Annotated in this window: 56 protein-coding genes and 1 pseudogene (2 of these 57 only partly in view); 19 read left to right on the plus strand and 38 right to left on the minus strand. The window is 59.2% G+C overall.

All coding sequences use genetic code 11. The features are described 5' to 3' along the window. Positions 1-809, plus strand: the 3' portion of a protein-coding gene (locus AC3WMT_RS13495; RefSeq protein ID WP_103304092.1) for a transporter. Its footprint begins 214 nt before the window's first position; only the last 809 of its 1,023 coding nucleotides appear in the window; its start codon lies off the left edge, out of view; it ends in the stop codon at positions 807-809. A gap of 226 nt (positions 810-1,035) precedes the next feature. Further along, positions 1,036-2,649, plus strand: a complete 1,614-nt coding sequence (locus tag AC3WMT_RS13500) for an inorganic phosphate transporter (protein ID WP_103304035.1) — start codon at positions 1,036-1,038, stop codon at positions 2,647-2,649. Between the two features lie 119 nt (positions 2,650-2,768). Here the strand turns inward: AC3WMT_RS13500 and AC3WMT_RS13505 are convergent, their stop codons facing one another. Then, complete coding sequence (locus AC3WMT_RS13505; protein ID WP_103304034.1) at positions 2,769-3,665, minus strand: LysR family transcriptional regulator; 897 nt, start codon at positions 3,663-3,665, stop codon at positions 2,769-2,771. Positions 3,666-3,784: 119 nt separating this feature from the next. Between AC3WMT_RS13505 and AC3WMT_RS13510 the strand changes: the two genes are divergently transcribed. Further along, on the plus strand, positions 3,785-4,540 hold the full coding sequence (locus tag AC3WMT_RS13510; RefSeq protein ID WP_103304033.1) for an SDR family NAD(P)-dependent oxidoreductase: 756 nt from the start codon (positions 3,785-3,787) through the stop codon (positions 4,538-4,540). 155 nt (positions 4,541-4,695) lie between these two features. On the opposite strand, the gene AC3WMT_RS13515 is transcribed toward AC3WMT_RS13510, so the two are convergent. After that, positions 4,696-5,133 (minus strand): multidrug/biocide efflux PACE transporter, encoded by a 438-nt coding sequence (locus AC3WMT_RS13515; RefSeq protein WP_103304032.1) that lies wholly within the window; start codon positions 5,131-5,133, stop codon positions 4,696-4,698. Positions 5,134-5,222: 89 nt separating this feature from the next. Here AC3WMT_RS13515 and AC3WMT_RS13520 point away from each other — a divergent pair, with 89 nt between their 5' ends. Continuing rightward, positions 5,223-6,077 (plus strand): LysR family transcriptional regulator, encoded by an 855-nt coding sequence (locus AC3WMT_RS13520; protein WP_103304031.1) that lies wholly within the window; start codon positions 5,223-5,225, stop codon positions 6,075-6,077. Positions 6,078-6,183: 106 nt separating this feature from the next. Here AC3WMT_RS13520 and AC3WMT_RS13525 read toward each other — a convergent pair whose 3' ends face one another. Genes AC3WMT_RS13525 through AC3WMT_RS13535 form a run of 3 tightly spaced genes read right to left on the minus strand, consistent with a single transcriptional unit; the run spans position 6,184 to position 8,216 of the window. After that, the gene (locus AC3WMT_RS13525; protein ID WP_103304030.1) at positions 6,184-7,413 is read right to left on the minus strand and encodes an RNA polymerase sigma factor; all 1,230 of its coding nucleotides are present in this window, start codon (positions 7,411-7,413) and stop codon (positions 6,184-6,186) included. After that, positions 7,406-7,750 (minus strand): YciI family protein, encoded by a 345-nt coding sequence (locus tag AC3WMT_RS13530; RefSeq protein ID WP_103304029.1) that lies wholly within the window; start codon positions 7,748-7,750, stop codon positions 7,406-7,408. Before AC3WMT_RS13530 ends, AC3WMT_RS13525 begins: the two co-directional genes overlap by 8 nt. A 40-nt stretch (positions 7,751-7,790) precedes the next feature. Beyond that, on the minus strand, positions 7,791-8,216 hold the full coding sequence (locus AC3WMT_RS13535; protein WP_103304028.1) for a YybH family protein: 426 nt from the start codon (positions 8,214-8,216) through the stop codon (positions 7,791-7,793). A 140-nt stretch (positions 8,217-8,356) separates the two neighbouring features. Between AC3WMT_RS13535 and AC3WMT_RS13540 the strand changes: the two genes are divergently transcribed. After that, the gene (locus AC3WMT_RS13540) at positions 8,357-8,842 is read left to right on the plus strand and encodes a GNAT family N-acetyltransferase (protein ID WP_103304027.1); all 486 of its coding nucleotides are present in this window, start codon (positions 8,357-8,359) and stop codon (positions 8,840-8,842) included. Positions 8,843-8,861: 19 nt separating this feature from the next. Then, positions 8,862-9,467 carry a pyridoxamine 5'-phosphate oxidase family protein gene (locus AC3WMT_RS13545; protein ID WP_103304026.1) on the plus strand — a complete coding sequence of 202 codons (606 nt, stop codon included), beginning with the start codon at positions 8,862-8,864 and terminating at the stop codon, positions 9,465-9,467. A 148-nt stretch (positions 9,468-9,615) separates the two neighbouring features. Here AC3WMT_RS13545 and AC3WMT_RS13550 read toward each other — a convergent pair whose 3' ends face one another. The 3 genes from AC3WMT_RS13550 to AC3WMT_RS13560 form a co-directional block, all read right to left on the minus strand. Next, positions 9,616-10,104: a GNAT family N-acetyltransferase gene (locus AC3WMT_RS13550; RefSeq protein WP_103304025.1), complete on the minus strand. Its 489-nt coding sequence runs from the start codon at positions 10,102-10,104 to the stop codon at positions 9,616-9,618. Between the two features lie 310 nt (positions 10,105-10,414). Continuing rightward, positions 10,415-10,912 (minus strand): GyrI-like domain-containing protein, encoded by a 498-nt coding sequence (locus tag AC3WMT_RS13555; protein WP_103304024.1) that lies wholly within the window; start codon positions 10,910-10,912, stop codon positions 10,415-10,417. A 67-nt stretch (positions 10,913-10,979) separates the two neighbouring features. Further along, positions 10,980-11,642 carry a LysE family translocator gene (locus AC3WMT_RS13560; protein ID WP_103304023.1) on the minus strand — a complete coding sequence of 221 codons (663 nt, stop codon included), beginning with the start codon at positions 11,640-11,642 and terminating at the stop codon, positions 10,980-10,982. Positions 11,643-11,780: 138 nt separating this feature from the next. On the opposite strand from AC3WMT_RS13560, the gene alaC reads away from it, so the two are divergent. After that, complete coding sequence (gene alaC, locus AC3WMT_RS13565) at positions 11,781-12,989, plus strand: alanine transaminase (RefSeq protein ID WP_103304022.1); 1,209 nt, start codon at positions 11,781-11,783, stop codon at positions 12,987-12,989. Positions 12,990-13,178: 189 nt separating this feature from the next. On the opposite strand, the gene AC3WMT_RS13570 is transcribed toward alaC, so the two are convergent. Both AC3WMT_RS13570 and AC3WMT_RS13575 read right to left on the minus strand, forming a co-directional pair. Beyond that, a complete protein-coding gene (locus tag AC3WMT_RS13570; RefSeq protein ID WP_103304020.1) occupies positions 13,179-14,534 on the minus strand; it encodes a GntP family permease in 1,356 nt (451 codons plus the stop codon). A gap of 82 nt (positions 14,535-14,616) precedes the next feature. Beyond that, complete coding sequence (locus AC3WMT_RS13575; RefSeq protein WP_103304019.1) at positions 14,617-15,150, minus strand: gluconokinase; 534 nt, start codon at positions 15,148-15,150, stop codon at positions 14,617-14,619. 217 nt (positions 15,151-15,367) lie between these two features. On the opposite strand from AC3WMT_RS13575, the gene gntR reads away from it, so the two are divergent. After that, positions 15,368-16,399: an HTH-type transcriptional regulator GntR gene (gene gntR / locus AC3WMT_RS13580; RefSeq protein WP_103304018.1), complete on the plus strand. Its 1,032-nt coding sequence runs from the start codon at positions 15,368-15,370 to the stop codon at positions 16,397-16,399. Between the two features lie 156 nt (positions 16,400-16,555). On the opposite strand, the gene AC3WMT_RS13585 is transcribed toward gntR, so the two are convergent. Next, entirely contained in the window at positions 16,556-17,428 is an 873-nt protein-coding gene (locus tag AC3WMT_RS13585; RefSeq protein ID WP_103304017.1) for a LysR family transcriptional regulator, read from the minus strand. Between the two features lie 122 nt (positions 17,429-17,550). Here AC3WMT_RS13585 and AC3WMT_RS13590 point away from each other — a divergent pair, with 122 nt between their 5' ends. From AC3WMT_RS13590 to AC3WMT_RS13605, 4 genes are all read left to right on the plus strand, one after another. Further along, complete coding sequence (locus AC3WMT_RS13590) at positions 17,551-17,991, plus strand: PACE efflux transporter (protein WP_103304016.1); 441 nt, start codon at positions 17,551-17,553, stop codon at positions 17,989-17,991. A 125-nt stretch (positions 17,992-18,116) separates the two neighbouring features. Beyond that, positions 18,117-19,541, plus strand: coding sequence for an MFS transporter (locus tag AC3WMT_RS13595; protein WP_103304015.1), 1,425 nt, complete (start codon positions 18,117-18,119; stop codon positions 19,539-19,541). 154 nt (positions 19,542-19,695) lie between these two features. Next, entirely contained in the window at positions 19,696-20,253 is a 558-nt protein-coding gene (locus AC3WMT_RS13600) for a hypothetical protein (RefSeq protein ID WP_103304014.1), read from the plus strand. Between the two features lie 185 nt (positions 20,254-20,438). Continuing rightward, complete coding sequence (locus AC3WMT_RS13605) at positions 20,439-20,861, plus strand: hypothetical protein (protein WP_103304013.1); 423 nt, start codon at positions 20,439-20,441, stop codon at positions 20,859-20,861. A gap of 50 nt (positions 20,862-20,911) precedes the next feature. Here the strand turns inward: AC3WMT_RS13605 and AC3WMT_RS13610 are convergent, their stop codons facing one another. The 6 genes and pseudogenes from AC3WMT_RS13610 to AC3WMT_RS13635 form a co-directional block, all read right to left on the minus strand. Next, on the minus strand, positions 20,912-21,451 hold the full coding sequence (locus AC3WMT_RS13610) for a methyl-accepting chemotaxis protein (protein ID WP_224787096.1): 540 nt from the start codon (positions 21,449-21,451) through the stop codon (positions 20,912-20,914). A 3-nt stretch (positions 21,452-21,454) separates the two neighbouring features. Then, positions 21,455-22,231: pseudogene (locus AC3WMT_RS13615) on the minus strand (PAS domain-containing protein); the annotation flags it as partial. Positions 22,232-22,809: 578 nt separating this feature from the next. Continuing rightward, positions 22,810-23,823 carry an ABC transporter substrate-binding protein gene (locus tag AC3WMT_RS13620; protein WP_103304010.1) on the minus strand — a complete coding sequence of 338 codons (1,014 nt, stop codon included), beginning with the start codon at positions 23,821-23,823 and terminating at the stop codon, positions 22,810-22,812. Beyond that, the gene (locus AC3WMT_RS13625) at positions 23,820-24,347 is read right to left on the minus strand and encodes a sigma-70 family RNA polymerase sigma factor (protein WP_103304009.1); all 528 of its coding nucleotides are present in this window, start codon (positions 24,345-24,347) and stop codon (positions 23,820-23,822) included. The genes AC3WMT_RS13620 and AC3WMT_RS13625 overlap by 4 nt, the downstream gene beginning before the upstream one ends. Positions 24,348-24,463: 116 nt before the next feature. Beyond that, positions 24,464-25,255: a phosphate/phosphite/phosphonate ABC transporter substrate-binding protein gene (locus tag AC3WMT_RS13630; RefSeq protein ID WP_103304008.1), complete on the minus strand. Its 792-nt coding sequence runs from the start codon at positions 25,253-25,255 to the stop codon at positions 24,464-24,466. Positions 25,256-25,396: 141 nt separating this feature from the next. After that, a complete protein-coding gene (locus tag AC3WMT_RS13635) occupies positions 25,397-26,338 on the minus strand; it encodes a fatty acid desaturase (protein ID WP_103304007.1) in 942 nt (313 codons plus the stop codon). A gap of 324 nt (positions 26,339-26,662) precedes the next feature. On the opposite strand from AC3WMT_RS13635, the gene AC3WMT_RS13640 reads away from it, so the two are divergent. Continuing rightward, complete coding sequence (locus AC3WMT_RS13640; RefSeq protein ID WP_103304006.1) at positions 26,663-27,079, plus strand: GNAT family N-acetyltransferase; 417 nt, start codon at positions 26,663-26,665, stop codon at positions 27,077-27,079. Between the two features lie 120 nt (positions 27,080-27,199). On the opposite strand, the gene def is transcribed toward AC3WMT_RS13640, so the two are convergent. The 3 genes from def to AC3WMT_RS13655 all read right to left on the minus strand — a co-directional run bounded on the left by def (position 27,200) and on the right by AC3WMT_RS13655 (position 29,049). Continuing rightward, positions 27,200-27,739, minus strand: a complete 540-nt coding sequence (gene def / locus AC3WMT_RS13645; protein WP_103304005.1) for a peptide deformylase — start codon at positions 27,737-27,739, stop codon at positions 27,200-27,202. Positions 27,740-27,741: 2 nt separating this feature from the next. Further along, on the minus strand, positions 27,742-28,692 hold the full coding sequence (locus AC3WMT_RS13650; RefSeq protein ID WP_103304004.1) for a YihY/virulence factor BrkB family protein: 951 nt from the start codon (positions 28,690-28,692) through the stop codon (positions 27,742-27,744). A 165-nt stretch (positions 28,693-28,857) separates the two neighbouring features. Further along, on the minus strand, positions 28,858-29,049 hold the full coding sequence (locus AC3WMT_RS13655) for a CsbD family protein (protein ID WP_103304003.1): 192 nt from the start codon (positions 29,047-29,049) through the stop codon (positions 28,858-28,860). A gap of 198 nt (positions 29,050-29,247) precedes the next feature. Between AC3WMT_RS13655 and AC3WMT_RS13660 the strand changes: the two genes are divergently transcribed. After that, on the plus strand, positions 29,248-29,625 hold the full coding sequence (locus AC3WMT_RS13660; RefSeq protein WP_103304002.1) for a hypothetical protein: 378 nt from the start codon (positions 29,248-29,250) through the stop codon (positions 29,623-29,625). A 255-nt stretch (positions 29,626-29,880) separates the two neighbouring features. On the opposite strand, the gene fadD1 is transcribed toward AC3WMT_RS13660, so the two are convergent. Next, positions 29,881-31,578 (minus strand): long-chain-fatty-acid--CoA ligase FadD1, encoded by a 1,698-nt coding sequence (gene fadD1 / locus AC3WMT_RS13665; protein WP_103304001.1) that lies wholly within the window; start codon positions 31,576-31,578, stop codon positions 29,881-29,883. Between the two features lie 360 nt (positions 31,579-31,938). Continuing rightward, positions 31,939-33,627 (minus strand): long-chain-fatty-acid--CoA ligase FadD2, encoded by a 1,689-nt coding sequence (fadD2, locus tag AC3WMT_RS13670; RefSeq protein WP_103304000.1) that lies wholly within the window; start codon positions 33,625-33,627, stop codon positions 31,939-31,941. 239 nt (positions 33,628-33,866) lie between these two features. On the opposite strand from fadD2, the gene AC3WMT_RS13675 reads away from it, so the two are divergent. Together AC3WMT_RS13675 and AC3WMT_RS13680 are read left to right on the plus strand one after the other, a co-directional pair. Then, positions 33,867-34,811, plus strand: coding sequence for an alpha/beta hydrolase (locus tag AC3WMT_RS13675; RefSeq protein WP_103303999.1), 945 nt, complete (start codon positions 33,867-33,869; stop codon positions 34,809-34,811). Between the two features lie 42 nt (positions 34,812-34,853). Further along, positions 34,854-35,324, plus strand: a complete 471-nt coding sequence (locus AC3WMT_RS13680) for a MaoC family dehydratase (protein WP_003227420.1) — start codon at positions 34,854-34,856, stop codon at positions 35,322-35,324. A 216-nt stretch (positions 35,325-35,540) separates the two neighbouring features. Here the strand turns inward: AC3WMT_RS13680 and AC3WMT_RS13685 are convergent, their stop codons facing one another. Next, positions 35,541-36,008, minus strand: coding sequence for a ferritin-like domain-containing protein (locus AC3WMT_RS13685; protein ID WP_103303998.1), 468 nt, complete (start codon positions 36,006-36,008; stop codon positions 35,541-35,543). Between the two features lie 204 nt (positions 36,009-36,212). Between AC3WMT_RS13685 and AC3WMT_RS13690 the strand changes: the two genes are divergently transcribed. Together AC3WMT_RS13690 and AC3WMT_RS13695 are read left to right on the plus strand one after the other, a co-directional pair. Beyond that, the gene (locus tag AC3WMT_RS13690) at positions 36,213-36,449 is read left to right on the plus strand and encodes a DUF3820 family protein (RefSeq protein ID WP_003227425.1); all 237 of its coding nucleotides are present in this window, start codon (positions 36,213-36,215) and stop codon (positions 36,447-36,449) included. A 31-nt stretch (positions 36,450-36,480) separates the two neighbouring features. After that, positions 36,481-37,662 carry an aminotransferase class V-fold PLP-dependent enzyme gene (locus tag AC3WMT_RS13695; protein WP_103303997.1) on the plus strand — a complete coding sequence of 394 codons (1,182 nt, stop codon included), beginning with the start codon at positions 36,481-36,483 and terminating at the stop codon, positions 37,660-37,662. Positions 37,663-37,667: 5 nt separating this feature from the next. Here the strand turns inward: AC3WMT_RS13695 and AC3WMT_RS13700 are convergent, their stop codons facing one another. From AC3WMT_RS13700 to zwf, 4 genes are all read right to left on the minus strand, one after another. After that, positions 37,668-38,393: an intradiol ring-cleavage dioxygenase gene (locus tag AC3WMT_RS13700; protein ID WP_103303996.1), complete on the minus strand. Its 726-nt coding sequence runs from the start codon at positions 38,391-38,393 to the stop codon at positions 37,668-37,670. A gap of 173 nt (positions 38,394-38,566) precedes the next feature. Then, the gene (locus tag AC3WMT_RS13705; RefSeq protein WP_007969324.1) at positions 38,567-39,232 is read right to left on the minus strand and encodes a bifunctional 4-hydroxy-2-oxoglutarate aldolase/2-dehydro-3-deoxy-phosphogluconate aldolase; all 666 of its coding nucleotides are present in this window, start codon (positions 39,230-39,232) and stop codon (positions 38,567-38,569) included. A gap of 17 nt (positions 39,233-39,249) precedes the next feature. Further along, entirely contained in the window at positions 39,250-39,963 is a 714-nt protein-coding gene (gene pgl, locus AC3WMT_RS13710) for a 6-phosphogluconolactonase (protein WP_103303995.1), read from the minus strand. Continuing rightward, positions 39,950-41,416, minus strand: a complete 1,467-nt coding sequence (gene zwf, locus AC3WMT_RS13715; protein ID WP_103303994.1) for a glucose-6-phosphate dehydrogenase — start codon at positions 41,414-41,416, stop codon at positions 39,950-39,952. Before zwf ends, pgl begins: the two co-directional genes overlap by 14 nt. Before the next feature lie 226 nt (positions 41,417-41,642). Here zwf and AC3WMT_RS13720 point away from each other — a divergent pair, with 226 nt between their 5' ends. Continuing rightward, entirely contained in the window at positions 41,643-42,503 is an 861-nt protein-coding gene (locus AC3WMT_RS13720; RefSeq protein ID WP_177431396.1) for a MurR/RpiR family transcriptional regulator, read from the plus strand. Between the two features lie 147 nt (positions 42,504-42,650). Here AC3WMT_RS13720 and AC3WMT_RS13725 read toward each other — a convergent pair whose 3' ends face one another. From AC3WMT_RS13725 to edd, 11 genes are all read right to left on the minus strand, one after another. Continuing rightward, positions 42,651-43,505 carry a D-hexose-6-phosphate mutarotase gene (locus tag AC3WMT_RS13725; RefSeq protein WP_103303992.1) on the minus strand — a complete coding sequence of 285 codons (855 nt, stop codon included), beginning with the start codon at positions 43,503-43,505 and terminating at the stop codon, positions 42,651-42,653. Between the two features lie 113 nt (positions 43,506-43,618). Next, a complete protein-coding gene (locus AC3WMT_RS13730) occupies positions 43,619-44,968 on the minus strand; it encodes a carbohydrate porin (RefSeq protein ID WP_103303991.1) in 1,350 nt (449 codons plus the stop codon). Between the two features lie 221 nt (positions 44,969-45,189). Next, complete coding sequence (locus AC3WMT_RS13735; protein ID WP_103303990.1) at positions 45,190-46,350, minus strand: ABC transporter ATP-binding protein; 1,161 nt, start codon at positions 46,348-46,350, stop codon at positions 45,190-45,192. A 2-nt stretch (positions 46,351-46,352) separates the two neighbouring features. Beyond that, positions 46,353-47,198, minus strand: a complete 846-nt coding sequence (locus AC3WMT_RS13740) for a carbohydrate ABC transporter permease (protein WP_103303989.1) — start codon at positions 47,196-47,198, stop codon at positions 46,353-46,355. After that, positions 47,191-48,099, minus strand: a complete 909-nt coding sequence (locus AC3WMT_RS13745; protein ID WP_003227452.1) for a carbohydrate ABC transporter permease — start codon at positions 48,097-48,099, stop codon at positions 47,191-47,193. The genes AC3WMT_RS13740 and AC3WMT_RS13745 overlap by 8 nt, the downstream gene beginning before the upstream one ends. 231 nt (positions 48,100-48,330) lie before the next feature. Beyond that, a complete protein-coding gene (locus AC3WMT_RS13750) occupies positions 48,331-49,632 on the minus strand; it encodes an ABC transporter substrate-binding protein (protein WP_103303988.1) in 1,302 nt (433 codons plus the stop codon). A gap of 119 nt (positions 49,633-49,751) precedes the next feature. Then, positions 49,752-51,011: a D-mannose isomerase gene (locus tag AC3WMT_RS13755; protein WP_103303987.1), complete on the minus strand. Its 1,260-nt coding sequence runs from the start codon at positions 51,009-51,011 to the stop codon at positions 49,752-49,754. A gap of 309 nt (positions 51,012-51,320) precedes the next feature. Next, complete coding sequence (locus tag AC3WMT_RS13760) at positions 51,321-52,790, minus strand: ATP-binding protein (protein WP_103303986.1); 1,470 nt, start codon at positions 52,788-52,790, stop codon at positions 51,321-51,323. Beyond that, positions 52,780-53,511 carry a response regulator gene (locus AC3WMT_RS13765; protein WP_008082801.1) on the minus strand — a complete coding sequence of 244 codons (732 nt, stop codon included), beginning with the start codon at positions 53,509-53,511 and terminating at the stop codon, positions 52,780-52,782. Before AC3WMT_RS13765 ends, AC3WMT_RS13760 begins: the two co-directional genes overlap by 11 nt. Before the next feature lie 217 nt (positions 53,512-53,728). Then, complete coding sequence (locus AC3WMT_RS13770) at positions 53,729-54,679, minus strand: glucokinase (RefSeq protein ID WP_103303985.1); 951 nt, start codon at positions 54,677-54,679, stop codon at positions 53,729-53,731. Then, a protein-coding gene (gene edd, locus AC3WMT_RS13775; RefSeq protein ID WP_103303984.1) for a phosphogluconate dehydratase crosses the window boundary here: on the minus strand, positions 54,676-55,959 show its 3' portion. The gene runs 543 nt beyond the window's last position; only the last 1,284 of its 1,827 coding nucleotides appear in the window; its start codon lies beyond the right edge, outside the window; its stop codon occupies positions 54,676-54,678. The genes AC3WMT_RS13770 and edd overlap by 4 nt, the downstream gene beginning before the upstream one ends.

Genomic DNA, 55,959 nt, shown 5'->3' on the forward strand with positions numbered 1-55,959 from the left:
TGCCCGAAGAATTTTTCGAGGCGCTGCACGAAGGCTCGCGTTCGACGCGCATCGAGCATGTCGATTCGGCATTGCTGGCGGTGGTCAACGACGTGGTGTTCAACCTCAGCAGCATGGTTTCCTCGGACGTCTCGACGCTGTGGGTCTGCGTGCGCAGCAAGTTGATTGTCAGCGCGCGCCTGCAACCGTTGCACTCGGTGGACAAACTGCGCTCGTCGGTGAAGGCCGGCGAGCGCTTTCGTTCGCCGTCGGAACTGCTCGTGCACCTGCTGCGCGATCAGGGCGAAGTGCTGACGCAGATCGTGCGCAAAACCAGCATGAGCGTCGATCAGGTCGAGGACGAATTGCTCTCCTCGCGGCTGTCGACCAATCGCGCCGAACTCGGCGCCAACCGCCGGGTGCTGGTGCGCTTGCAACGGCTGTTGGCGCTGGAGCCGGGCTCGTTGCTGCGCCTGCTCAATCGTCCGCCGCCGTGGTTGCAGAAGGAGGACGTCAAGGAGCTGCGCAAATCCACCGAGGAGTTCGCACTGATCATCAACGACCTCACCGCGCTCGGCGAGCGGATCAAACTGCTGCAGGAAGAGATCGCCGCCAACCTCAACGAACAGAGCAACCGCACACTGTTCACCCTGACCGTAGTGACGGTGCTGGCGCTGCCGATCAACATCATTGCCGGTTTTTTCGGGATGAATGTCGGCGGCGTGCCGTTGTCGCAGGATCCGGAGGGGTTCTGGATATTGGTGGCGCTGGTGGCGACGTTTACGGTGATTGCCGGGCGCTGGGCGTTTCGTAAACGCGGCGATTACTGACGTCTCCACACGCTCGTTCCCACGCTCTGCGTGGGAATGCATCAAGTGACGCTCTGCGTCACAGGGACGCGGAGCGTCCCGGGCGGCATTCCCACGCAGAGCGTGGGAACGAGCAGTAGACCGACGGCAGGGCTATTCATCCAAACACTGATCTGCCGCAGTCTCTCTGTAATATTTAGCAACGATCATGGGCGACATTCCTTCCCTCGCTCAGGATTGTCCGCTCATGGCTACTCCCTCCCTGACCACCCGCCAGGCGTCCGCCCCCAGCGGCAGGCCGGCTCTGGACAAGAAAACCGGCCCGTTTACCTACGTGATCTTTTTCGCCGTGCTGGCGATGGGGATGCTGTTCACCGCCTACAGCCTGATGCACGACATGCACGAACTCGGCACGGTGGTCACCACCTGGACGCCATTCCTGCTGCTCGGCGTGGCGCTGTTGATTGCGCTGGGCTTCGAGTTCGTCAACGGTTTCCACGACACCGCCAACGCCGTCGCCACGGTGATTTACACCCACTCGTTGCCGCCGAATGTGGCCGTGGTCTGGTCGGGGTTCTTCAACTTTCTCGGGGTGCTGCTCTCAAGCGGCGCGGTGGCGTTCGGCATCATCGCTTTGCTGCCGGTGGAGTTGATTCTGCAGGTGGGTTCGTCGGCCGGTTTCGCAATGATTTTCGCCCTGCTGATCGCCGCGATTCTGTGGAACCTCGGCACCTGGTGGCTGGGCTTGCCGGCCTCGTCTTCGCACACCTTGATCGGCTCGATCATCGGCGTCGGCGTGGCCAATGCCTTGATGCACGGACGCGACGGCACCAGCGGTGTCGACTGGGCGCAGGCAACCAAGATCGGTTACGCCCTGCTGCTGTCGCCACTGGTGGGTTTCGGTTGCGCGGCGCTGTTGCTGCTGGCGCTGCGCGCCTTCGTGAAGAACCGTTCGCTGTACAAAGCTCCGGAAGGCAACACCCCGCCGCCGTGGTGGATTCGCGGTTTGCTGATCCTCACCTGCACCGGCGTGTCTTTCGCCCACGGCTCCAATGATGGCCAGAAGGGCATGGGCCTGATCATGCTGATTCTGGTCGGCACTTTGCCGATGGCCTACGCCTTGAACCGCACCATGCCAGAAGAGCAATCGTTGCAGTTCGCCGCCGTCGCGCAAGTCACCCAGCAAGCGCTGGTGAACAGTGCGCCGCTACCCACACCGGCCGATCCCCGTGCAGTGCTCTCCGATTACGTGCGCAGCAAGGAAGCCACGCCGCAGCTGATCCCCGCCCTCGCCGCCCTTACCGGACACATCGGCGAAGAAGTCAAAGGCTACGGCTCGCTGGCGAAAGTCCCGGCTGAGGCCATGGGCAACGTGCGCAACGACATGTACCTGGCCAGCGAAAGCATTCGCCTGATGGACAAGAACAAGGTCGGCAACTTCGACGCTGACACCAGCAGCAAGCTGCAACTGTTCAAGCAACAGATCGACAACGCCACGCGGTTTATTCCGCTGTGGGTGAAGATCGCCGTGGCCATCGCGCTGGGGTTGGGCACCATGGTCGGCTGGAAGCGGATTGTGGTGACGGTGGGTGAAAAAATCGGCAAGACCCACCTGACTTACGCCCAGGGCGCATCGGCGGAAACCGTGGCAATGCTGACCATTGGCGCCGCCGATATGTTCGGCTTGCCGGTGTCGACCACGCACGTGTTGTCCTCGGGGGTGGCCGGGACCATGGTCGCCAATGGGGGCGGCTTGCAGATGAAGACCATCCGCAATTTGCTGATGGCTTGGGTCCTGACCTTGCCGGCGGCGATCCTGCTGTCGGGCAGCCTCTACTGGCTGTTCACCCAGATTTTCTGAACAAGGAAAATCCCTGTGGGAGCGGGCTTGCCCGCGATTGCGGTGTATCAGCTACATCAATGCTGAATGTGCCGGCACCATCGCGGGCAAGCCCGCTCCCACAGTGTTCCGGCTGTCGATCAGAGAGCGGAGCGAATCACATCGCCCAACCAATCCATAAACACCCGCACCCGCAGCGGCAAATGCCGTTGCCGCGCATACAACAATGAAACCCCCATCGCCGGCGCATTGAACTGCGGCAGCACCGCCACCAACTCGCCGGTTTGCAGATATGAGTGCAGGCCGGTATTGGGCACCTGCACAATCCCGAAGCCGCCCAGACACGCCGACTCATAAGCATCGGTGCTGTTGACCGTCACACTGCCGGCCATCGGCACGCGGCGGGTCTGCCCCGCCTCCTCATAGACAAACCCTTCCGAACGCGAGCCCAACACACCGACGTAATGCACCAGCCGATGCTGCGCCAGATCCTCAAGCGTCTGCGGCACGCCATAGCGTTCAAGGTAAGCAGGGCTGGCGCAGTTGATCATGTTGACGTCGCACAGATGCCGCGCCACTACTGACTGGTCCGGCTGCGCGCCGACGCGCAGCACGCAATCGAAACCTTCGCTGAGCAGGTCGACGCGGCGGTCGGTGCTGCTGATTTCCATCTCCAGATTGGGATGGCGATCGATGAATTGCGGCAGCCGTGGCATCACCACGCGCCGGGCGAGAATGTTCGGCATATCGACACGAATGCGACCGGTCAGTGAGGCCTCGTCCTGACGAAACAAGCCTTCGATTTCGTCCATGTGCGAGAGCAAATCCTTGCTGCGCTCGTACAACACCAGCCCGTCCTGCGTCGCTTGCACCTTGCGCGTGGTGCGTTGTAACAGCCGTGTGCCGAGCAAGGCTTCCAGTGCCTGCACATGTTCGGACACCGTGGAGCGCGGCAGGCCAAGGTTTTCTCCGGCGAGGGTGAAACTCGATAACTCGCTGACCCGAACGAAGGTGCGCAGCAGTTCCAGTTTGTTCATGGGCCACCTGTTGATTGTTCGGATTAACCGACCAGTGATTCCGCTTTCAGCCTGTTTATCACCTCGGGGCGGATAAATAAACTTTGATCCATCTACTCCACTGCACCCGAGGAAGTCCCATGAACCGCAAAATCGCATTGATCACCGGCGCCAGTCGTGGCCTGGGCAAGAACGCCGCACTGCACCTCGCCGCGCAAGGCATCGACATCATCGGCACCTACAACAGCCGCGCCGATGAAGCGCAGGCGCTGGAGAGCGAAATCGCTGCACTCGGCGGCAAAGCCGTGATGCTGCAACTGGATGTCGGCCGCAGCGAAGGCTTCGCCGATTTCGCCGCGCGAGTCGAGCAGGCGTTGCAGCAGTTTGATCGTCAGCGCTTCGATTTCCTGATCAACAATGCCGGGATTGGCGTACATGCACTGTTTGCCGAGACCACGCCAGAGCAGTTCGACCTGCTGATGAACATTCAGTTGAAAGGACCGTTTTTCCTGACCCAGCAACTGCTGCCGCTGATCAACGACGGCGGGCGGATCATCAACATCTCCAGCGGCCTGACCCGCTTCAGCCTGCCGGGTTACGGCGCCTACGCAGCGATGAAGGGTGCGATGGAAGTGCTGACCCGATACCAGGCCAAGGAGCTGGGCGCGCGGCAGATCGGCGTGAACATTCTGGCGCCGGGGGCGATCGAGACGGACTTTGGTGGCGGCGCGGTGCGCGACAATTCGGCATTGAACGCGATGGTTGCCAGCAACACAGCACTGGGCCGGGCCGGTCAGCCGGATGACATTGGCGGGGCGTTGGCGCTGCTGTTGTCGGACGGTGGGCAGTGGATCAACGGCCAGCGGGTTGAGGCATCGGGCGGGATGTTCCTCTAACTTATCCAGCGCGGTGATACCTCTGTGGCGAGGGGATTTATCCCCGATGGACTGCGCAGCAGGCCCCTCCTTTCTGGATCAAAAGAAGGGCCGCTACGCGCCCCATCGGGGATAAATCCCCTCACCACAGGTTTTACATTCACCAAAGGTTTTAGTTAACCCTCACAGACGTGGCGGGTCATCAAGCGCTCACGCACCACGTCATAGCCCCAGTGATACACGTAGGTGTACGGCAGGAAGAACAACAGCACACCAACGTCGAGCAAAAACGCCTGCCACAGACTGACCGACAGCCACCACGCAATCAACGGCACGCCCATCACGATCAAACCACCCTCGAACAGCAACGCGTGCACCACCCGCACCCAAGCGTTGTGCGCGATGTTCATGCGCTCAAGCATGCGGTCGAAGAAGCGGTTGAACACCACGTTCCAGGCCAGCGCCAGCAACGCGATCAACACCGTCACCGCGCCCATGTCGAGCAGCGGTTTTTGCATGATCCACGCCAGCAGCGGCGTACAGATAATGATCGCCAGCAGCTCGAAACCGATGGCCTGAAAGATACGTTCAGTGAGGGACTTGTTGGCAGTCATGGCCTGACTCCTTGAGTGAAGATGGTTGCCATGATCTGCCCTCACACCGATACTTCATAACCAATAACCATCGATCAAGGCGATAGTTCATGGCCTCCCAAGAAGTGCTGTTGGCGTTTGTCCAGGCGGCAACCCAAGGCTCGTTTTCCGCAGCGGCACGCAAACTGGGGCGCAGTCAGTCGACCATCAGTGCGGCAGTGGCGAGTCTGGAAATTGATCTGGACCTGGTGCTGTTCGACCGCAGCAGCCGCAAACCGACCCTGACCCCGGCCGGCCACGTCATGCTGCAGCGAGCCGAGGCGATTCTCGCGGCCAACAGCCGTCTGGAAATGACTGCGCGGCAATTGTCCCAGGGCGTCGAGCCGAAACTGACGGTGGCGCTGTCCGACACCTACCAATCGGCGCGTTTCGAAGCGGCGCTGATGGAGTTCGAGCAGCGTTATCCGGATCTGGAGCTGGAATGCCTGATTGCCGAGTGCGATGACTTGATCGAGCTGGTCCAGCGCGGCCGGGCGCATCTGGCCTTTGCCGAAATGCAGGATATTTATCCGCCAGACCTGGTGACATCGACCGTCGCCGAGCGCACCGATATCGCCTTGTTTGTCAGCCCTGAGCATCCACTGACGACACTGGAAAACATCGATCAAACCATCCTGGAACAACATCGCGAACTGCGCCTGGCGACGATCATCAATCCGTATGACAGTCGCGCTAAGGGCCGTGTGTGGTCGGCGCCGAGCTACCTGATGCTGATGGAAATGGCCGAAATGGGTTTCGGCTGGGCACCGCTGCCGCGTTGGCTGGTGGAGCGTTTCGGCAATGACACGCTGGTGGAATTGAACGTGCGCGGCTGGCCGAAACCGGTGTTTGTCGATGCGCTGTGGTCGCGGCTGTACCCACCGGGACCGGCGGGGAGCTGGTTGCTGAGCAAGATGTTGGAATAAAGGTGCCACCATTCGCGAGCAGGCTCGCTCCCACAGGAGAATGCATTCCAAATGTGGGAGCGAGCCTGCTCGCGAAAGGGTCGGCACTGCCATTGAAGGTTTCGGATCAATCCAATTGCGACAGGCGCGCCTCGATAAATCGCCGCTCGGGCTCTTGTCGGGTTAATTCCAAAGCGCGGAGGTATGCCGCCCGCGCCTCCTCAACCCTGTCCAACTGCCGACAGAATTCCGCCCGCGCCGAATGCGCCAGGTGGTAATCCTGCAGTTCACCGCGATTCAGAATCCCTTCGATCAATCGCAACCCGGCCAGCGCCCCATCACGCTTGGCCACTGCCACCGCCCTGTTCAACTCGATCACCGGCGACGGCACCGCCCGCAGCAGCACGTCATACAGCCCGACGATCTCTTGCCAATCCGTCTCTGCGGCCGTCGGCGCTTCGGCATGCACCGCCGCAATCGCCGCTTGCAAACAATACGGCCCGAACCGCCGCGTAGTCAGCGCCCGTTCCATCAGCGCACAACCTTCGGCGATCAGCTCGGCATCCCACTGCGCGCGATCCTGATCATCCAGCAGCACCAGTTCACCACTGGGCGAGGTACGCGCCGGCCGTCTCGACTCATGCAACAGCATCAGCGCCAGGAGCCCCATCACCTCCGGTTCCGGCAACAACTCCATCAATAACCGCCCCAGCCGGATCGCTTCACGGGTCAGCTCCTCACGCGTCACTTCCGCGCCCATCGACGCCGAGTAGCCCTCATTGAACACCAGATAAATCACCCGCAACACACTGTCGAGGCGTTCGGGCAATTCGCTCAGGCTCGGAACCTGATAGGGGATTTTCGCGTCACGAATCTTCGCTTTCGCCCGCACGATGCGCTGGGCGATCGCCGCCGGTGCCGAGAGAAACGCCCGGGCGATTTCTTCGGTGGTCAGGTCGCAGACTTCACGCAAGGTCAGCGGCACTTGCGCATCCGCCGCCAGCGCCGGGTGACAGCAAGTGAAGATCAGCCGCAGACGATCGTCTTCCACGTCTTCGCCACTCCAGTCGGACTGCTCCAACGCTTCAAGTTGCGCCAGCAACAACGGTTGCGAAGCCTTGAAGCGCGCCCGTCGGCGCAACACATCAATCGCCTTGAAGCGCCCGGTGGACACCAGCCAGGTGCGCGGATTGTCCGGCACACCGTCGCGCTGCCAGCGCTCGACCGCGACGAAGAACGCCTCATGCAAGGCTTCTTCGGCGAGGTCGAAATCGCCGAGCAGGCGAATCAGCGTCGCCAGGATCCGCCGCGATTCTTCGCGGTAGACCTGCTCGACCCGCGCCCGGACCTCAGACATTCAACTGCCGCACGGGGCGCACTTCGACGCTGCCGACTCGCGCTGCCGGGATATTGCCGGCCACCTGAATCGCTTCGTTGAGATCCTTGGCATCGATCAGGTAGAACCCCGCCAACTGCTCCTTGGTTTCAGCGAACGGACCGTCGGTGATCGACAGTTTGCCGTTACGCATGCGCACCGTGGTGGCGGTATGCACCGACTCCAGCGCTTCGGCCGCGACCATCCGTCCGCTGCCCTGAATCGACTCGGCGTAGGCCCAGCATTCGGTGTCTTCCGGGCTGTCGGGCGATGAATGCAGCAGGCGCTCATCGCTGTAGACCAGGCATAGATATTTCATGGCGTTCTCCCGATTCGAACGGATCAACTATGGCTGAAGATCAGGGTTGCACATCAAACAGGGTGGCGCCGCTCATCGGATCGAACGGCGCCGACCAGTGCTCGTGGACGATCCGCCACTGCCCACTGACTTGCCGATAGCAGGCGGTGACGCGCATCCAGCAGCTCTGGGTTTCGCCTTTGTCATTGGTGCCGCCGCAATTGGCCACCCAGTGGGCGAAGGCGATGTTGTCGGCGCTCTCGATGGCGATTTCGTGGAATTCGAAAATGTGCGGGCCGGGGCACATTTCCATGCAGGCCACCCAGTGCGCGCGGTAGGCCGGTTTGCCCTTGAATTGCAGGGCCTTGATCGCATCGAAAGAAACGATGTCGTCGGCGTACAGCGCCATGACCTTTTCCACATCCTTGGTCATGACCGCTTCGCGGTAGGTATTGATCAGGGTCTGGATTTCGCTTTGTGCGCTCATGGTGTTCTCCGTGTTTTTGTTGTGAAGACACCTTTAGTCGTTCGGCCATTGGACAGATCGACAGACGAAACAAAAAATTTCCGCCGAAGACAAAATCGCTAGAATCCGAGACTCATCTTTGTAGGAAAAAGGAAATTCCCGTGTCAGCCCAACTCGTGCCGTACGACAGCCTGAACGCTTTACAGCGACAACAGGTCGAGGCGATTGAGATCCACCCCGAGCAGATCAAGTTCTCCGGCGATATTCATGGCGCCCTGCACACGTTGCTGTCGAAACCCGGCCCTGGCGTGAAAGGCTTTGCGCTGTTGGCTGAGGAAGTGCCGGTGGCATTTCTGTTGCTCAAGCGCCCGCCTGTGTTACCCGCCTGGGCCGACGAACACAGCGCCACGCTGCATGCGTTGCAAGTCGATCATCGCGCCCAGGGCAAAGGCTACGGCAAGGCCTGTCTGCAAGCGCTACCGCACGTTGCGCGCGAGGCATGGCCAGAGATCAAGGGGCTGGAATTGTCGGTGGACGCCGACAACGAGGCGGCGATCGCGCTGTACGCCAAATACGGTTTCGTCGACAGCGGCGAAGCGTACAAAGGTCGAATCGGTTACGAGCGGCGCATGGGAATGTTTTTTTAAGTCATCAAGGGGATGCACGATGATCGATTCAATCGAAGCACTGGAAGCTATTTACGGATTGCCGCACGAACGTGCGGTGCGCAAGCAGATCACCTTTCTCAACGACGACTATCAAGCGATGGTGCGCGTCTCGCCCTTGGTGGTGGTCAGCTCGGTCGGCGCCGATGGCCTCGACAATTCACCGCGTGGCGATGCGCCGGGGTTTGTGCGCATCATCGACGAACGCACCCTGGCCCTGCCGGATCGCCCGGGCAATAACCGCATCGATACCTTGCGCAATGTCCTGCACGATCCACGGGTGTCGCTGCTGTTCATCATTCCGGGGATTGGCGAGACCTTGCGGGTCAATGGCACGGCGCAGATCAGTGCTGATCCGGCGTTGCTGGAGAGTTTTGCGGTGAATGGCAAACCGGCGAAAACCGTGTTGCTGGTGACAGTGGAAGCAGCGTTTTTCCATTGTTCGAAAGCGTTTGTGCGCTCGGATGCGTGGAACCCCGAGACCCACCTGCCGCGTTCGGCGTTGCCCTCTGCCGGCGCTTTTCACAAACGATTGAATGACGGCCAGTTTGATGCGGATAGCTACGACCGCGAAGCGCCAAAAAGGGTGCAAGACAGCCTTTACTGAGGACTCCAAGACACCACTGAATCCTGTGGGAGCTGGCTTGCCAGCGATGGCGTCGGCACATCAAAACATTGGTGTCGACTGACCAACCGCTATCGCTGGCAAGCCAGCTCCCACAGGTTATGTGTTGCCACAGGTTATGTGTGATGTCTTACAGAGTCAGGATCATCTCGTGCCACGCCATGCCGCCGTGGTCGGACTCGGACGGTTTGATGTAGGCGAAGCCAAACCCGGCATACAGCGGAATGTGCTTTTCCTTGCACATCAGGTGAATCGTCGCTTTATCCATCCCGCGCATGCGGTCGATGAACTCGGCCATCAAGCGCTTGGCCAGGCCCTGGCCCTGATAATCCGGGTGGACCACCACCGACATGATCACCACGTTCGGCCCCGCCGGATCGTGGCCAATCAGTTCCTTGAACGCCTCGTCCGACATCTGCACATCAAACGCCGCGCCCGAGTTGACGAAACCGGCGACCACGCCATCCACTTCGGCCACGATAAAGCCCTCGGGCCAGGTGGCAATGCGCGTGGCGATCTTTTCGCGGGTGGCGGCTTCGTCGCCTTCATAGGCAACGGTTTCGATGGCGTAGCAGCGGTCCAGGTCGGCAGCGGTGACGTTGCGAATGACGGTGTTCATGGCAGCTCGGAAATCAGCGGAAAAAGTGCGCCCAGCTTAAAGGAATAAGGTGTTCATATCGATCCGTGCGGGCAGCGTAAAGCCTGCGTATAAGCGCTTTTCTTCAGGTCCAGGGGCGGCTATTGCTGTGGGGTGTCTCTGATTACCCTTGGGGGAAACCGTTTATGAGCAGCGTTGAAATCGGTCTGTTGATGGTGTTGGGCATCAGTACGTTCGGCTTTATCACCTTGGGCATCGACCTGTTGCGGGCGCGCCGTAAACAGCGGTGAAAGCATGAGGCGGATCATTGATCCGCCTCATTGTTGTGTGCTCAGGCTCTTTTGCTGTCGACCGGCACGCAGATTTCCAGCTTGCCGGTGTGCAGCTTCGGATTGAAATCGGCGCTGTAGCGTTCCAGCTCCGGGGCGTTAAGTTCCACGTAGTGGGAACTCGGCAGCCAGGTTTTGTAGATGTATTGCAGGGTCTGCGGCAACTGATCGAGCGGCCCTTTGTGTTCAAACACCGCGTACTGCCGAGGCAGCACTTCGACCCACTGGTAGACCTTCTGGTCGAGGTCATCGAGTTTGCTGATTTCCACCCCGGCGATGTAATCGAAGCCACCCTTGCCGTCGAAGTTGCTGCAAACCCCGTAGGTCACTTCGTTTTTTTGTCCCTGAATCTTTCCCAGGTGCGGCAAGAACTTTTCCCACAGCGCGGGGATGTCCTTTGCGGTGTCTTGGGTAAATCGACCGCGAAAACCTGCAATTAGCAGAAAGTGTCCATGTTCGAAGCGAGGTTCAGCCACTTCGACGCGTTTTTGCTCATCCATGACTCGACTCCTGGAACAGAAAAGGGGTTCGGCTGGGAGTATAGAAAGCCAAAACCAATTCGCACGGTTACAGCGAATGCAACTGCTCGACGACACCGGACCCGACAAACTCGTTATAACCCGATACGATCACGTACACCGCGAAATAGCAGAAGATCGCCGCAGATGCCATGTAGGAATAGCGCAACAGCTTGTCACCCAACAGCTTGCCGCCGTGGCTCGCGGCGAAGCACAAACCGGCCGACCACAGCAGCCCCGCGCAGAGAAAACCACCAAGGAACAACGCCGAACTTAGGGGGCCACCGCCACCGGAACGGGCGATCAGCGTGCCACCGACGGCGGCGAACCAGAGGATTGCGCTCGGTGAGGACATCGCGAGGAAGATCCCGCGAAAGAACTCCTTGCGATGGGAGTTATGCCCCACTTCGGCCGTCGCCGCCAACTGCGCCTCGTGATGGATCGCCGAATAAATCATCTTCGCCGCAAAGTAAATCAGCAGCGCCGAACCGCCGATCCACAGGACCCAGCGCACGCTTTCGTATTGCAGCAAAACCGTCATCCCGGCCAGCGCCAGCACCGCATAAATCAGATCACCAACGCAGGTGCCGAGGCCGAGCGCGAAGCCCTGAAAGTAACCACGCTGCATCGCCAAAGTGATCATTGCGATGTTGGCCACGCCAATGTCCAGGCACAGCGAAAGGCTCAGCAAGAAGCCGCTGGTGAATTCCATCTACCGATTTCCTTGGGAAAATTTGTTTACGCACAGGCTGGACAGTCTGCCATCACAGCCCTTATCTTCGCCAACAGGTCACCGCAGTGACCAGCGTCGCTCGGACGGTTCCGGGCGCTTACGTTATCCGAGGCAACAATGGCCGAACAAGGTTCGCCGCGCCGCTTTGCGCGCATAGATCGACTCCCCCCTTACGTTTTCAACATCACCGCCGAGCTTAAGATGGCCGCCAGGCGTCGTGGTGAAGACATCATCGACTTGAGCATGGGCAACCCCGACGGGGCCACGCCGCCGCACATTGTCGAAAAACTCGTACAAGTTGCCCAGCGTGAAGACACCCACGGTTACTCCACGTCCAAGGGCATTCCGCGCCTGCGCCGGGCGATTTCCAACTGGTACAAGGAACGCTACGCGGTCGATATCGACCCGGAAAGCGAAGCCATTGTCACCATCGGTTCCAAGGAAGGCCTGGCGCATTTGATGCTGGCGACCCTGGATCAGGGCGATACGGTGCTGGTGCCAAACCCGAGTTATCCGATTCACATCTACGGTGCGGTGATTGCCGGCGCGCAGGTGCGCTCGGTGCCGCTGGTGCCCGGTGTAGACTTCTTCGCCGAGCTGGAACGAGCGATTCGCGGCTCGATTCCGAAGCCGAAAATGATGATCCTCGGCTTCCCGTCCAACCCCACCGCGCAGTGCGTGGAGCTGGATTTCTTCGAACGGGTGATCGCCCTCGCCAAGCAATACGACGTGCTGGTGATTCATGATCTGGCCTACGCCGACATCGTCTACGACGGCTGGAAAGCCCCGTCGATCATGCAGGTGCCGGGCGCCAAGGACATCGCGGTGGAATTTTTCACCCTGTCCAAGAGCTACAACATGGCCGGCTGGCGCATCGGCTTCATGGTCGGCAATCCGGAACTGGTCAACGCTCTGGCGCGGATCAAGAGCTATCACGACTACGGCACCTTCACCCCGCTGCAAGTCGCGGCGATTGCTGCGTTGGAAGGCGATCAACAGTGCGTGCGCGATATTGCCGAGCAGTATCGGCAGCGGCGCAACGTGCTGGTCAAAGGCCTGCATGAGCTGGGTTGGATGGTCGAGAATCCAAAGGCGTCGATGTATGTCTGGGCGAAGATTCCCGAGGCGTATGCGCATCTGGGTTCGCTGGAGTTCGCCAAGAAGCTGCTGGCCGAGGCCAAGGTCTGCGTCTCGCCGGGGGTTGGCTTTGGTGAGTATGGCGACGATCACGTGCGTTTTGCGCTGATCGAAAACCAGGACCGGATTCGTCAGGCCGTGCGCGGGATTCGCGGGATGTTCCGGGCGGATGGCTTAGTTACCAAATAACTGACCCACCTGGGATCGTTCCCACGCTCCGCGTGGGAATGCCTCAATGGACGCTCTGCGTCCGCTTTGGGACGCAGAGCGTCCCGGGCTGCATTCCCACGCAGAGCGTGGGAACGATCCGCAAACCACGAAATCCGCCCACAAAAAAACCGCATCGCTGCGGTTTTTTTGTGCCTGCGAAAGCGCCGCTTAAACGAACAGCGACAACAGCAGGATAAAGCCCAACGCGACGATGGAGAGGATGGTTTCCATCGCGGTCCAGGTCTTGAAGGTTTCAGCGACGGTCATGTTGAAGTACTGCTTCACCAACCAGAAACCGGCGTCGTTGACGTGGGACAGGATCAGCGAACCGGCACCCGTCGCGAGTACCAGCAGCTCACGGTTGACGCCCGGAATCATCCCCACCACCGGCACCACAATGCCCGCACCGGTAATGGTCGCAACGGTCGCCGAACCGGTTGCAATGCGGATCACCGCAGCTACCAGCCAAGCCAATAGAATCGGCGAGATCTGCGCGCTGACCGCCATGTGGCCGATCACGTCGCCCACGCCGCTGGTAACTAGCATCTGCTTGAAGCCGCCGCCGGCACCGATGATCAGAATGATCGCGGCGGTCGGCGCCAGGCTCGCATCGAGCCACTTGAGCATCTGCTGAGAACCAATGCCCTGTTTGTGGCCAAAGGTGTACAGCGACAGCAGCAACGCCAGCAGCAGTGCCGAGATCGGGTGACCGATCATGTCCATCCAGGTGCGGAAGAAATGACCGTCCGGCAGCGCCACGTCAGCAAAGGTTTTCAGCAGCATCAGGAACACCGGCAGCAGCACGGTGATCAGGGTGATGCTGAAGCTCGGCAGTTTCGCCGAGTCATCGTTTTCACGGGCCAGTTGATCGACCAGTTCCTGGTTCGGGTGACCCGGAATGTGCTTGGCGATAAACGTACCGAAGATCGGACCGGCAATGATTGCCGTCGGCAGCGCGACGATCAGACCGTACAGAATGGTCTTGCCGATGTCAGCGCCAAACACGCCGATGGCCAGCAGCGGGCCCGGGTGCGGTGGCACCAGACCGTGTACGGCAGACAGACCGGCGAGCAACGGGATACCGATCTTGATGATCGATACACCGGTGCGGCGCGCGACGATGAACACCAGCGGAATCAGCAGGACAAAGCCGATTTCGAAGAACAACGGAATGCCCACCAGAAACGCGGCGAACATCATCGCCCACTGGACTTTGTCTTTACCGAACGCGCGAATCAGGGTCTGCGCGATCTGATCGGCACCGCCCGACTCGGCCATCATTTTGCCGAGCATGGTGCCCAGCGCGAGGATGATGCCGACGAAGCCGAGCACGCCACCGAAGCCGTCCTGGAACGCCTTGATGATCGTGCCGATCGGCATGCCGGAGGTCAGGCCGAGGAACGCGGCCGCGATGGTCAGGGAGATAAATGGATGAATCTTGAACTTGGTGATCAGGATGATGAGTCCGATCACCGTCACTACTGCATCGAGCAGCAGGTAGGCGTCGTGGGACATGCCAAACATTGGGGGTGTCTCCTGGCTTGTTGTTGTTATTAAAGCGGGTTAAACAGAATTCGTGAGGACAGCGCTAGCTCTTTCAACACACTCATACCGCCTGCTTCAAACCGTGGGCCTGCCACCAGACATGAGCCTGGGACGCCAGTTCTTCAACGCTGTGGATCGAGGCATTCAACGCCAGGGTCAACGGCTCGCCCTTAGGCGATTCGAGGGTGGCGAACTGGCTTTCGATCAACGTGGCCGGCATGAAATGGCCCGGACGATGGGACACGCGGTCGGCCGCGACTTCAGGGGTCAGCTCAAGAAACACGAAGCCCAGGCCCGGCAAGGCGCTGCGCAACACTTCGCGATAACTGTGTTTAAGGGCCGAGCAGGTCAGCACCGGGTGTTCGCCCAGCGCATCGACGCGACGCAGTTCATCGCACAGGCTGTCGAGCCAGCCGGCACGGTCGTCGTCGTTCAGGGGGATCCCCGCGCTCATCTTTTCGATGTTCGCGGCCGGATGGAAAGTATCGCCTTCAATGGCAGTGGCGCCGCTCAATTGGCACAGGGCCTCGCTGACGCACGTCTTGCCGCAACCGGCAACGCCCATGATGACCAGGGCGGTGATGGGATGACTCATATAACACCTCAGCGCGCAGACAGCGCTACCTTTGCTAGCTATGACTCTAGTGCACAGGCAGAAGTTGCCGACGCCTTCTTGTCGTTTTTTTGGGTTGCAGCAGGTTTTGTTCCCAGCGCCAAAAAGCGAAGATCAGGCAGGACCTCGCTTACGCATTTACAGCTGCATCAGGACAGCGCTACCTTAGTGCCTTGATTTTTGTTTGGCAAGCCGCCCGATGACCACCCCTAAAAACGATAAAAATACCCGCACCACCGGCCGTCCCACCCTGAACGAAGTTGCCCGTTTGGCCGGCGTCAGCCCGATTACCGCCTCGCGCGCCTTGCGCGGGGTCAGCACCGTGGCCACTGAACTTGTGGAGAAAGTGCAAAAAGCCGCCAGTGAACTCAACTACGTGGTCAACCCCGCCGCCCGCGCTTTGGCCTCGGCGCAGAGCCATTCGGTGGTGGTTCTGGTGCCCTCGTTATCCAACCTCTTGTTCATCGATACGCTGGAAGCCATCCATCGGGTGTTGACGCCCAAGGGCTTCGAAGTGCTGATCGGCAACTTCCACTACTCGCGCGATGAAGAAGAAAACCTGCTGCGTAACTACATGGCTTATCAGCCACGCGGCTTTCTGCTGACCGGGTTTGATCGCACCGAAAGTTCGCGACGGATGATCGAGGCCAGCAATATTCCCTGCGTCTACATGATGGAACTGGACAGTGCGGCAGGGGTGAATTGCGTGGGATTCTCGCAACTCAGTGCCGGTGAAACCGCGGCCGAGCATTTGCTTTCTCGCGGGCGCAAGCGTCTGGCTTATATAGGCGCACAACTCGATCAGCGTACGTTGCTGCGCGGCGAAGGTTTCCGCAAAGCCCTGCAGAAGGCCGGCAAGTACGACCCGGATCTGGAAGTGCTGACACCGCGCTCCTCTTCAGTTGGTTTAGGCGGTGAGTTGTTCCTGCAATTGCTCGCGGCGCATCCGGATGTCGATGCGATCTTCTTTGGTAACGACGACCTGGCGCAGGGCGCACTGCTCGAAGCGCTGCGTATCGGGATCAAGATTCCCGAGCAAGTGGCGATTCTCGGCTTCAACGATCTGCCGATGTCCGAGCACATGGTGCCGCGTCTGAGCAGCATCAACACCCCACGGGAAGCGATTGGCCGGCGCGCGGCCGAGCAGATGCTGACATTGATGGCCGGCAACAGCGTGGCGCGGCCGGTGGAAGACATGGGCTTCGAACTGAAAATCCGCGAAAGCACCTGATCCCACAATTTTTTGTGGCACTCACAAAGCCAGGGGACAATCGCAATCCCTGTGGGAGCTGGCTTGCCAGCGATGGCGTCAGGTCAGTCGATAAATGGTTGGCTGACACGACGCTATCGCTGGCAAGCCAGCTCCCACATTGGATATTCACTGTTTCTAATGGCTGAGTAATTCAACCAGTGCCAATGCGCCCTTCTGGAGCGGCTGGCTCTTGAGCCACACCGCATGCACCGGCAGCACCAAGCCGTTTTCGATGTTGCGAAAATTCAGCCGCTTCAAGCGTCCGCTGTCCAGCCACGGCTGCACCACCGACAGTGGGAAGTTGCCCCAGCCCAATCCCGCTTCGACCATTTCCATCGCCGTCTCAAGGCTGTCGGTGCGCCAGTGCGATTGCGCCACCAGTGGCCGTGTGTCGCTGATCGGCAAATCACGGCTGGCGACGAAGATCTGCCGGACGTGCACCAGATCCTCCAAAAACAAACCCTTCCCCTGCAACAACGGACTGTCCGCCGCCAGTGTGGCGATCATTCGCTCGCTGCCGACAAACTGAAACTGCTCCAGCACGTTCACGCTCAACCCGGCAAACGCCAGGCACACGCTGACACGGCCACTGTGCAGCATCGCCAGCACGTCATCCTGCGGTGCAGTCAGCACTTCGATGTCGAGCAGCGGATGGCGCTCGGTCATCACCTTGATCGCCGCCAGCAAGCGCCGACGGTCGATGTCCGCCACCACACCGATCGACAGCTTGCTCTCCAGCCCCAACGACAACTCCACCGCGTGCACCCGCAATTGCTTGAGTTGCTCGGCGATCAGCCGCGCATGCGGCACCAATGACAATGCCATCGCCGTCGGCTGCGGTTCGCGGTGGCTACGGTCGAACAACGGATAACCGAGTTCCGCCTCAAGATTGCCGATGCCCATGCTCACTGCCGACGGGACTTTGCCCAGCGCACGGGCAGCGGCGGAAAACGAGCCGCGCTCTATCACCGCGAGAAACAGTTCGATGCTGTCGCTGTTGAAATTCACGCCTACCACCTATCAATAAAACTGAAAGCTACTGACTTTTTCTGTCAGCACTATTGAAGCTATCTTTCGTCGCCTGCGCCAGCCCCGCTGGCCAATGAATTTGAAGAAAGAGGCAAACCCCCATGCAAGGCGTCAAACGCAAACTGGTCTACGTGTCGCTCTACGAAGTGATCGGCATGACCTTCTCCGCCCTCGGCCTGGCGTTGTTGTCCGGGACGTCACCGGGCAGCACCGGGCCATTGGCGGTGATCATCACCACCATCGCCGTGACCTGGAATTTCATTTACACCTCGCTGTTCGAGCACTGGGAAAGCCGCCAACCGTCGCGCACCCGCACAGTGAAAAGGCGGATTGCCCACGCCATCGGGTTTCAACTGACGCTGATCGTGTTCCTCATTCCGTTGATCGCCTGGTGGATGAACATCAGTCTGGTACAGGCATTTCTGTTGGATCTGGCGCTGATCATCTTCATTCCTTGCTACACGTTTGCCTTCAACTGGCTGTTTGATCGAGTGTTCGGCTTGCCAGCCTCAGCGCTACCGGATTCGACCGCTGCGGCATAAATCGTTAATTCGTAAACAGATATTGCAAAAAATCAGCGGTTTAACGGAGTAAACCGCCAATATTCACAATCCGTTAACTCCGATAGCAGGCTAAGCTTTTCCATCAATAAAAAATGGATCAGCCCATGACTGCTCACGCCCCCGCCGCCGCGCAAAGCGACGGCATCGACCCGATTCGCGCCGCCCAGGTGTCCGCCCGCATCGACCGCCTCCCGGCTGTCGCGACGATCTGGCGACTGGTGGCGCTGCTGTCGATCGGTGGATTTTTCGAACTCTACGACCTGTTCCAGACCGCCTATATCAGCCCCGGTCTGATCCGCGACGGCATCTTCGCCACCGGCAATCAGGGTGTGTTCGGTTTCTCTGATCAGGCAGCTTTTGCCTCGGCGACCTTCCTAGGCCTGTTCCTCGGCGCCAGTCTGCTCAGCCCGTTGGCGGATCGCTTTGGCCGCCGCGCCATCTTCACCTTCGCGCTGGTCTGGTACACGGTCGCGACGGTGCTGATGGGCATTCAGAGTTCCGCGTCAGGAATCATCTGCATGCGTTTTCTGGTGGGCATCGGTCTGGGCATCGAACTGGTGACCATCGACGCCTACCTCTCGGAACTGGTGCCCAAGCGCATGCGCAGCTCGGCGTTTGCCTTCGCGTTTTTCGTGCAGTTCCTGTCGGTACCGGCGGTGGCGTTGATGTCGTGGTGGCTGGTACCACAGGCGCCGTTCGGCGTCAGTGGCTGGCGCTGGGTAGTGTTGGCCAGTGCGGTGTTTGCGCTGTTCATCTGGTGGTTGCGCAAGCGTCTGCCGGAGTCGCCGCGCTGGCTCGCTCAGCATGGCCGTTTCGATGAGGCCAATCGGATTCTCGACGGCATTGAAGCTCGTTGCGAGAAAGATCACGGTAAACCGCTGGATGCCCCCGAGGCCGTCCCCGTGGACGTTGAAGGCAAGGGCCGTTTCGCCGACATCTGGCAGCCGCCCTATCGCCGTCGCGCGCTGATGCTGATCGTCTTCCACATCTTCCAGGCCATCGGTTTCTTCGGCTTCGGCAACTGGCTGCCGGCGCTGCTTTCCGGCCAGGGCGTCAGCGTTACTCACAGCTTGATGTACGCCTTCATCATCACCCTCGCCTACCCGCTCGGGCCGTTGCTGTTCGTGAAGTTCGCCAACCGTTTCGAGAACAAATGGCAGATTGTCGGCTCGGCCCTTGGCGCCATGACCTTCGGTACTTTGTTTGCCCTGCAGACCAGTGCGTTCGGACTGATCTTCTGTGGGGTGATGATCACCTTCTGCAACGCCTGGCTGAGCTTCAGTTATCACTCCTACCAGAGCGAATTGTTCCCGACCAATATCCGCGCCCGGGCGGTGGGTTTCTGCTATTCGTTCAGTCGCTTGTCGACGGTATTCAGCAGTCTGTTGATCGGCCTGTTTCTCGACAACTTCGGTACGCCCGGCGTGTTGGCGTTCATTGTCAGCAGCATGTTGATCGTGATGCTGACCATCGGCTACTTCGGCCCGCGCACGCGCAATCTGGCGCTGGAGAACATTGCCCATCGCTGAGGGCCGGCGGTCATCTTCTGCCGCCTATCGGCAACGGCTGACCGCTTTTCATCGCCGGTTTGTTGACCAACCTGTTGAAATACAAGCACTTGCGGGACGGGCACGTTAATTGCTGCTGTACGGCAGTCAGCAATTACCTACAGGTCAATTCATCATGTTGGTCAGCGCCAAACATCAGCAAATCATCCACCTGCCCAAGCAGCTGAATGACGACGCCACCTCCGCCGCCGCAGCCGGTCTGCAAGGTGGCCTGCACGGTGCCATGCTGCAGACGTTGCAAAACCAGACGCAGGCGCAAGCCACCGACGCGACCGCCAAGGTCCAGGATTCGGCCACGCAGATTGCTACTCAGCAAGTTGCCGAAGCGACGCGCATCAGCGACAACGTCGACGAAGCGTTCGCCAAGACCCGCGTCAACCTGCAAGCCACCGATATCTCCGACGCGACCAAAGCCACTCCTTCGGCTACCGACGAGTTCAAGGACTACATGAGCAAGTCGCCGGAACAGCGTCTGCGCGACAACATCCTCCGGGATCTGGGCATTACCGAAGAAGACATCCAGAACATGCCGCCAGAGAAACAACTGGCTATCGGCAAGGAGATCGCCGAGCGCATGCAGGACAAGATGAAGTTGGCGCAGTCCGAGAAAGAAAACGTCAATGACGTGAAGGACAGCGACAAGTTGGCGGACAAGTTTCTCGCCGCGCTTTGATCGCTACGTGTTTGATAAAAAAGTCCTGAAAGGGACTTTTTTTGTTTTCAGCAGGTAGACCACTCGTCGCATAAACCCCGCCACCTGTAATTTCTGACAGTAGACGTTCTGGGTGAACCGAGTAAACATCGACCTGCCATCCGGCTGGGGGCAATGCCCTCGATTAAAGACAAGGAAGACAGGTCATGAGCGAAAAAACCAAAGCCAGTGGGCGCTTCAATTTGAGAGCGCGAGAAAACGGTGGCGAAGAGATTGTGGTGCCAACCAAGATACATAGCGTGGAATTATCTTCGAACTCTCTGACACTGCGAGGATGGAACTACGATGATCCCAGCGAGTTGCCTTGGGGATGCCGGATTGACATACGCGGTCCAATCAAGGTTGGTAAATATGCTATGGAACCGGGCCACTCGTTTTATAACCCAAGAAACGCAGCTGAATCCTGGATGGCTACGGAAGGCGAATTTACGTTAGACGAAGTGGATTTCGAAAAAACCTTTATTAAAGGCAGCTTCCGGTTCACCGCCGTACCTACTGAAAGCCCTGGGTTGCGTGGAGATATCCACGGGACTTTTTCACTGCAGGAATACACTAAGCCTGTTGTTTAAATTGTCAGCCCACAGCCCCGCGCATTGGCGGGGCTGTGCTTATATCTTCATCAGTTTAGTTGCAGCGTCTCATTGAACTGGCTGATCGCATCGACCACATGCCGTGACCCCTGCTGAATCTCCAGAATCACCTCCCCCGCCTCGTTCGCCAGTTCCACCCCGAGCCCGGTGCGACTCAGGCTCGATTGCATGCTCGACACCGCGCTCAGTGACAGATCATGGTTCTTGCGCACCACTTCGACAATTTCCAGCGTCGCCTGGCTGGTACGGGCTGCGAGGCTGCGCACCTCATCCGCCACTACCGCGAATCCACGCCCATGCTCACCGGCTCGAGCCGCTTCGATGGCGGCATTCAGCGCCAGCAGATTGGTCTGATCGGCGATGCCGCGAATGGTCTGGACGATGGTGCCGATGATGTCCGACTGTTTGCTGACCGCATCGATGCTGACCGCGGCTTCGTTGAGGTCGCGGGAAATGTCCTGAATGATCTGCACGGTTTGCTGCACGACCTGTGAGCCTTTTTGCGCGCAGGCGTCGTTTTGTACCGAAGTGCTGTGGGCCGATTCCGCGGCGTTTTGCAGCGTGGTCATTTGATGGGTGATGTCGCTGGCGAACTTCACCACTTTGTACAGCCGGCCTTTCGCATCGAACAGCGGGTTATACGACGCTTCCAGGTAAACCATCTGCCCGGACTTGTTCTTGCGCTCGAAACGGTGCGAGTGATATTCGCCGCGATTGAGCGAGGCCCAGAAGGCCTTGTATTGCGCTGACTCGGCCTCGGCGCGATGGCAAAACAGGCTGTGGTGATGGCCGACGACTTCGTTGAGCGAATACTGCATGGTTTTCAGAAAGTTTTCGTTGGCGCTGATCACATTGCCTTCCGGGGTGAACTCGATCACCGCCATCGAGCGACCGATGGCCGCCAGCATGCTTTCTTCTTCATGTTCCTTGTTGATCCGCGCGGTAATGTCCGACGCCACTTTGATCACACTTCGGACTTGCTTGTCCGGGCCATACACCGGCATGTAGCTGGCTTCGAGCCAGACTTCCTTGCCGCTTTTGTTCAAGCGCAGGAAAGTCCCACTGATCGGCTCGCCCCGAGCGAGATCGCGCCACAACTTGGCGTACTCCTCGCTGCGATAGAAGACTTCCTCGCAAAAGATCCGGTGATGCTTGCCGCGCACTTCTTCAGCGCTGTAGCCCATGGTTTTGCAGAAGTTCTCGTTGGCATCCAGAACGATGCCTTCGGGGGTGAACTCGATCATTGCCATCGAACGGCTGATCGCGGCCAACTTGGCGTTGGCCTCAGTCAGCGCACAACTGAATCGCTCGATTTCCTGCAGGTCAGCCTTGTGATGTAGGTTGAACATGGTTGTATCACCTTCAGCGCGGTCTTTTGATTTGATGAAAGTTCAGGTCTTTCAGAATCCACCACTACGTTCCACAGAACAGGCACACGCATTCCTCCACGGGAGGAAGTTGTCAGGTGATAAATGATGATCAATCGGAGAGTCCATGCAGCGACGCTCTAATCAAGACATCCTTCTCTTGATAGCCCGCTCGCGGGCCAGCCCTAACGTGTTGAAGAACTTCCATTTAAATGATGCTCCTTGTTGGTTCAGTGTCGGTGCCTCGTATTGCGCACTCTGGCAGCATGAATCACGGGCTAACGCTGTACGCGCTGCATGTTTGGCATGACGGTCGACATAGTTAGTTATGTGTGAGCATAGACAGCGCAAAGCCTTGCGCAAGGCCACTAGTCGGCCAGTATCTGGCACTTTTTGCACAAGAATCGGTTCAGCGCGGGGAGGTTTTGGCGAGGCGGACACAATCGCTGGCAAGCCAGCTCCCACAGGGTTCTGCGCTATTTCAAATAGTGCAATTTCTGTGGGAGCTGGCTTGCCAGCGAAGAGGCCATTACAAACACTACAAAAACAACAGAAATGACTTACAGACTTCCACTCACCTTGTCAGCTACGTCACCCGGCACCCATGGCTTCCAGACTTGCGGCTGATCACGCAAAAACGCCTCTGCCACCACGCGTGGTTGCTGGCGTTTTTCACTCATCCCGGCCAGCGTCTGGTTGAGCAGATCAATCGGCAAATCGACCTTTTCAAAAAACTTCACCAGTTCCGGATACTGCGCCTTGAACGGTGCTGATACGCCAATCGCCAGGCTCGCCGGCATCGAGCGCGTGCCTTTCGGATTCGGGTTGTTCGCATCGGCCAGAGTCTTCCAGGCTTCGGCATCGAACGGCGGCTCTTCAAGCTTCACCAGTTTGAAACGACCCAACAGTGGCGTCGGCGACCAGTAGTAGAACAGCACCGGTTTGCCGCGCTTGATCGACGACGCCACTTCGGCATCCAGCGCCGCGCCGGAGCCGGTGCGGAAATTGACGAAGCTGTCGTTCAGGGCATAGGCCTTGAGCTTCTGGCTGTTGACGATCTCCGAAGTCCAACCGGTCGGGCTGTTGAGGAAGCGCCCACGGCTCGGGTCTTCCGGGTCGCGGAACACGTCTTTATAGCGCGGCAGGTCCGCCACTGATTTCAGCTCCGGCGCCAATGGCTTGATCCCGCGCTCGGGGTCGCCCTTGATCACGTACTCCGGCACCCACCAGCCTTCAGTGGCGCCTTTGACTGTGTCACCGAGACCAAAGACTTTGCCCTCATTGGCCGCCTTGACCCACGCCGGACTGCGCCCGGCCCATTCCTCGCCGATCACCTGAATATCGTTTTTCGCCAGCGCTGCTTCCAGACTGACGGTGCTGCCCGGCAGCGTATCCGTCGAGTAGCCGTAGCCTTTCTCGACAATCAGGCGCAGCACTTCGGTGATGAAGCTGCCGCTTTCCCAAGTGATGTCACCGAAGTGAATCGGTGCGGTTTGCTCCGCCGCAGAAACGGCGCCGACGCTCAGGCTCAGTGCCAGCAGCGAACCGCCGAGCAGGGTTTTGATCGATCTCATGCAGACCTCTTGTCTTGTAGGAATTGATTGGCACTGTGGCGCTCGCACAGCGCCTGGGAACGGGTCATGTACACGCTGACCGAACGCTGCGAGATGCCCAGTTCGGCGGCGATTTGCGGGTAGGTCAGGCCATCGATGCGTGCGAGCAGAAAGGTCGAGCGGACTTTGCCCGGCAACCGTTGCAGGCTGTGATCGAGGCGGCTGAGGGTTTGGGTCAATTGCGCGATGTCTTCCGGCGAGGCGGCGTAATCCACATCGATCTGCTGCTGGTGACGGCGCTCCAGGTCGGCGCGGCGCCAGCGTTGATATAACAGGCGTTGGGCGACGGTGGTGAGCAACGCGCGAGGTTCACGGATCGCGGTCAGGCTGGGGGCTTCGAGCAGTTGCGCAAAGGTTTCGGCGGCGATGTCCTCAACGCTGGCTGCGTCATGCAGATGCCGGCGCAGGTAGCTGCAGAGCCAGTGATAGTGGGCACGGAACAGCTTTTCGAGTTGCTGGCGGTGAGACAGATCGGCGCCGGACATAAGGGCTCCTTGGTGAAGGGTCGCTGAATGTCCGGTGTTCCGGTGGCGCGATCGTAGCAAGGCGCCTTATGCATTAATAATATTTAAATCTTATTTTTATATTCATTTTTGATCTTTCAGCGTAAGCGGCCGTAACCCAAATCTTCAGCCTCACGCTGATAATCGAGAATCACCCGATAGTCGCTTTCAGTGGCCGACAGCACTTCAACCAGCCCCAATGTCTGTGCGACGTCGGGAAGCTCACGCAGTGATTGATTCATCATTCGGCGCAACTGCTCGCCTTGCTCATCCGTGGCATTGGCAACGGTAATGAACGGCAGCGTCGGGCTGAAGGCACTGCGCGCCACCAGCCGTAATCCGCTGACCTCCTCGGGTGCGCACTGTGCAAGACAGGCGTAGGTCACGCTGTCGATGGCGGCCAGATCGGCAAGATTTTCGCGCAACCAGCGAAGACTCTCGCGGTGTCCGCCGCTGACGCCGACCGAGGCGAAAAACTGGCCGTTCTGCTGCAACGGCGCCAGGCGTTGGCGCAACAGGTTCATGCCGCTGTTGGAATCCTCGCTGTTGATCACTCCGCGACTGTTGCGAAAGTCCGCGAGGATTTTGCGCGGGTCATCGGCGCGGCAGAGGATCAGGCTGCAATGGTTGCCGGCGCTGGCGTCGGGGAGTTCGTAACGAGGACGGCCGACGATTCGGACCTTGCCGCGTAGCGCCGTCATCAAGGGATAACCGCAGGTTTGGGTCAGCAGCAAATCCGGCGAAAGCCATAGTTCCGGCAGCGACAGGTTTTCCGCGTTCAGACGAATCACGCCCAGGTGTTCGAGGATGCGCGCAATCCAGCGCTCGTTCGCTGCACGGATGGGCTCAGGCGCGATATACATCAGAAGCTCTATGTGGTGTTGGGTCATCCCCATCCTTCCCTACCCATAAATAACCCTGTGGGGGCGGGCTTGCCTGCGAAGAGGCCAGCACCTCCAACATCATTGTTTTCAGACAGATCGCCTTCGCGGGCACGCCCGCTCCCACAGGGTTTAGCGGTGGCCGTGCGGTCAGTGAAACGGATGCTGCGGACTGTCGATCGGCTTGAAACCATGCCGCCGCCACAACTGCCCATACCCTCGCACCAGAAACCCGCCACTGCGCGCCAGCCATTGCTCACGGCGCATCCGGTATGCCTGCGGCAAGTCATACCACGCCAGCCCCGGCAGGTCGTGATGCACCAGATGAAAATTCAGATTCAGAAACAGCCAGCGCCACGGCCATGCGGCTTCGTTGAGCACCGTGCGTTGCTCAGGTTGCGCGTGCGGACGATGTTCATAGTAGGAGCGGATCATTGCAATCGACAGCGCCGGCACACTGATCAGCAGCAGGTAATGCCATACCGGCAAGGCGCTGTAGCGGGCGATGAACCACAGCATCAATAACGTGAACGCGCCGTGAGTCAGCCACATCAGCCACGCTTGGCGCTCGCCGTTCTTCAGCCGTTGCAGTTCCTCACTCGCCAGCGCCAAGAGCCCCAGCGGCGCACCAATCACGAATCGACCGAGGACGGTTTTGTTCAGCCAATGCAGGCCGCGCGCAAACAACGAACTGCCCTGCCAGCCCGCCGCCGTCAGGTAACGACTTTCCGGATCGACACCGGGAACGGTCAGGTCTTCATCGCGGTGATGCAACAAATGACTGTCGCGATACAGCGTGTACGGATACCACACCGCAAACGGCGCATAACCGAGGACTTTGTTGACGAAGGTCGAGCGGGTCGGATGCCCGTGGAGCAGTTCATGTTGAACCGACAACCACAGCACCAGCAGCGGAACCAGCAGCACGGTGCTCCAGCCACGACCGAGCCAATCGCTGTTGAGGACGATGGCGAACCAGGCGCCATACACGCCGATCAGCAACAGCCAGGTCGGCCACTCGGTGCGCGCAGTGAAGCGTTGGCGCAGGGTGTCGATTTGCTCGCGATGGGCGGCGTCGAAGTAATGGGGCATGGCGTTGCTCGGAACGGGAATCTTGCCCTTCTGTGCAACGACGTCGATGAATCCTGCAGATTATTTTCGGGTTCAGGCGGGAGCCCGAGAACCGGGCTCCTGATGGGTGCGATCAATGGCCGAAAATGTCGACTTTCTTGGCTTTTTTCTCCGCACGTTTTTCAATGGCGGTCTTGGCCGGTTTTTTCTTGTCGGCTTTCTTGGAATTCAAACCTTTGGACATGATGGGTACTCCACTCACAGGGCTGTAGGCTCAGGTATACACCTATCCCGAGGCGTGCGTTCTTTTATAATCGACGCTTTGCCCACCGACAGTCCGATCCCATGCCCGATACCCAATACAGCCTGCTCGACGAGTCTCTCTGGCCGTTGATGAACAAGTTTTACCGCAGCCATCAATCCTCGATGAAAGCCGTGCGCGATGCACACTTGTGGGTGGCCCGGCGTGGCGACATTGTCGCGGCGTTGTGTTTGCGGCCGGTGGCGGGCGGGCAATGGTTGACGGGGTTGTTTGTTGATCCGGCGTGTCGTGAACAGGGGCTTGCCGCACAGTTGATCGCTGCGGCGCTGCAGGATGTAACGGAGCCAGTGTGGCTGTTCTGTCATCCGGATTTGCGCGGGTTTTATGAGCGGCGCGGGTTCACGGTCGACCCGGCCCTGCCGCAGGCGATGGCGGAGCGATTGAGCCGGTATGCGCGGAGCAAGCCGATGATCGCGATGGAGCGCAAACCTTCAATCTGATGCAAAACCCTGTAGGAGTGAGCTTGCTCGCGATAGCAGTGTGTCAGTGACATTTTCGGTGACTGACAGACCGCTATCGCGAGCAGGCTCACTCCTACAAAGGGAATGTGTTGGCCTGGGTTAATCGTCGGCGGTTGGATCGAGGTCGGGGAACATCACTTCGGTGAAGCCGAACTTGCTGAAGTCGGTGATGCGCGACGGGTATAACCGGCCGATCAAATGATCGCATTCGTGCTGCACAACGCGCGCGTGGAAACCCGAAGCCACCCGCACAATCGGCTGGCCCTTCGGATCAAACCCTTCATAGCGAATCTGCTGATAACGCTCCACCGCACCACGCAAACCCGGCACCGACAGGCAGCCCTCAAAGCCCTCTTCCATCAACGGATTCAACGGTGTGATCAATGGGTTGATCAGGATCGTCTGCGGCACAGCCTCGGCATCCGGATAACGTTCGCTGTGCTCGAAACCGAAGATCACCAGTTGCAGGTCGACACCGATCTGCGGTGCGGCCAGGCCGACGCCGCCGACGCTTTCCATGGTCTGGAACATGTCGTCGATCAGTTGCCACAACTCGGGGCTGTCGAACATTTCCGGCGGGACGGGCGGAGCGATACGCAGCAGGCGTTCATCGCCCATTTTGAGGATTTCACGGATCATGATCAGACTTCGTCAGTGTCCGGCTTGAGCGAGTGATCGCGGCCCAGGCCCGAGACGTGTTGTTTGGGATGTTCGTCCAGTTCGCCGGGGACTTTCTCGCCCTCGTCCTTGCCTTCGCTGGACATGTGCTCGATCACCGCATTCATCTCCGCACCGAGCAACAACACCGCCGCGGAAATGTAGAAATACAGCAACAGCACGATGATCGCGCCGATGCTGCCATACATCGCGTTGTAGTTGGCGAAGGTTTTCACGTAGAACGCGAAACCCAACGAAGCGATGATCCACACCACCACGGCCAATACCGAACCCGGCGTGATGAAACGGAATTCCTGTTTGACGTCGGGCATCACGTAATAGATCAGGGCCACGGCGACCATCATCAAAATCACGATCACCGGCCAGCGCGCGATGGTCCAGACAGTGACGATGACTTCTTCCAGGCCAACCTGCGCGGCAATCCAGCCCATCACCTGCGGCCCGAGCACCATCAGTGCAGCAGCCACCAGCAGCATGCCGGCGATGCCGACAGTGTAGAAAATCGACAGCGGAAAACGCTTCCAGACCGGCCGGCCTTCGACCACGTCATAAGCGGCGTTCATCGCGCTCATCATCAGCCGCACGCCCGCTGAAGCGGTGTACAAGGCGATAACGATACCGACCGAGAGCAAGCCGCCCTTGGACTGCTGCAACTGGTCGATCACCGGGTTGACCTGCTCCAGCGCTTGCGGCGGCAACACCAGTTCCGATTGCAGGCGCAGCCAGGAGAAGAAATCCGGCAGGTGCAGAAAACCGATCAGGGCAATCAGAAACAGGATGAACGGGAACAGCGAGAACAGCATCTGGTAGGCCAGTGCCGATGCATAAGTCGACATCTCGTCGTCGACGAATTCAGTGACCGTGCGCACCATCACCCGGTGCAGGGGCAGACCTTTCATGTCCGGAAATATCATTCGCGTCTCCTTTCGCCGCAATACAGGTTGAAGTCGTGGCGACTCAGGGGCCGTTTTTTACCTCACGGTAGCCTACTTGGCGACCCTTGGTGGGGTCAGCGCAGGCTTTTGACACAAAAACGGCCATCCTTGGATGGCCGCTTCGCTGTTTCGTTCAAGACGCGATTACGCCTTGTCGACGGTTTTCTTCACAGCGTCTTTGGCTTTGCCGACAGCTTGCTGGGCTTCGCCTTTTTTCTCTTGAATCTTGCCTTCGGTTTGCAGCTTGGGGTTGTCGGTGGCTTTACCGACGCCTTGCTTGACGTTGCCGACAGCTTCGTTGGCCATGCCTTTTACTTTATCGCCTGTGCTACTCATGGTGTTTCTCCTTGGTGCAATTAGGGGGAAAAGTCAGTACGTAATGATTGACCGGCCGGGTTTGCGCGGAGTTTCATTTATTTTTCGGTGCTTCTTTTCGTCGCTCTGCGCAGGTTGGGCTTTATGTTTACCCGCCCAGCCCCGAGAATGCGCACCTATGGGCGCCGTGCGCCAAAGATCAGATCCCGCAGGAATGTTATGAAACTCGATAAAAAGCAGGCCATTGCCCGTAGAAACCAGGAACTGGGCGGCGCTGTGCTCGGCTCCAACAACTGCCACTTCGCCGAACTCAACCGTAACCGCAATATCTGGTGGTTCGACCTGCCGGTGTCGCGCCTGGCCGTTGGTCAGTACGAGTGGATTCACCTGCTGATGCACACCCCGGCGACCGACGAACTGCTGCACCTGAAAGTGCCGACGGTGTTTCTGCGTGAAAAGCTCGAAGGTCTGGTGATTCGCAACGAGGGCAAGCGCAAAGCGGCGTTGAGCCTGGAGTTGAGTGCGGACAAGGATTCTTACTTGCAGGACATGCGTCCGGCAGGTACCAACGTGAATTTCGCGCCGTTTCGCCAGTAAGATTTGGGGGACGCCCTTTTCCCTCACCCTAGCCCTCTCCCAGAGGGAGAGGGGACCGACCGAGGTTTCTGGGCAAGGTACGCCGACCTGAAATATCGAGTTGAACTCAGGCTCTGAACAGCATGAAGATCTACTCCCTTTCCCCCTCTCCCATTGGGAGAGGGCTGGGGTGAGGGGCTGGTTTAACCACACAACAGATATCTAAAACCCTGCTGCCCACCAACAAAAAGCCCCGCATCGGCGGGGCTTTTTGTTTTATGCGGCGTTCTTCGCCTTGATCTTCTTCAGCTCTTCGTCACGCAATTCGCGACGCAGGATCTTGCCGACGTTGGTGGTCGGCAGCGCATCGCGAAACTCCACCGAACGCGGCACCTTGTAGCCGGTGACGTTGGCGCGCATGTGCTCCATCACCGTTTCCTTGGTCAGGGTCACGCCCGGCTTGGCGACGATGAAGATCTTGATCGCCTCACCCGACTTCTCGTCCGGCACACCAATCGCGGCACACTGCAACACGCCCGGCAGAGTCGCCAGCACGTCTTCCAGTTCGTTCGGGTAGACGTTGAAACCGGAGACCAGAATCATGTCTTTCTTGCGATCGACAATGCGCATGTAGCCGTCCGGCTGGATCAGCGCGATGTCGCCGGTTTTCAGCCAGCCTTCGCTGTCGAGCATTTCATCAGTGGCTTCCTGACGCTGCCAGTAGCCCTTCATCACTTGCGGGCCCTTGACGCACAGCTCACCGATTTCGCCCAGCGGCTGCTCGACACCGTTATCGTCGATGACTTTGCACAGGGTCGATGGCACCGGAATGCCGATGGTGCCGATCTGGATGTTCTGGATCGGGTTGACCGTGGCCACCGGGCTGGTTTCGGTCATGCCGTAACCTTCGCAGATCGGGCAACCGGTCACGGCTTTCCAGCGCTCGGCGGCAGCCAGTTGCAGGGCCATACCGCCGGACAGGGTGACTTTCAGCGCGGAGAAATCCAGCTTGCGGAAACCTTCGTTGTTGCACAGCGCCACGAACAGCGTGTTGAGGCCGACGAAACCGCTGAACTTCCACTTCGACAGTTCCTTGACCATCGCCGGCAGGTCGCGCGGGTTGCTGATCAGGATGTTGTGGTTGCCGATCAACATCATCGCCATGCAATGAAAGGTGAACGCATAGATGTGGTACAGCGGCAGCGGCGTGATCAGGATCTCGCAACCTTCATTGAGGTTGGAGCCCATCAGCGCCTTGCACTGCAGCATGTTGGCGACGAGGTTGCGGTGGGTCAGCATCGCACCTTTGGCCACGCCGGTGGTGCCGCCGGTGTATTGCAGCACGGCAACATCACCGCTGTCCGGGTTGGCTTCGGCCACTGGCTGGCCCTGGCCCTTGCTCAGCACGTCGTTGAACTTGACGGCTTTGGGCAAGTGATAGGCCGGGACCATTTTCTTCACGTACTTGATGACGCTGTTGATCAGCAGGCGCTTGATCGGCGGCAGCAGGTCGGCGACTTCGGTGACGATAACGTGCTTGACGCCGGTTTTCGGCACCACGGTTTCGGCCAGGTGCGCCATGTTCGCCAGGCACACCAGCGCTTTTGCACCGGAGTCGTTGAATTGGTGTTCCATTTCCCGCGCGGTATACAGCGGGTTGGTGTTGACCACGATCAGCCCGGCGCGGATCGCACCGAAGACGGCTACCGGGTACTGCAGAACGTTGGGCAATTGCACGGCGATTCGATCACCGGGCTGCAAATCGGTATGCTGTTGCAGATACGCGGCAAACGCACCGGACAATTCATACAATTCACCGTAGGTGATTGTCTTGCCCAGGTTGCTGAAAGCCGGTTTGTTGGCGAAGCGTTGGCAGGATTGCTTCAACACTGCCTGAATGTTCGGATACTCGTCTGGATTGATGTCGGCAGCAATTCCAGCCGGGTATTTATCCTTCCAAAAGTCTTCGATCATGGAAGCCCACTCCTCAGCAACGCGAATTCTTCACCGCATTTGATGCGATTATTATTGGTGTGTGTTTTGTATTGGTGAATCTGGCTTTTACATAGGCCGAGAAGTCACAAAGCGCGCCGAGAGTAGCAGCTTTGCCGAGGGTCGACTAGAGCCAAAAGCGGCCCCTACAGTCACATTGATGACTCAAGACTTTCTGGCAGTCATTTTAGAGCAAAAATCCTATATCACCTTGAAAGTCCCGGATTTCGGGGGCTTTCCTGTCAAAAGCATCGCGGGCAAGCCCGCTCCCACAAGGTCTGCATAGATCCCCGTGGGAGCGTGGCTTGCCCGCGATCCGCGCAAAGCGCGGCCATTCACCGATCAGGCGATATCGCGCAACTCACGCCGCAGAATTTTCCCTACAGGCGTCATCGGCAACGACTCACGCAACACAATGTGCTTGGGTACTTTGTACGCGGTGAAATTCTCTTTGCAGTAAGCCTTCAACTCTTCAAGGCTCACACCGGTTTCCCGCGCCACCACAAACAGCTTCACCGCCTCCCCCGAACGTTCGTCCGGCACACCGATCACCGCGCAGTTGGCGACTTTCGGGTGGGCCATCACCACGTCTTCGATTTCGTTGGGGTACACGTTGAAACCGGAGACGATGATCATGTCCTTCTTGCGATCGACGATGCGCACGAAGCCGTCCGGATCGATCACCGCAATGTCGCCGGACTTGAACCAGCCCTCGGCATCCAGCACTTCGGCCGTGGCTTCAGGCTTTTGCCAGTAGCCTTTCATGATCTGCGGGCCTTTGATGCACAACTCGCCACGCTCGCCCAGCGCTTGTTCGACGCCGTCATCGTTGATCACTTTCAACAGCGTGCCCGGCACCGGTAAACCGACGGTGCCCAGACGTGACTGGTCGCCGTACGGGTTGGTGCAGGCCACCGGTGAGGTTTCGGTCAGGCCGTAGCCTTCGGTGATGCGGCAACCAGTGAGCTGCTCCCAGCGCTCGGCCGTGGCTTTCACCAACGCGGTGCCACCAGAGTTGGTGAGTTTCAGGCTGGAGAAATCCAGGGTCTTGAAATCCGGGTGTTCCATCAGCGCGACGAACAGGGTGTTGAGCCCCAGCAGCGCCGAAAACTTCCAGTTCTTCAGTTCCTTGATGAACCCGGCGATGTCCCGCGGGTTGGTGATCAGCACGTTGTGATTGCCGGACACCATCATGCACATGCAATTCGCGGTGAACGCATAGATGTGATAGAGCGGCAGCGGCGCGATCATCACTTCCTGGCCTTCACGCAGCAGCGGCTGCCCATCCGGCCCCAGTTGCGCGAGACAGGCGCGCACTTGCTGCATGTTCGCCACCAGGTTGCCGTGGGTCAGCATCGCGCCTTTAGCCAGGCCCGTGGTGCCGCCGGTGTATTGCAGCACGGCGATATCGTCGAGGCTGACCTTCAGCGGCTTGATCCCCAAGCCGCGGCCCATGCGCAATGCGCTTTTGAAGGAGATCGCCTGCGGCAGCGAATACGCCGGGACCATTTTTTTCACTTTGCTGACCACGGTGTTGACCAGCCAGCCTTTGGCGGTTGGCATCAGGTCGCCCATCTTCGCTTCGATCAGGTATTGAATGTCGGTGTCGGCCAGCACTTCCTGGACTTTCTGGCCGAACATGTTCAGGTACACCAGCGCCCGCGCGCCGGAATCCTTGAACTGGTGGCGCATCTCCCGCGCGGTATACAGCGGGTTGGTGTTGACCACGATCAGCCCGGCGCGCAAGGCGCCGAACACGGCAATCGGGTAATGCAGAACGTTGGGCATCTGCACCGCGATGCGATCCCCCGGCACCAGATCGGTATGTGTTTGCAGGTAACCGGCGAAAGCGGCGCTCTGGCGTTCGAGTTCGGCATAAGTCAGGGTCACGCCCATGTTGCTGAAGGCCGGGCGGTCCGCGAACTTCTTGCAGGAACGCTCAAACACCTCGATCACCGACTTGAACTCGCCCATGTCGATGTCCAGCGGTACGCCGGCCGGGCGTTTGTCATTCCAGAAATCAGGTTGCATTGTTCTTGTCCTCTTTACCTGAGCCGATCCGGGGCCGCGTTTCTGTCATTTCTCTTTCGTCCATTGAAAACAGAAAGCAAAAAGCGGAGCTTCACGGACACTAGCAGTTATGGCCAATCAGGCAAATAAGGGCACAGCCGTCATTGATCGTGTGAATCTTCCTGCCGTGGCGTGGGCTGATCGGACGGCGATCAACAGATGCGCTATACAATGCTTCGACTCTGAGCAAAGGAATCGCCATGATCCACGACACCCTATGGCTGGACGCGAGTGACCGCAGCCGCCTCTTCGTCAATCAGTGGCTGCCGGCCGCGCCATTGAAAGCGGTGATTTTGCTGGCCCATGGCATGGCGGAACACAGCGGTCGTTACGCACGGCTCGCCGACACGTTTTGCGACAAAGGCTATGGCGTATACGCGCCGGATCTGCGTGGACATGGCAAAACTGCCGATCACGGCACGCTCGGGCATTTCGCCGATGACGACGGCTGGTGCAAAGTGCTGGGTGACCTGGCCAGCCTCAACCAATACATCGGCCAGCAACATCCCGGCGTCCCGATCATTCTGCTCGGGCACAGCATGGGCAGTTACCTTGCCCAGGGCTATTTACTGCACCACAGCGCCAGCCTGCACGGCGCGATTCTCAGTGGTTCGAACTTTCAACCGGTGGCGCTCTATGGCGCCGCACGGCAGATCGCTCGCGTGGAAAAGCTGCGTCAGGGTGGCAAGGGTCGCAGCGCGTTGATCGAGTGGTTGTCGTTCGGCTCGTTCAACAACAAATTCAAACCGGTGCGCACGCCGTTCGACTGGCTCAGCCGCGATCCGGGCGAGGTAGACAAGTACGCCAGCGATCCGCTGTGCGGCTTTCGCTGCACCAATCAGCTGTGGATCGATTTGCTCGGCGGCTTGCAGCAAATCAGCAAAGCGTCCAATCTCGCCCAGATCGACCCGGGCCTGCCGCTGCTGGTAATCGGCGGCGAATGTGATCCGGTGAGTGAAGGCAAGCGTCTGACTGATCTGGCCAATGCCTTGCGCACGGCCGGCAGCCAAAACCTGCAACTGCAGATCTACCCGCAGGCGCGGCACGAATTGTTCAACGAAACCAACCGCGACGAAGTGATCGCCGATGTGCTGACCTGGATCGACCAGGCCCTGAGCCATCCCCGCCCTCACCGCAGCGAATAACTTTTTGTGGATTCATTTAATCCGTCACAGGAATCAAGACCGATGACCCAGGTTACCAACATCCCTTACGAAGCCCTCGAAGTCGGCCAGACCGCCAGCTACAGCAAGACCGTCGAAGAGCGCGATATCCAGTTGTTCGCCGCAATGTCCGGCGACCACAATCCGGTGCACCTGGACGCCGAATTCGCCGCCGCCAGCATGTTCAAGGAGCGTATCGCTCACGGCATGTTCAGCGGTGCGCTGATCAGTGCGGCGGTGGCGTGCGAGTTGCCTGGGCCGGGCACTATTTATATCGGTCAGCAGATGAGCTTTCAGAAGCCAGTGAAGATCGGTGACACGCTGACAGTGCGCCTGGAAATTCTCGAGAAGCTGCCGAAGTTTCGTGTGCGAATTGCCACTCGTGTGTTCAACCAGCGTGATGAACTGGTGGTGGATGGCGAGGCCGAGATTCTGGCGCCGCGCAAGCAGCAGACCGTGACATTGCCGACGTTGCCGGCGATCAGCATTGGCTGATTGATTTGTGGGGTGAGGGGGAAAGGGAGCCGATCTTCGTGCTTTTCAAAACCTGAGTTCACCTCAGATCGCTCAAGTCGGTGTATCTCCAACATCCACCTCGGTCAGTCCCCTCTCCCTCCGGGAGAGGGCCAGGGTGAGGGGCTTCTGCTTCTGCTTTCCCGGACACATAAAAAAACGCCAGACTAGCTGGCGTTTTTTGTGGGCTACGAACGCTTACGAGCGAGCGCGAGCCTGGTTACGCAGGGCTTTCACCTGATCGTGGTTGCGTTGTACGCCGTGGTACTGACGTTCAACCAGATCACGAATACCCACCAGGTTGTGCTTGGAAATTTTCTCAAGCGCTTCTTTGTAAGCCTTCAGCGCATGGTCTTCACCGCGCTCGGCTTCGTTGAGCACCGCTTCTTCGTCTTTGCCGGTAAACATGGCTTTGACGTCGACCCAGCGACGGTGCAGGTCACCGCTGACGCTGGTGGAAGTTTCCGGATCGCCGCCCAGTTTGCGAACTTCCGCTTGCAGTTCAGCAGCGGCAGTGGCGCAGTCGGCAGAGCGAGTCACGAACAGGGTTTTCAGTTCAGGATGCTTGATGTCTTCAGCGCAAGTCTTGAACCCTTCCTGACCGTCCTTGCTGGTTTCAATCAGGTCATTGAGTACAGAGATGGCTTCTTTGTTTACGTCGGTCATTTTTCAATTCCTTGCGATCGGTTGAAGATGCAAGGGATATTGCAGAGTGCGTGCCAGCTTTTTCGCTGATAGTAAATCCTTATTTATCAATGATTTATAGATAATTGAACTATCTGTATCACGGTTATTTGCATGATCTGTCATTTGGCCTGCATGCAGAATGCCTGTATTTTCCAGTTTGATTTTGAATCCAGACGAGACCCGATGAATCCCGAAAAACTCGAACTGCTGATCACCCGTGAAATGCCCTTCGGCAAATACAAGGGCCGGATCATTGCCGACCTGCCGGGGCCTTACTTGAACTGGTTCGCCCGTGAAGGTTTTCCCCACGGCGAACTCGGTGGCTTGTTGGCATTGATGCAGGAGATCGACCACAACGGCCTGTCCGATTTGCTCGAACCGCTACGCGCCAAACACGGCAAACCTGCCCCGCGCCACTGAAGCGCCCTCCTCTATTTGAGCCCTGTCGATCATGCCCGATAACACCCGCCGCGCCCGAGACGAAGCCTTCTGGCGAACGTTCGCTGATCGTTATGACGCTCACCCCGGCCCCGTGAACCTGGAAAACGGTTACTTCGGGCGCATGTCGCGCACGGTGATCGAGGAGTACCAACGCAACATCGAGCTGATCAACAACAGCAACTCGGTGTATGTGCGCCAACGCTTCGAGCAGCACGATAACCTCGACATCCGCGCGCAACTGGCCGAGTTGATTGGCGTGCGTGCGCAGAGCGTTGCCTTCACCCGCAATGCCACTGAAGGCCTGCAATCGTTGATCCGTAACTACAACCGCCTGCAACCGGGCGATCAGGTGCTGATCAGCGACCTCGAATACGACACGGTCAAAGGCGCCATGCGCTGGCTGGCCAGACATCGCGGTGTCGAGGTGATCGAGATCGCTCACACGCATCCGGCCAGTTTCGACAGTCTGCTGGAGACGTATCGCGAGACTTTTGTCCGTCATCCCCAGCTCAAGCTGATGGCGCTGACCCATGTGACCCACCGCACCGGTCTGGTGATGCCGGTGCAGGCAATTGCGGCAATGGCCAAGGAACATGGCGTCGATATCATCCTCGACGGCGCACACGCCCTCGGTCAGTTGGAATTCGACCTCGAAGCCATGGGCATCGCGTTCGCCGGCTATAACCTGCACAAATGGATCGGCGCACCGCTGACCCTGGGCTTTCTTTATATCGCCCCGCAACGCCTGGCCGACATTGATCCGGACATGGGCGAGATGCACTACCCGAGCAATGACATCCGGGCTCGCACGTCCTACAGCACCCCCAATATTCCGGCGCTGATGAGCCTGCCGCTGGTGTTCGAGGAGCACCGATCACTGGGTGGGGCGGCGGCCAAAGGTGCGCGGCTCAACTACCTGCGCAATCTGTGGGTCAGCGCCGTACGGCACTTGCCGGGCATCGAGGTGATGACTCCGGACGACGCGCGTCTGTACTGCGGCATCACCGCGATGCGCTTCACTCGCCACGACGACCAACAGGTGATGGCCGAGCGGCTACTGAAAGACCATAACCTGTTCACCGTGGTGCGCACCGGTGCAGCGTGCGGGCCGTGTATCCGTATTACCCCGGGACTGACCACCACCGCCACCGATATGCAGTTACTGACCCGCGCGCTGAACGAGCTGCGCTGAGACGGTTAGACAGTGTACTTGTCGAAGTCCTCGGGTTTGATCTGCGACGACGCCGCAAAGGTGTCGATGCCGATGGTCAGATGGCCGAAGTAGCCGTCCTCGTGCGAGTCACGGCCGATCGGCCAGACCGTCAGGATTGATGCTTCACCGTTCTGCCCGGCATAGAGGCTGTCTTCGATGTTTTGCAGCGGAGATGAAGCGCGCCCGCGATAGGCTTGTGCGTTGAGCACGGAACGTGAAACCACCTCGGGAAAGAACAATTGGCCGACCCAGGCGACGTTGCGTTCTTCCAGGTATTCGTTGCCGGCAACGATGCGCACCGCCACATGGATGTGCAGCGCGCGGCCGGCGTAGAAGCCGGGATAGATGGTGGTAAACCGCGCTCGCCCCTTGTGATCGCAGAACTGGCTGCCACGCAGGTAAGTGTCATCGTCCGTGCGCGGGATCGAACCGATCGCGTCAACATCGACCTCGGTGTCCGGGTTGAGCCGGCTCCAGCCGGAGTAGGCGCCTCGTGCATTGCAATGCCAGATGTCCACCAGAGCGCCGTTGACGGGCTCGCCGGTCATCGCATCGACAATGGTCAGGCGCAGGATCAGCGGCAAGCCTTCAGCGCCTTCGCTGATGTTGCGACGCAAGAGTTTGGGATTGCGAAAATACGGCCCGGCAATTTGTTCGGGGGCCAATTGATAAACCGGTTGTGGCGATGAGGCGGAGAAGTCTCGATCCATGACACGTGCTCTCTTCCATAAGAAGCACGCAGATTAGCGCCGGAAAAAACCGCTTGTGCGGTAACTATGTATCGCGGGATGTATTCGCCACTTTTTTCGGGGCAAAAAAAAACGGTGCACCGACCAAGCGCACCGTAAAGCCGTAGAACACACAACGAAGTGTAAGGTTGCTATCAGTCCAGCAGCGCCAATGCCTCGGCGGTGCATTCCTGAATACGGGCCCAGTCGCCGTTCTTGATCCACTCAGGATCAAGCATCCAGCTACCGCCCACGCACATGACGTTTTTCAGCGCCATGTAGCTCTTGATGTTGGCCGGGCCGACGCCGCCGGTCGGGCAGAATTTCACTTCACCGAACGGGCCGCCAAGGGCTTTGATTGCCGCCACGCCACCGCTGACTTCAGCCGGGAACAGTTTGAAACGACGATAGCCCAGACCATAGCCTTCCATGATGCCGGAGGCGTTGCTGATACCCGGCAACAGCGGAATCGGGCTGTCGACACTGGCTTCGAGCAAGTCGCGGGTGATGCCCGGGGTGACGATGAATTGCGAACCCGCCGCCTCAGCCGCTGCGAGCATGTTGCGATCGAGCACGGTGCCGGCACCGGTGACCAGTTCCGGACGCTGCTCGCGCAGGATCTGGATCGCCTTGAGGCCGAACTGCGAACGCAGGGTCACTTCCAGCGCGGTCAGGCCACCGGCAGCGAGGGCGTCGGCCAGTGGCAGCACGTCCTGTTCGCGAGCGATGGTGATCACCGGCAGGATCCGCGCCTTGGCGCAGAGGCTGTCGATCAGGGCAACTTTGTCCGCCATGGAAACGGTCGGGGATGGGGTTGTCATAGCGGCTGTTCCTTGGCTCATGGGCACCAGTAAATCTCTAACGTAGGTTGCAGAAACGCGCGAACCGGCATGGCCGCGACGTCGTCGGATGCCAGTGCGGCATTCAGGGTGGTCAGTTTTGATTGACCGGAAATCGACAGAATCTTGTGCTTCGCCGACGCCAACAACGCACGGCTCATGGTCAGGCGCTGACGCGGCACGCTCGGCGCGAGCATCGGCCAGCAACGGCGCGTGCCGTCAGCTTGCAGCGCTTCGGCCAGGTTCGGGCTGTCGGGGAACAGCGACGCGGTGTGACCGTCATCGCCCATGCCCAGCACCAGGACGTCAATCGGCGGCAACTCGGCGAGCAAACGGTCGGCCTGTTCAGCAGCCTGCTCGACGTTGGCCGCCGCGCTATAAAGGCTGAGAAACTGCGCCTTGGCTGCCGGACCTTTGAGCAGATATTGCTTGAGCAAGCCGGCATTGCTGTCGGTGTGTTCAACCGGTACCCAGCGTTCGTCGGCGAGGGTGATGACGACCTTCGACCAATCCAGTTCCTGCTTGGCCAAGTGCTGGAAAAACGCCACCGGACTGCGACCGCCGGACACCACCAGCACGGCGTTGCCGCGTGCAGTAATGGCCTCGCTCAATTGCTTGGCCACATTCAGCGCCAGACCTTCAGCCAACAGCACCGGGCTCTTGAATTCGTGAGCATTCACGCCCGCAGGCAGTTTCACATCAGATATCGCCATACCACGACCTCCCGTCCCGCGTGATCAATGCAATGGAGCTCATCGGCCCCCACGAACCGGCCGCGTACGGCTTGGGCGCGTCACCGGATTTTTTCCACCCGGCGATCAGCTGGTCACACCACTTCCACGCGGCTTCGATTTCATCTTTACGGACAAACAGGTTCTGATTGCCGTTCATCACTTCCAGCAACAACCGCTCGTAGGCATCGGGGATCCGCGCGCTACGCCAGGTGTCGGAGAAATTCAGTTGCAGCGGCCCGCTGCGCAGTTGCATGCCTTTGTCCAGGCCCTGCTCTTTGGTCATCACACGCAGCGAAATACCTTCGTCCGGTTGCAGGCGGATGATCAGTTTGTTGCTGATCTGCAGGCGCTGCTCGGGGGCGAAGATGTAGTGCGACGGTTCTTTGAAGTGGATGACGATCTGCGACAGTTTCTGCGGCATGCGCTTGCCAGTGCGCAGGTAGAACGGCACGCCGGCCCAGCGCCAGTTGCGGATGTCGGCACGCAAGGCGACGAAGGTTTCGGTGTCGCTCTGGGTGTTGGAATTCGGTTCTTCGAGGTAACCCGGTACGGATTTGCCTTCGCTGTGGCCGGCGATGTACTGGCCGCGCACAACCTGAGTGGTCAGGCCTTCCGGGCTGATCGGTGCCAGCGCCTTGAGCACTTTTACCTTTTCGTCACGGATGCTGTCGGCGGACAGGTCGGCCGGCGGGTCCATGGCGATCAGGCAGAGCAACTGCAACAGGTGATTCTGGATCATGTCGCGCAGTTGGCCGGCCTTGTCGAAGTAACCCCAACGGCCCTCGATGCCAACCTTCTCGGCCACGGTGATTTCCACGTGGGAGATGTAATTCTGGTTCCACTGGGTTTCGAACAGGCTGTTGGCGAAACGCAGGGCAATCAGGTTCTGAACGGTTTCTTTGCCCAGGTAGTGGTCGATGCGGTAAGTGCGGTTCTCCGGGAAGAACTGCGCCACGGCGTCATTCACTTTGCGCGAGGATTCCAGATCGGAGCCGATCGGTTTTTCCAGGACCACGCGGGTGTTTTCTGCCAGACCGACTTTCGCCAGGTTTTCGCAGATCGCGCCGTACACCGCTGCCGGCGTGGCGAAGTAAGCAATCATGCGTTGCGCGCTGCCGGCCAGTTCGGCCAGCGCGACGTAATCTTCAGCCTTGAGGAAGTCGACGTGCAGATAAGTCAGGCGCGCGAGAAAACGCTCGGCGACGGCTTCGTCCAGTTCCTTGCCGACGTAACGGCGCAGTTCGGCGGCGATGAACGCCATGTGCTGCTGCTCGCTGCCTTCTTCACGGGCCAACGCGATGATGCGCGTGTCCTCGTGCAACAGGTCGGCGCCATCGAGGTGATAAAGGGCAGGAAACAGCTTGCGCAGGGCCAGATCGCCAAGCGCGCCGAACAAGGCAAAGGTGCACGGTTCAACCGTAATCGAAGGCATGATGTTTGTTCTTTTATCAAGTTAAGCTACAAATACCTTTTTTCAAGGCATCACTCAAGGGAAAATGTAGTAATAACCACAACATTTTCGCAAAATACAGATTCCGAGTGGTGGTCGGTCGGAGCCATCAGTAGGATAGGCCACCGTCACGGGCCATATCAAAGGCCCAATTTGCATAGCCCGGCGCACCTTTGCGCAGGTGAATTAGGAATTCCATATGGACCGCGTGCGAAATTTACTGGAACAGATCCAGAGTCGCCTTGAAGACCTGAACAAGGCCGAACGCAAAGTCGCCCAGGTGATCCTGCTCAACCCGCAGCAGGCCACCCGTTTCAGCATTGCCGCCCTCGCCCAGGCGGCGTCGGTGAGCGAACCGACGGTCAATCGCTTCTGCCGTTCGTTCGGTGTCAGCGGCTATCCCGAACTGAAACTGCAACTGGCGCAGAGCCTGGCCAGCGGCGCGGCGTATGTCAGCCGTGCGGTGGAAGCCGATGACAATCCCGAGGCCTACACGCAGAAGATTTTCGGCAGCGCCATCGCGTCCCTGGACAGTGCTTGCCAGGCGCTGGACCCGAACCTGATCAGCCGCGCCGTCGACCTGTTGATTCAGGCGCGGCAGATCCACTTTTTCGGCCTCGGTGCTTCGGCACCGGTGGCGCTGGATGCGCAGCACAAGTTTTTCCGCTTCAACCTGGCGGTCACTGCGCATGCCGATGTGTTGATGCAGCGGATGATTGCTTCGGTGGCGCACACCGGTGAGTTGTTCGTGATCATTTCCTACACCGGGCGCACTCGTGAGCTGGTGGAAGTGGCGCGTATCGCTCGCGAGAATGGCGCTTCGGTGCTGGGTCTGACTGCGGAGAATTCGCCGCTGGCCAAGGCCAGTACGCTGAGCCTGAACATTCCGCTGCCGGAAGACACCGACATTTATATGCCGATGACTTCGCGGATCATTCAGTTGACCGTGCTGGATGTGCTGGCAACCGGGATGACGTTGCGTCGTGGGGTGGATTTCCAGCCGCATCTGCGCAAGATCAAAGAGAGTTTGAATGCGAGCCGGTATCCCGTGGGTGACGAGTTCAACTGAGGCCTGATGAATCTGTATTGAATGGTCCGGCCTCATCGCTGGCAAGCCAGCTCCCACAGTGTCCGCGCCGAACATTAAATTTGCGAACACCCATAAAACCTGTGGGAGCTGGCTTGCCAGCGATGGGGCCAGCAGTAACTACATAATCTAAGCCCCAGCCCACGCCTGCAAACTCAAATGCGCCTTCTCCCCCGGCGCCAAGTGCAGGCTATCAGTGCCCCCCGCCGCCGCTTCCACACACACAAACTCCGAGATCTCATCCCAGCTCACGCCCAACAATGGCCGTGAGCCCGGATGCCACACCACCGTGTCCGCGCTGTCACCAGTATCAATGCACAACTCGCGTTGCCAGGCGTGATCCTTGAGCTGTAATTCACCGTCGTGCTGGAACACCCGCTGGCAACCACCATCGACCCGTAACTCGCCTTCCTGCTGGCAAACTTCACGATTCAACTGGTCGTAACCCTGCGCGCCTTCGAGCCCAGACAGCGCTATCTCGCTGACATCACCAATACGCCAGTAAGCGTGCAAAGCCTGGCTCATCTGGCACGGCATGTCGTCCTGATGCTCGGTGCTCAGGCGTAATTCCATGCGCTCGCCCAGGTGCGCGTGCAGGTCCACCTGCCAGTCGCACAACTGCAACTGCCAATGCAGGCGCACGCCGTCGTCAGCACTGCTGCTGTCGATCAATTTCCAGTCGAGCAGCCGCGCCCAGCCATGCGACGGCCAGGCGTTTTCACTCGGATGGCGGCCATACCACGGCCAGCACACCGGCACGCCGCCACGAATGGCGCCGACATGCGGCCACTTCGCCGCACACCACAACCACGGCTTTTGCCCACGCGGTTGAAAGTGCAGCAACTGCGCGCCTTGACGACTGAACACCGCCTGACACAGCGGATGATCGATCACCAACACGTCGCGCATCTGATAGCGCTCCCAGGCGAACACCGGTCGTTCACGCAGGGATTTGAAGAAGCGTTGTAGCGGATGCTCATGCATTTGCCACGATCCTGAACTCGACTTTCACAGGGCGGCGCTTGCCCCAAAAAAAAGCGGACAGCCTGGGCTGTCCGCAAATATGCGCACATAGAGAGGAGCTTATCGCAGACGCGTTAGAACGTAGACTGAATTTTCAGGCCAGCGACCAAAGCGTTGTCCACTGCATCCACACCGCCCGGATGCGTGATGTATTGCAGGTTAGGACGCACGGTCAGCCAATTGGTAACGTGGATGCCGTAGTTGAGCTCGTAGTTGTATTCGGTTTCACGAATCGGCGAGAACACCGGATTGTCGTAATCCGAAACACCGTTGGAAGCGTTCAGCAGCTCCGCGTTTTTCTTCACGTCATCGTTGACGTGGATACGCGCCGCGCCGATACCGATGTCATCTTTCGGACGTGCGTCGAACGGGCCTTTGTAGACGAACATCACCGACTGATAGTTGTCGATGAAGTTGGTGTCCTTGTCGTGGAACGTGGCGTTGGCGGCGATGTTCAGACCGCGAGTCGCATCACCGTTGTGGCTGGTGAGTTGCTGTTGCGCGACGAACCAGTAGCCGTGTTTGCTGCTGTGGGTCTTGTAGGCGTCGCCAGTCTCTGCCGCGTTGAGACCGTTGACGTCTTCACGGACGTCGCTGGCATCAGCGGTGCTCTTGTAGTAACCGAAACGGTATTCGCCCGGCAGGCTGTTGACCTTCGGCGACCAGACCAATTCGACCGGCAACACAGTACCGGCGGTGCCGCTGCCACTGAGTTTGAAGCCGTTGCCGTGTTCCAGCTGCGACGGGTTCTGGTTGTACGCACCGATCTGCGCGTAGAGCTCGTCGTTGATGTTGTACTTGACGCGGATCGCGGCCTGGCTGACTGGCCAGTTGTACCAGATGTTGGTCGCCCAGTTACCCACTTGCGAGCCGCAGAACGCCAGGTTCTGGAAGTCGCACGGGAAGGTGTTGAAGTCTTCGCCTTCGCCGAAGTAACCGGCCTTGACGTCGAGCTTGTTGTCGAAGAACTGGTGCTGAATCCACAACTGGGTCAGACGCACCATGTGGCCACGGCCGTAGACTTCCTGAGACGAACTCAAGGTGCCGGCACGCGGATCGCCAACGCGGTCGTTGGAGATGTTGTAGCCGTTACGGTTGGTCAGCTGGATCTTGGCCTGAGTGTTGTCCCAGCCCCACAGCTTTTGCAGATCGAGTGCCACACCCAGACCGAACTGGTCGGCGTAACGCGCAGTCTTGTCGTTGTCGTAACCACCGTGCAGGTTGCCACCGACTTCCCCTACGTAGTCGGCCTTGATGTCGATACCCTGCTCGATCAGCTTGGTCCGCTCACCACCCCAGTCGCCGGTCATCCATTTGGAATCGGAGCTGAAGGCATCCGCGGCCATCGCGTTACCAGCCAGCACCAATGCTGCCGCGGCGGAGATTTGGCAGATCAACCGGGCATTGACGTGTTTCTTTTTCATCCCTACATCCTCGTCTTTATTGTTATTAACTGTTTTTTTCCAACGTGGTTTACATAATTTGCGATGGATTACAGGCAATCCACCGCGTGCTCCCCTATGGAATCCGATCCCTGTGGGAGCTGGCTTGCCAGCGATGGCAGCGACTCGGCTCGACGACAAACCGAGTGGCCTGCATCGCTGGCAAGCCAGCTCCCACATAACCGTATTCCTGCATTGATTTCTTAGCGGCCCTTGAATTGCGCCACGTTCGCAGACCGCGCATCGGTCTGTGGTTGGGCCGCAACACCCAAACGCTCGCCAGTCTTGGCATCGAACAACAGCACTTTCGACGGATCGAATTGCAGCGTCAGGCTCTCACCGACCTGCGGTGCCACGTCCGGCGCCAGACGGCAGCAAACTTTGGTGTCGTTCAGGTTGACGAAAACCAGCGTGTCCGGCCCGGTCGGCTCGGTGACTTGCACTTCAGCCTTGATGCTCGGCAGGCCGTTGCCCTCGCCGTTTGCCAGAACGATCTGTTCCGGGCGCAGACCAAGAATTACTTCGCGATCTTCGAGACCGGCGTCCTGCATGCCCATCGGCAATTCGCAACGCGCCTGGCCACTGTCGAGCAGCGCCAGCAGACGACCGTCCTTGCGTTGCAGACGCAGCGGAATGAAGTTCATTGGCGGCGAGCCGATGAAGCTCGCCACGAACAGGTTGGCCGGGTCGTTGTAGATCTCTTTCGGCGTGCCGAACTGCTGAATGATGCCGTCCTTCATCACCGCCACTTTGTCACCCAGAGTCATCGCTTCGATCTGGTCGTGGGTCACGTAGACCGTGGTGGTTTTCAGGCGCTGGTGCATCAGTTTCATTTCGGTACGCATCTCGACGCGCAGCTTGGCGTCGAGGTTGGACAGCGGTTCATCGAACAGATAAATCTTCGGCCGCCGCGCCAGTGCCCGGCCCATCGCCACGCGCTGTTGTTGACCACCGGAGAGCTGACCGGGTTTACGGTTGAGCAGGTGTTCGATCTGCAGCAGCTTGGCCACGCGTGCGACTTCTTCGTCGATCGCCGACTGCGGCATCTTGCGAATTTTCAGACCGAACTCGATGTTCTCGCGCACGCTCATGGTCGGGTACAGCGCATAGGACTGGAACACCATGGCGATGTCGCGATCCTTCGGACTCATGCCACTGACGTCCTGGTCGCCGATCATGATCGCGCCACCGGTGATGGTTTCCAGGCCGGCAATGCAGTTCATCAGGGTCGACTTGCCGCAGCCCGACGGGCCGACAAGGATCAGGAACTCACCGTCCTTGATCGACAGTTCGATGTTCTTCAGGGTGTCCGGCAGGCCGGCACCGTAGGTCTTGTTGACGTTGCGAAGTTCGAGCGTAGCCATGATTACCCCTTGACTGCGCCGGCCGTCAGCCCGCGCACGAAATACTTGCCTGCGACCACATAGACCAGCAGGGTCGGCAGACCGGCGATCATCGCCGCTGCCATATCCACGTTGTATTCCTTGGCGCCGGTGCTGGTGTTGACCAGGTTGTTCAGCGCCACGGTGATCGGTTGCGAATCGCCGCTGGAGAACACCACACCGAAGAGGAAGTCGTTCCAGATCTGAGTGAACTGCCAGATCAGGCAGACCATGATGATCGGTGTCGACATCGGCAGAATGATCAGGCGGAAAATGGTGAAAAACCCGGCACCGTCCAGGCGTGCCGCTTTGATCAGCGCATCCGGAATGCTCACGTAGTAGTTACGGAAAAACAGCGTGGTGAACGCCAGACCGTAGACCACATGGATGAACACCAGGCCAGTGGTGGTGCTCGCCAGGCCCATCTTGCCAAGGGTGAACGAGGCCGGCAGCAGCACGGTCTGGAACGGCAGGAAGCAGCCGAACAACAGCAGACCGAAGAACAACTGCGAACCGCGGAAGCGCCAGAACGACAACACATAACCGTTCAACGCGCCGATGGCGGTGGAGATGATCACGGCTGGCACAGTGATTTTGATCGAGTTCCAGAAGTAGCCATCAACCGTGGCCCAGGCCTTGACCCAGCCGATGCCGCTGACCACGGTCGGCCAGCTCAGCAGGTTGCCGGTGCTGATGTCTTCGGGGGTCTTGAAGCTGGTCAGCAACATCACCACCAGCGGCACCAGATAGAGGAACACGGCGAAAATCAGCACCGCATAAATCGCGATGCGACTCAGGCTGATGGCGGGTTTGGCAGCGAGACTAGTCATGACGCTTGGTCCTCAGCTCGGAGTACAGGTAAGGCACGATGATCGCGAGAATCGCACCGAGCATCAGAATCGCACTGGCCGAGCCCATGCCCATCTGGCCGCGACTGAAGGTGAAGGAATACATGAACATCGCCGGCAGGTCGGAGGAATAACCCGGGCCACCGGCGGTCATCGCTGCGACCAGGTCGAAGCTCTTGATCGCGATGTGCGCCAGAATCATCACCGCACTGAAGAACACCGGACGCAGGCTTGGCAGCACCACTTTCCAGTAGATGGTCGGCATGCTCGCGCCGTCGATCTGCGCAGCACGGATGATCGATTGATCAACGCCACGCAGGCCAGCGAGGAACATCGCCATGATGAAGCCCGAGGCTTGCCAGACAGCGGCGATCACCAGGCAATAGACCACGCGATCCGGGTCAATCAGCCAGTCGAGACGGAAGCCTTCCCAGCCCCAGTCACGCAACAATTTGTCCAGGCCCATGCCCGGGTTGAGCAACCATTTCCATGCGGTACCGGTCACGATCATCGAGAGCGCCATCGGGTACAGGTAAATGGTGCGGATAAAGCCTTCGCGACGGATGCGCTGGTCGAGGAACACCGCCAGCAGCACGCCGATCACCAGGGTGATGCCGATGAACATGCCACCGAACACCGCGAGGTTCTTGCTCGCGACCCACCAGCGGTCGTTGTCGAACAACCGCGCGTATTGCGCAAGGCCGGCCCACTTGTAGTTGGGCAGGAAGGTCGAGGTGGTGAACGACAGCACGAACGTCCACAGGATGTAGCCATAGAAGCCCACCAGCACGATGAACATGCTCGGCGCCAGCACCAGTTTCGGTAGCCAGCGCTGCAGTGCATCGAACGGCGAGGCTTTGCTGAACACAGCAACAGAACTCATGGGGAAATCCAGTACAGGGAATAAAAACTACAGTGAGATCCCTTGTGGGAGCGGCCCCTGTGGCGAGGGGATTTATCCCCGATCGGCTGCGAAGCAGTCGCAAAATCATTGAATGCGGTTTGTCTGATATTGCGCCGCTGCAACTTTCCGGGGTCGCTTCGCAACCCATCGGGGATAAATTCCCTCACCACAAAGGCCTGCTCCCACAGGAGGGGCCTGTGCTACCGACGCTTATTTAGCCGACTTGATCGCTGCACCCAGTTTCTTGGCAGTGTCGGCCGGGTCGGCTTTCGGGTCGTTGATGTAGTTGGTCACGACATCAAAGAACGCGCCTTGCACGGCCAGCGTGGTCGCCATGTTGTGCGCCATGCTTGGCTGCAGACCGCCGGACTTGGCGTCTGCCAGGAAGTCCTTCGCTGCAGTCTGTGCGCAGGAGTCGAAACCGAGTTTCTCCATGTCGTTCAACATGTCGATACGTACCGGGATCGAGCCTTTGTTGATGCTGAAGACTTTCTGGAAGTTTTCACCCAGCACGACTTTGGCAATGTCCTTCTGACCCGCGGCAGTGCCGGCGTCTTTCTGCTTGAACACCGCGAGGGAGTCGATGTTGTAGGTGAACGCCTTGTCGGTACCCGGGAAGGCTACGCACTGGTAATCCTTGCCGGCGATTTTCTTGGCGGCGGTCCATTCGGACTTGGCCCAGTCACCCATGATCTGCATGCCGGCCTTGCCGTTGATGACTTTGGCCGCTTCCAGGTTCCAGTCCTGGCCTTTGCCGTCAGCGTCCATGTAGGTCGCGACTTTCTTCAGCTCAGTCAGGGCCTTGACCATTTCCGGACCGGTCAGCGCACCGTTGTCCAGATCGACCAAAGCTTTCTTGTAACCATCGACACCCATGACCGAAAGCACCACGGCTTCGAACACGGTGCTGTCCTGCCAAGGCTGACCGCCGTGAGCCAGCGCAATGAAGCCCGCGGCTTTCAGCTTGTCGCCCGCAGCGTAAAATTCTTCGAGGGTGGTCGGGTTCTTGGTGATGCCGGCTTTCTTGAAGACTTCCGGGTTGATCCACAGCCAGTTCACACGGTGAATGTTCACCGGCACGGCCACGTAATCACCGTCGTACTTCACGGTATCGGAGACTTTCTTGTCGAGCAGGCTGTCCCACTTCTCTTCTTTGGCAACGTCTTTCAAGACGTCGGTGTCGAGCAGACCGGTCGACGCCCATTCCTGAATGTCCGGGCCTTTGATCTGGGCAACGCCCGGTGGGTTACCGGCCACGGCACGGCTTTTCAGTACGGTCATGGCAGTCGCACCGCCACCGCCGGCAACGGCGCCGTCCTTCCAGGTGAAACCGTCTTTTTCGACTTGGGCCTTGAGCACATCAACGGCAGCTTTTTCGCCACCGGACGTCCACCAGTGCACGACTTCCACCGAACCTTTGGATTCGGCAGCGGACACACTGAGAGGCAGAATTGCGAGCGGGAACAGGGAGGCGACAGAAATGACAGTAGCGAGGCGAGAAATCGCATTCATCTGAGATGTACCTTTCTTGTTGTTATGCATTGCAAGTCTGGTGCTTGCGCTGCACAGGAGTTTAAACAGGGCGATTCCCTTCGCAGGTAACGAAGGGACGCGCGAATGTCACCACATGGTTACACAGGAACGCTCTGGGACGGCTGCGCCAGCGCAGTGGCCATACTCGGTGACAAGGGTAGACGAGGGATCAGCACGGCTTGCCAGGCGTGATACAGATCGGGTTTGCCCGGCCAGATATCGGCACTTGGCAGGTTTTGCGGATTGAGTTCGTGGTGCCAGCTGCCGTCGCAGCGGTCGATGAAATTCACCTCGCAGAATTCCCAGAACAGTCGGTACCAGGTTTCGTATTGCGCATCACCCGTGCGTTTGAGCAAGGCGCTGGCGGCAGCGCTGGCTTCGGCGTGCGTCCAGTGCAAGCGGTGGCGGACGACGGCTTTGTTGCTCCAGTCGAGGGTGTAGACGATGCCCGGCAAACCATCGACGTTCCAGCCATTGCGGCAGTTGTTCTCGAAGAGTTTCTGCGCGTCGGTGGCAAGCCAGCCCGGCGTGAGCATGCCCGCCTGGACCCGCGCCGCTTCGAGGTGCAGCAACAGCCGCGCCCACTCGAAGCCGTGGCCCGGCGTGGTGCCGTAGGGGCGAAATCCATCGGCAGGATTGTCGTGGTTGTACTCGCGCAGCGGCTGCCAGTCGCGGTCGAAGTGCTCGATGACCATGTAATCGTTGGCGGCAGCGTGACCGTGAATCACCCGCTCGACGATACGTTGTGCGCGTACCAGCCAGCGTGGGTCTTCAGTGACATCGGCCAGGGCGAGGAACGCTTCGGTGGCGTGCATGTTGCTGTTGGCGCCGCGATAGGCTTCCTCTTCGCTCCAGTCACGATTGAAGAATTCGCGCATGGCGCCCTCTTCTTCGCTCCAGAAATACGTGTCGATGATGTCGATGGCGTCATCCAGCAACGCCTGGGCGCCGGGACGCTGCGCGACCACTGCGGAACTCGCGGCCAGCGCAACGAAGGCGTGCAGATAGGCGTTCTTGCCGGTGTTGCCGTCGCGGTGTTCGGCGACCGCAAACCAGCCGCCGTGCAACGCATCACGCAACGGCCCGCGCAGGGCGGCGATGCCGTGATCGATCAGTTCGGCAAACCCCGGCAGGCCTTGAATATGAGCCATGGCGAAGCTGTGGGTCATGCGCGCGGTGTTCATGGTTTCGGCTCGCGCGTTGGTTGGCAGACGGCCACGCTCGTCGAGGTTGCCGAAGCCTTCGGGCAGTTTTGATGCCTTGGCGAAATCCAGCAGACGCAGGCCTTCGGCAGCGAGCCATTGCTGGTGGGCAGGGGCGTTCAGCCAACTGCTGAAGCCGGGTTGGAAGAGATCCATGGGTGGCCTTTTTTGTTGTTATGACTGCGGGGAGTCTAAACAACGGGCCGGGATGGGCTTGTAACGAAGGGGGCGGGTTTTGTCACTGATCCGTGACAAAGAGCAAACCCTCACCCCAGCCCTCTCCCAAAGGGAGAGGGGGCCGATCGAGGTGTAATGAGCTTTCCGCCGACCTGAAATACCGAGTCGATTATGGATTCGGCGCAACACTTTCAGGTCGGCGTATTTATCCAGCATCGCCCAATCGGTTCCCTCTCCCTCCGGGCGGTCCGACGTTTCGGGAGGGCTAGGGTGAGGGGCTCTTCCGCCTCAATCCGCCGAACGCGGCAGTTGCAGGGTCACCCGCAACCCACCCTCGCGCAAATTCTGCAACGTCACCTCACCGCCATGGCTATGGGCAATGTTGCGCGCAATCCCAAGCCCCAACCCATACCCCTGCTGCTGCCCCGCCAAGCGAAAGTGCGGCTCGAACACCTGTTCCAGCCGCTGCTCCGGCACCCCCGGCCCTTCATCATCGACGTGCAGGACAAACGCACTCTCATCGTCATCGATATGCAAATGCGCGTTCTGCCCGTACTTCAGCGCGTTGTCGATCAAGTTGCCAATGCAACGCTTCAGCGCCAAAGGCTTACCCGGATACGCGGCCAACGCCCGCCCCTGCTGCGTCACGCGTCCATTGCCGTTGGGCGCCAGATACGGCTCGACGAGGCAATCGAGCACATGGTTCAAATCCACCGGCTCGATGTTCTCGTGGATATCGGTGTCTTTCACGCACTGCAACGCGCCTTTGACCAGCAGTTCCAGCTCATCCAGATCACGGCCGAATTTAGCTTGCAGCGTTTCGTCTTCCAGCAGCTCGACGCGCAAGCGCAAGCGGGTGATCGGTGTGCGCAGGTCATGGGAGATCGCGCTGAACAACTGGCTGCGTTCAGTCAGGTAACGGCTGATGCGTTCGCGCATGGTGTTGAACGCACGGCCCACTTCGACCACTTCACTGCCGCCACCCTCGGCCACCGGCTCGACGTCGGCGCCCAGCGACATGTCCCGTGCGGCCCGCGCCAGACGCTTGAGCGGCCGGCTCTGCCAGTGCACCAAAAGACCAATGAACAGCAGCAAAAATCCACTGGTGAGGACGATGAACCACACCTGCTGCGAGGGCAGGCCTTGCTCTTCAAGACTGGTGTACGGTTCCGGCAACAAAGATGCGATGTACAGCCATTCGCCCGGCGCCATCTGAATTTGCGTGACCAGCACTGGCGGGTTTACCGGTTCCAGCGTCAGCGCGTAATGCGCCCAGGAGCGCGGCAGTTCATCGAGTTTCAACCCGGCATTGAAAATCCGCAGGTCCTCGGGGCTGACAAATGTCACCGAAATATCCGTGTCATTGCCGAGGGTCTGGCGCAGCACTTCGTCCACAGCCTTCATCACCGCAGCCTTGCGCGGCGTCACCGGCAGCACATCCATGCCCAGCGGTTTATCGTTGAGCGTCACCACGAACCGGGTGCCGCCCATGCTGCGCAACTGGTCGAGCACCAGCGGCCGATAAGCCACCGGCAACGAGCGGAAATAACTGACGCTGGCCGTCATCGAATGGGCGAGGCTGCGGGCACTGGTGACCAGACCTTCAAGCTGGGTGGCGCGCAGTTGCGAAACCCAGATCACGCTGGACAACGTCTGTGCGAACAACACCGCGAGCAGGGTCAGCAGCAGCATCCGCCCGAGCAGCGAACGCGGCACCGGCACCCTGGCCGCGAGTTTGCGCAGCGAATCAGTGACCATTGCCGGCAACCACGTTGGCTGCCAGTTGGTAGCCGCTGCCGCGTACGGTGCGGATCAGCCGCGGCGGTTTCTCGGTGTCGCGCAGGCGCTGACGCAAACGGCTGACCGCCATGTCGACGATGCGATCGAGCGGCATCAGGTCGCGGCCACGGGTGGCATTGCCGATGGTGTCGCGGTCGAGGATTTCCTGCGGGTGATCGAGGAACAGTTTCAGCAGGGCGAAGTCGGCACCGGACAGAATCACTTCTTCACCGTCGGTGTGGAACAGCCGATGGCTGACCATGTCCAGCCGCCACTCATCGAAGGCCAGCACTTCACTGCCGTTGCGTTCCTGACCGAATTGCGCGCGGCGCAGCAAGGCCTTGATGCGGGCTTGCAGTTCGCGGGGGCTGAAGGGTTTGCCAAGGTAGTCGTCGGCGCCGAGTTCCAGGCCGATGACCCGGTCGGCCTCGTCGGAACTGGCGGTGAGCATGATGATTGGCACCTGCGCCTGACGCGGATGCTGACGCACCCAGCGGCAGAGGCTGAAGCCGTCTTCGTCGGGGAGCATGACATCGAGGATCACCAGATCGCTCGGCGCCTCGTTGAGTGCCTGGCGGAAACTGGCGCCATCGGCCGTGGCACGCACCTGAAACCCGGCGCGGGTCAGGTAGGTTTCCAGCAACTCGCGTATTTCCTGGTCGTCATCGACCAACAATATCGACTTGTTGACTGAGCTCACTTCGAAGGCATCCTTGTTGTTGGAATTGGGGCGGATTATGCCTGATGTGTAGACCGATCGTTCCCACGCTCTGCGTGGGAATGTATCAAGGGACGCTCCGCGTCCAGTGACGCAGAGCGTCACGGGCTGCATTCCCACGCAGAGCGTGGGAACGATCTTCATTTGTTGTCTGTTCTGGCCCCATCGCTGGCTTGCCAGCGATGAAGGCGACTCGGTCTCAAGCCTGTTCGAGAGCCACACCAGCGCCGACAAGCCCGGAATAAGGCGCCGTCACCAGCCATACCGGAATGCCTTTGAAGTAATCGCTCATGCAACCCTTGTCGGCGAAGCTGCGGGCAAAACCGCTTTCGAGGAAGAAGTCGGCAAAGCGTGGAATCACGCCACCGACGATGTACACACCACCACGGCCACCCGTGGTCAGCACGTTGTTACCGGCCACGCGACCCAGCCAGCAGCAGAATTGCTCCAGCACTTCCAGGGCAATCGGGTCACCTGCCAATCCTGCAGCGGTGATCGATTCCGGGGTATCCAGCGTCGGTTCGTGCCCGTCCACCGCGCAGATCGCCCGGTAAACCCGTGGCAAGCCACCACCGCTCAACGCAGTTTCCGCGCTGACATGGCCGATCTCGTTATGGATGTGCTGCCACAGCTGGGTTTCACGTGGACTGCTCAACGGCAGATCGACGTGACCGCCCTCCCCCGGCAATGCGGCAAAACGACCTTCACCGAGATCGAGCAAGGTGCCGACGCCAAGGCCAGTGCCCGGGCCGATCACCACCGCCGGCCGCAACGGCTCCGGCGTGCCCTCGCAAACCACGCGGAATTCGCCGGGCTGCAAACGGGTCATGCCCAGCGCCATCGCCGAGAAGTCATTGACCAGCAACAGCTGCTCGACCTGCAAGGTTTTGCAGAACGCCGTGCGGCTCAGGCGCCAGTGGTTGTTGGTGAACTTGAATTCATCACCACTCACGGGACCGGCCACCGACAGGCACACCGAACCGATCGAACCCGGCACCAGACCGAGCCCGCTCAGATAGAGACTGATCGCCTCCTCCGGGCTGGCGTGGTCGGCCGTGGCCAGCACTTGAATCGATTCGAGTTGCTGATTTTTCCACAACGCAAACCGCGCGTTGGTGCCTCCGATGTCACCGACCAAAGCCAGTTTCAATTAAGCGTCTCCAGGGCAGAAGTGAAGGCGCTGGCGCCCTGCTCCGCCGAGCTGAAGGCCAAACGCATGAAGCCGAACAGTTCGCGACCGCTGCCGATGTTGTTGCCCAACAGGCCTTTGGCAGGTTCGCGCGCGGCAAATTCTTCGGCGTCCACTTTGAGTTCCAAAGTACCTTTGACGCCATCGACGCGGATGATATCGCCCTCTTGCACGCGCGCCAAAGCGCCGCCGACATAAGCTTCCGGGCTGACATGAATCGCCGCCGGGATTTTGCCCGAGGCGCCGGACATGCGCCCGTCAGTCACCAGCGCAACTTTGAAGCCGCGATCCTGCAGCACGCCGAGGAACGGCGTCATCTTGTGCAGCTCCGGCATGCCGTTGGAGCGTGGCCCCTGGAAGCGCATCACCGCGACAAAATCTTTTTCCAGCAGACCGGCCTTGAACGCATCGGCCAGATCCTGTTGATCCTGGAAGACCATGGCCGGTGCTTCGACGATCTGGTTTTCCAGCGCCACAGCGGAAACCTTCATCACACCGCGACCGAGGTTGCCTTCCATTACGCGCAGACCGCCCTCCGCCGAGAACGCACGCGCGACCGGGCGCAGGATGTTTTCGTCGAGACTGTCGACCGGACCTTCGCGCCACACCAGCTGACCGTTATCGAGGAACGGTTCTTTGGTGTACTGGCTCAAGCCGTGGCCAAGCACGGTGTTGACGTCTTCGTGCAGCAGGCCCGCCGCGAGCAGTTCGCGGATCAGGAACGACATGCCGCCAGCGGCCTGGAAGTGGTTGATGTCGGCTTTGCCGTTCGGGTAGACGTGGCTCAGGGTCGGAACGACTTCGGAGAGGTCGGCCATGTCCTGCCAGGTCAGTTGAATGCCCGCGGCCATGGCGATGGCCGGCATGTGCAGGGTGTGGTTGGTCGAGCCGCCGGTGGCGTGCAACGCGACGATCGAGTTGACCAGCGACTTCTCATCGACGATTTCGCCGATCGGCATGAAGTTGCCATTTTGCTTGGTCAGGCGCGTGACTTGATGCGCCGCTTCGCGAGTCAGGGCATCACGCAGCGGCGTGTTCGGGTTGACGAACGAGGCGCCCGGCAAGTGCAGGCCCATGACTTCCATCAGCAACTGGTTGGTGTTGGCGGTGCCGTAGAAGGTGCAGGTACCCGGGCTGTGGTAGGACTTCATCTCCGATTCCAGCAGCTCTTCGCGGGTCGCCTTGCCTTCGGCGTACTTCTGCCGCACGTCGGCTTTTTCCTTGTTGGAAATCCCCGAGAC

Source organism: Pseudomonas sp. FW305-7 (assembly GCF_058786735.1).

Excerpts from the sequence above, each read along its gene's own strand:
- AC3WMT_RS13545 (WP_103304026.1), top strand. The coding sequence starts at position 8,862 with ATGATCGATTCAATCGAAGCACTGGAAGCTATTTACGGATTGCCGCAC.
- AC3WMT_RS13600 (WP_103304014.1), top strand. The coding sequence starts at position 19,696 with ATGTTGGTCAGCGCCAAACATCAGCAAATCATCCACCTGCCCAAGCAG.
- AC3WMT_RS13650 (WP_103304004.1), bottom strand. The coding sequence starts at position 28,692 with ATGATATTTCCGGACATGAAAGGTCTGCCCCTGCACCGGGTGATGGTG.
- AC3WMT_RS13750 (WP_103303988.1), bottom strand. The coding sequence starts at position 49,632 with ATGAATGCGATTTCTCGCCTCGCTACTGTCATTTCTGTCGCCTCCCTG.
- alaC (WP_103304022.1), top strand. The coding sequence starts at position 11,781 with ATGGCCGAACAAGGTTCGCCGCGCCGCTTTGCGCGCATAGATCGACTC.
- AC3WMT_RS13520 (WP_103304031.1), top strand. The coding sequence starts at position 5,223 with ATGGCCTCCCAAGAAGTGCTGTTGGCGTTTGTCCAGGCGGCAACCCAA.
- zwf (WP_103303994.1), bottom strand. The coding sequence starts at position 41,416 with ATGCCTTCGATTACGGTTGAACCGTGCACCTTTGCCTTGTTCGGCGCG.
- AC3WMT_RS13505 (WP_103304034.1), bottom strand. The coding sequence starts at position 3,665 with ATGAACAAACTGGAACTGCTGCGCACCTTCGTTCGGGTCAGCGAGTTA.
- AC3WMT_RS13595 (WP_103304015.1), top strand. The coding sequence starts at position 18,117 with ATGACTGCTCACGCCCCCGCCGCCGCGCAAAGCGACGGCATCGACCCG.
- AC3WMT_RS13730 (WP_103303991.1), bottom strand. The coding sequence starts at position 44,968 with ATGAAAAAGAAACACGTCAATGCCCGGTTGATCTGCCAAATCTCCGCC.
- AC3WMT_RS13530 (WP_103304029.1), bottom strand. The coding sequence starts at position 7,750 with ATGAAATATCTATGCCTGGTCTACAGCGATGAGCGCCTGCTGCATTCA.
- def (WP_103304005.1), bottom strand. The coding sequence starts at position 27,739 with ATGATCCGTGAAATCCTCAAAATGGGCGATGAACGCCTGCTGCGTATC.
- AC3WMT_RS13735 (WP_103303990.1), bottom strand. The coding sequence starts at position 46,350 with ATGGCTACGCTCGAACTTCGCAACGTCAACAAGACCTACGGTGCCGGC.
- fadD2 (WP_103304000.1), bottom strand. The coding sequence starts at position 33,627 with ATGCAACCTGATTTCTGGAATGACAAACGCCCGGCCGGCGTACCGCTG.
- AC3WMT_RS13610 (WP_224787096.1), bottom strand. The coding sequence starts at position 21,451 with ATGACCACGCTGCAAAACGCCGCGGAATCGGCCCACAGCACTTCGGTA.
- AC3WMT_RS13635 (WP_103304007.1), bottom strand. The coding sequence starts at position 26,338 with ATGCCCCATTACTTCGACGCCGCCCATCGCGAGCAAATCGACACCCTG.
- AC3WMT_RS13640 (WP_103304006.1), top strand. The coding sequence starts at position 26,663 with ATGCCCGATACCCAATACAGCCTGCTCGACGAGTCTCTCTGGCCGTTG.
- fadD1 (WP_103304001.1), bottom strand. The coding sequence starts at position 31,578 with ATGATCGAAGACTTTTGGAAGGATAAATACCCGGCTGGAATTGCTGCC.
- AC3WMT_RS13725 (WP_103303992.1), bottom strand. The coding sequence starts at position 43,505 with ATGCATGAGCATCCGCTACAACGCTTCTTCAAATCCCTGCGTGAACGA.
- AC3WMT_RS13535 (WP_103304028.1), bottom strand. The coding sequence starts at position 8,216 with ATGAGCGCACAAAGCGAAATCCAGACCCTGATCAATACCTACCGCGAA.
- AC3WMT_RS13570 (WP_103304020.1), bottom strand. The coding sequence starts at position 14,534 with ATGTTTGGCATGTCCCACGACGCCTACCTGCTGCTCGATGCAGTAGTG.
- AC3WMT_RS13745 (WP_003227452.1), bottom strand. The coding sequence starts at position 48,099 with ATGAGTTCTGTTGCTGTGTTCAGCAAAGCCTCGCCGTTCGATGCACTG.
- gntR (WP_103304018.1), top strand. The coding sequence starts at position 15,368 with ATGACCACCCCTAAAAACGATAAAAATACCCGCACCACCGGCCGTCCC.
- AC3WMT_RS13680 (WP_003227420.1), top strand. The coding sequence starts at position 34,854 with ATGACCCAGGTTACCAACATCCCTTACGAAGCCCTCGAAGTCGGCCAG.
- AC3WMT_RS13560 (WP_103304023.1), bottom strand. The coding sequence starts at position 11,642 with ATGGAATTCACCAGCGGCTTCTTGCTGAGCCTTTCGCTGTGCCTGGAC.
- AC3WMT_RS13760 (WP_103303986.1), bottom strand. The coding sequence starts at position 52,790 with ATGGTCACTGATTCGCTGCGCAAACTCGCGGCCAGGGTGCCGGTGCCG.
- AC3WMT_RS13510 (WP_103304033.1), top strand. The coding sequence starts at position 3,785 with ATGAACCGCAAAATCGCATTGATCACCGGCGCCAGTCGTGGCCTGGGC.
- AC3WMT_RS13605 (WP_103304013.1), top strand. The coding sequence starts at position 20,439 with ATGAGCGAAAAAACCAAAGCCAGTGGGCGCTTCAATTTGAGAGCGCGA.
- AC3WMT_RS13695 (WP_103303997.1), top strand. The coding sequence starts at position 36,481 with ATGCCCGATAACACCCGCCGCGCCCGAGACGAAGCCTTCTGGCGAACG.
- AC3WMT_RS13525 (WP_103304030.1), bottom strand. The coding sequence starts at position 7,413 with ATGTCTGAGGTCCGGGCGCGGGTCGAGCAGGTCTACCGCGAAGAATCG.
- AC3WMT_RS13685 (WP_103303998.1), bottom strand. The coding sequence starts at position 36,008 with ATGACCGACGTAAACAAAGAAGCCATCTCTGTACTCAATGACCTGATT.
- AC3WMT_RS13630 (WP_103304008.1), bottom strand. The coding sequence starts at position 25,255 with ATGACCCAACACCACATAGAGCTTCTGATGTATATCGCGCCTGAGCCC.
- AC3WMT_RS13655 (WP_103304003.1), bottom strand. The coding sequence starts at position 29,049 with ATGAGTAGCACAGGCGATAAAGTAAAAGGCATGGCCAACGAAGCTGTC.
- AC3WMT_RS13755 (WP_103303987.1), bottom strand. The coding sequence starts at position 51,011 with ATGGATCTCTTCCAACCCGGCTTCAGCAGTTGGCTGAACGCCCCTGCC.
- AC3WMT_RS13675 (WP_103303999.1), top strand. The coding sequence starts at position 33,867 with ATGATCCACGACACCCTATGGCTGGACGCGAGTGACCGCAGCCGCCTC.
- AC3WMT_RS13575 (WP_103304019.1), bottom strand. The coding sequence starts at position 15,150 with ATGAGTCATCCCATCACCGCCCTGGTCATCATGGGCGTTGCCGGTTGC.
- AC3WMT_RS13700 (WP_103303996.1), bottom strand. The coding sequence starts at position 38,393 with ATGGATCGAGACTTCTCCGCCTCATCGCCACAACCGGTTTATCAATTG.
- AC3WMT_RS13660 (WP_103304002.1), top strand. The coding sequence starts at position 29,248 with ATGAAACTCGATAAAAAGCAGGCCATTGCCCGTAGAAACCAGGAACTG.
- AC3WMT_RS13550 (WP_103304025.1), bottom strand. The coding sequence starts at position 10,104 with ATGAACACCGTCATTCGCAACGTCACCGCTGCCGACCTGGACCGCTGC.
- AC3WMT_RS13555 (WP_103304024.1), bottom strand. The coding sequence starts at position 10,912 with ATGGATGAGCAAAAACGCGTCGAAGTGGCTGAACCTCGCTTCGAACAT.
- AC3WMT_RS13590 (WP_103304016.1), top strand. The coding sequence starts at position 17,551 with ATGCAAGGCGTCAAACGCAAACTGGTCTACGTGTCGCTCTACGAAGTG.
- AC3WMT_RS13705 (WP_007969324.1), bottom strand. The coding sequence starts at position 39,232 with ATGACAACCCCATCCCCGACCGTTTCCATGGCGGACAAAGTTGCCCTG.
- AC3WMT_RS13500 (WP_103304035.1), top strand. The coding sequence starts at position 1,036 with ATGGCTACTCCCTCCCTGACCACCCGCCAGGCGTCCGCCCCCAGCGGC.
- AC3WMT_RS13690 (WP_003227425.1), top strand. The coding sequence starts at position 36,213 with ATGAATCCCGAAAAACTCGAACTGCTGATCACCCGTGAAATGCCCTTC.
- AC3WMT_RS13620 (WP_103304010.1), bottom strand. The coding sequence starts at position 23,823 with ATGAGATCGATCAAAACCCTGCTCGGCGGTTCGCTGCTGGCACTGAGC.
- pgl (WP_103303995.1), bottom strand. The coding sequence starts at position 39,963 with ATGGCGATATCTGATGTGAAACTGCCTGCGGGCGTGAATGCTCACGAA.
- AC3WMT_RS13515 (WP_103304032.1), bottom strand. The coding sequence starts at position 5,133 with ATGACTGCCAACAAGTCCCTCACTGAACGTATCTTTCAGGCCATCGGT.
- AC3WMT_RS13625 (WP_103304009.1), bottom strand. The coding sequence starts at position 24,347 with ATGTCCGGCGCCGATCTGTCTCACCGCCAGCAACTCGAAAAGCTGTTC.
- AC3WMT_RS13740 (WP_103303989.1), bottom strand. The coding sequence starts at position 47,198 with ATGACTAGTCTCGCTGCCAAACCCGCCATCAGCCTGAGTCGCATCGCG.